41 protein-coding genes and 2 tRNA genes (1 of these 43 running past the window's edge) are annotated in these 40569 nt (G+C 73.8%); 16 read left to right on the forward strand and 27 right to left on the reverse strand.

The window, feature by feature from the left end:
* The 3 genes in view from ACIA6B_RS28335 to ACIA6B_RS28345 are tightly spaced (each overlapping or abutting the next) and all read right to left on the reverse strand, a layout consistent with a single transcriptional unit that may run on beyond the window.
* Positions 1 to 30: the start of a phosphoadenylyl-sulfate reductase gene (locus tag ACIA6B_RS28335; protein ID WP_396777930.1), read on the reverse strand. It extends 729 nt beyond the left edge of the window; only the first 30 of its 759 coding nucleotides appear in the window; its start codon is at positions 28 to 30; its stop codon lies beyond the left edge, outside the window.
* On the reverse strand, positions 27 to 185 hold the full coding sequence (locus ACIA6B_RS28340; protein WP_174530537.1) for an IS1 family transposase: 159 nt from the start codon (positions 183 to 185) through the stop codon (positions 27 to 29). Before ACIA6B_RS28340 ends, ACIA6B_RS28335 begins: the two co-directional genes overlap by 4 nt.
* Positions 182 to 1891 (reverse strand): nitrite/sulfite reductase, encoded by a 1710-nt coding sequence (locus tag ACIA6B_RS28345; RefSeq protein WP_396777932.1) that lies wholly within the window; start codon positions 1889 to 1891, stop codon positions 182 to 184. Before ACIA6B_RS28345 ends, ACIA6B_RS28340 begins: the two co-directional genes overlap by 4 nt.
* 549 nt (positions 1892 to 2440) lie before the next feature.
* On the opposite strand from ACIA6B_RS28345, the gene ACIA6B_RS28350 reads away from it, so the two are divergent.
* Entirely contained in the window at positions 2441 to 4534 is a 2094-nt protein-coding gene (locus tag ACIA6B_RS28350) for a glycosyltransferase family 39 protein (RefSeq protein ID WP_396777934.1), read from the forward strand.
* Between the two features lie 15 nt (positions 4535 to 4549).
* On the opposite strand, the gene ACIA6B_RS28355 is transcribed toward ACIA6B_RS28350, so the two are convergent.
* Positions 4550 to 6112 carry a sensor histidine kinase gene (locus ACIA6B_RS28355; RefSeq protein WP_396777935.1) on the reverse strand — a complete coding sequence of 521 codons (1563 nt, stop codon included), beginning with the start codon at positions 6110 to 6112 and terminating at the stop codon, positions 4550 to 4552.
* Between the two features lie 24 nt (positions 6113 to 6136).
* Entirely contained in the window at positions 6137 to 7165 is a 1029-nt protein-coding gene (locus tag ACIA6B_RS28360) for an SIS domain-containing protein (RefSeq protein ID WP_396777937.1), read from the reverse strand.
* A 188-nt stretch (positions 7166 to 7353) separates the two neighbouring features.
* On the opposite strand from ACIA6B_RS28360, the gene ACIA6B_RS28365 reads away from it, so the two are divergent.
* Positions 7354 to 8964, forward strand: a complete 1611-nt coding sequence (locus tag ACIA6B_RS28365; RefSeq protein WP_396777939.1) for a tetratricopeptide repeat protein — start codon at positions 7354 to 7356, stop codon at positions 8962 to 8964.
* A gap of 44 nt (positions 8965 to 9008) precedes the next feature.
* Here ACIA6B_RS28365 and ACIA6B_RS28370 read toward each other — a convergent pair whose 3' ends face one another.
* Positions 9009 to 10598 (reverse strand): MDR family MFS transporter, encoded by a 1590-nt coding sequence (locus ACIA6B_RS28370; RefSeq protein ID WP_396777941.1) that lies wholly within the window; start codon positions 10596 to 10598, stop codon positions 9009 to 9011.
* 119 nt (positions 10599 to 10717) lie between these two features.
* Between ACIA6B_RS28370 and ACIA6B_RS28375 the strand changes: the two genes are divergently transcribed.
* A complete protein-coding gene (locus tag ACIA6B_RS28375; RefSeq protein ID WP_396777943.1) occupies positions 10718 to 11287 on the forward strand; it encodes a TetR/AcrR family transcriptional regulator in 570 nt (189 codons plus the stop codon).
* Between the two features lie 16 nt (positions 11288 to 11303).
* On the opposite strand, the gene ACIA6B_RS28380 is transcribed toward ACIA6B_RS28375, so the two are convergent.
* Both ACIA6B_RS28380 and ACIA6B_RS28385 read right to left on the reverse strand, forming a co-directional pair.
* Entirely contained in the window at positions 11304 to 11834 is a 531-nt protein-coding gene (locus ACIA6B_RS28380; protein WP_396777945.1) for a GNAT family N-acetyltransferase, read from the reverse strand.
* Entirely contained in the window at positions 11831 to 12046 is a 216-nt protein-coding gene (locus ACIA6B_RS28385; RefSeq protein WP_091068708.1) for a biotin/lipoyl-binding carrier protein, read from the reverse strand. Before ACIA6B_RS28385 ends, ACIA6B_RS28380 begins: the two co-directional genes overlap by 4 nt.
* A 230-nt stretch (positions 12047 to 12276) precedes the next feature.
* Between ACIA6B_RS28385 and ACIA6B_RS28390 the strand changes: the two genes are divergently transcribed.
* Positions 12277 to 12351: a 50S ribosomal protein bL37 gene (locus tag ACIA6B_RS28390; protein WP_369700219.1), complete on the forward strand. Its 75-nt coding sequence runs from the start codon at positions 12277 to 12279 to the stop codon at positions 12349 to 12351.
* Between the two features lie 282 nt (positions 12352 to 12633).
* On the opposite strand, the gene rsrA is transcribed toward ACIA6B_RS28390, so the two are convergent.
* From rsrA to ACIA6B_RS28415, 5 genes are all read right to left on the reverse strand, one after another.
* Entirely contained in the window at positions 12634 to 12921 is a 288-nt protein-coding gene (gene rsrA / locus ACIA6B_RS28395; protein WP_107161067.1) for a mycothiol system anti-sigma-R factor, read from the reverse strand.
* Between the two features lie 2 nt (positions 12922 to 12923).
* A complete protein-coding gene (locus ACIA6B_RS28400; protein WP_107161001.1) occupies positions 12924 to 13730 on the reverse strand; it encodes a sigma-70 family RNA polymerase sigma factor in 807 nt (268 codons plus the stop codon).
* Positions 13731 to 14071: 341 nt separating this feature from the next.
* A complete protein-coding gene (locus ACIA6B_RS28405) occupies positions 14072 to 14686 on the reverse strand; it encodes an alpha/beta family hydrolase (protein WP_396777948.1) in 615 nt (204 codons plus the stop codon).
* Between the two features lie 135 nt (positions 14687 to 14821).
* On the reverse strand, positions 14822 to 15214 hold the full coding sequence (locus tag ACIA6B_RS28410) for a WhiB family transcriptional regulator (protein ID WP_107161005.1): 393 nt from the start codon (positions 15212 to 15214) through the stop codon (positions 14822 to 14824).
* A gap of 212 nt (positions 15215 to 15426) precedes the next feature.
* A complete protein-coding gene (locus ACIA6B_RS28415; RefSeq protein WP_396777950.1) occupies positions 15427 to 16134 on the reverse strand; it encodes an SOS response-associated peptidase in 708 nt (235 codons plus the stop codon).
* Between the two features lie 102 nt (positions 16135 to 16236).
* Here ACIA6B_RS28415 and aroA point away from each other — a divergent pair, with 102 nt between their 5' ends.
* The 4 genes from aroA (at position 16237) to ACIA6B_RS28435 (ending at position 20535) form a co-directional block, all read left to right on the forward strand.
* Entirely contained in the window at positions 16237 to 17538 is a 1302-nt protein-coding gene (gene aroA, locus ACIA6B_RS28420; protein WP_396777951.1) for a 3-phosphoshikimate 1-carboxyvinyltransferase, read from the forward strand.
* 162 nt (positions 17539 to 17700) lie between these two features.
* Positions 17701 to 18642 (forward strand): ribosome small subunit-dependent GTPase A, encoded by a 942-nt coding sequence (rsgA, locus tag ACIA6B_RS28425; protein WP_396778003.1) that lies wholly within the window; start codon positions 17701 to 17703, stop codon positions 18640 to 18642.
* A 60-nt stretch (positions 18643 to 18702) separates the two neighbouring features.
* Positions 18703 to 19521 carry a histidinol-phosphatase gene (gene hisN, locus ACIA6B_RS28430; protein ID WP_396777953.1) on the forward strand — a complete coding sequence of 273 codons (819 nt, stop codon included), beginning with the start codon at positions 18703 to 18705 and terminating at the stop codon, positions 19519 to 19521.
* Between the two features lie 60 nt (positions 19522 to 19581).
* On the forward strand, positions 19582 to 20535 hold the full coding sequence (locus tag ACIA6B_RS28435; RefSeq protein ID WP_396778005.1) for a hypothetical protein: 954 nt from the start codon (positions 19582 to 19584) through the stop codon (positions 20533 to 20535).
* On the opposite strand, the gene ACIA6B_RS28440 is transcribed toward ACIA6B_RS28435, so the two are convergent.
* Positions 20436 to 21686 carry a glycosyltransferase gene (locus ACIA6B_RS28440; protein ID WP_396777955.1) on the reverse strand — a complete coding sequence of 417 codons (1251 nt, stop codon included), beginning with the start codon at positions 21684 to 21686 and terminating at the stop codon, positions 20436 to 20438. The two genes, ACIA6B_RS28435 and ACIA6B_RS28440, sit on opposite strands and share 100 nt — an antisense overlap.
* A 193-nt stretch (positions 21687 to 21879) precedes the next feature.
* Between ACIA6B_RS28440 and ACIA6B_RS28445 the strand changes: the two genes are divergently transcribed.
* From ACIA6B_RS28445 to ACIA6B_RS28455, 3 genes are all read left to right on the forward strand, one after another.
* The gene (locus ACIA6B_RS28445; protein ID WP_396777957.1) at positions 21880 to 22881 is read left to right on the forward strand and encodes an SDR family oxidoreductase; all 1002 of its coding nucleotides are present in this window, start codon (positions 21880 to 21882) and stop codon (positions 22879 to 22881) included.
* Positions 22878 to 23642 (forward strand): ATP-binding protein, encoded by a 765-nt coding sequence (locus ACIA6B_RS28450; RefSeq protein ID WP_396777959.1) that lies wholly within the window; start codon positions 22878 to 22880, stop codon positions 23640 to 23642. The genes ACIA6B_RS28445 and ACIA6B_RS28450 overlap by 4 nt, the downstream gene beginning before the upstream one ends.
* Before the next feature lie 80 nt (positions 23643 to 23722).
* The gene (locus ACIA6B_RS28455; RefSeq protein WP_281937787.1) at positions 23723 to 24295 is read left to right on the forward strand and encodes a DUF5709 domain-containing protein; all 573 of its coding nucleotides are present in this window, start codon (positions 23723 to 23725) and stop codon (positions 24293 to 24295) included.
* 1 nt (position 24296) lies between these two features.
* Here ACIA6B_RS28455 and ACIA6B_RS28460 read toward each other — a convergent pair whose 3' ends face one another.
* Both ACIA6B_RS28460 and macS read right to left on the reverse strand, forming a co-directional pair.
* The gene (locus tag ACIA6B_RS28460) at positions 24297 to 24944 is read right to left on the reverse strand and encodes a response regulator (protein WP_396777961.1); all 648 of its coding nucleotides are present in this window, start codon (positions 24942 to 24944) and stop codon (positions 24297 to 24299) included.
* Complete coding sequence (gene macS, locus ACIA6B_RS28465) at positions 24941 to 26065, reverse strand: MacS family sensor histidine kinase (protein WP_396777963.1); 1125 nt, start codon at positions 26063 to 26065, stop codon at positions 24941 to 24943. The genes ACIA6B_RS28460 and macS overlap by 4 nt, the downstream gene beginning before the upstream one ends.
* Positions 26066 to 26180: 115 nt before the next feature.
* Here macS and ACIA6B_RS28470 point away from each other — a divergent pair, with 115 nt between their 5' ends.
* Positions 26181 to 26648 carry an ATP-binding protein gene (locus tag ACIA6B_RS28470; RefSeq protein WP_396777965.1) on the forward strand — a complete coding sequence of 156 codons (468 nt, stop codon included), beginning with the start codon at positions 26181 to 26183 and terminating at the stop codon, positions 26646 to 26648.
* A gap of 63 nt (positions 26649 to 26711) precedes the next feature.
* Here the strand turns inward: ACIA6B_RS28470 and ACIA6B_RS28475 are convergent, their stop codons facing one another.
* Positions 26712 to 27650, reverse strand: coding sequence for a ribose-phosphate diphosphokinase (locus tag ACIA6B_RS28475; protein ID WP_396777967.1), 939 nt, complete (start codon positions 27648 to 27650; stop codon positions 26712 to 26714).
* A gap of 65 nt (positions 27651 to 27715) precedes the next feature.
* Here ACIA6B_RS28475 and glpK point away from each other — a divergent pair, with 65 nt between their 5' ends.
* Positions 27716 to 29200, forward strand: a complete 1485-nt coding sequence (glpK, locus tag ACIA6B_RS28480) for a glycerol kinase GlpK (RefSeq protein ID WP_396777969.1) — start codon at positions 27716 to 27718, stop codon at positions 29198 to 29200.
* A complete protein-coding gene (locus ACIA6B_RS28485) occupies positions 29201 to 29710 on the forward strand; it encodes a GNAT family N-acetyltransferase (protein WP_396777971.1) in 510 nt (169 codons plus the stop codon).
* A 99-nt stretch (positions 29711 to 29809) separates the two neighbouring features.
* On the opposite strand, the gene ACIA6B_RS28490 is transcribed toward ACIA6B_RS28485, so the two are convergent.
* The 5 genes from ACIA6B_RS28490 to ACIA6B_RS28510 all read right to left on the reverse strand — a co-directional run bounded on the left by ACIA6B_RS28490 (position 29810) and on the right by ACIA6B_RS28510 (position 32454).
* Positions 29810 to 30547, reverse strand: a complete 738-nt coding sequence (locus ACIA6B_RS28490; RefSeq protein WP_396777973.1) for a VOC family protein — start codon at positions 30545 to 30547, stop codon at positions 29810 to 29812.
* Positions 30548 to 30557: 10 nt separating this feature from the next.
* A complete protein-coding gene (locus ACIA6B_RS28495) occupies positions 30558 to 30719 on the reverse strand; it encodes a DUF397 domain-containing protein (protein WP_396777975.1) in 162 nt (53 codons plus the stop codon).
* 26 nt (positions 30720 to 30745) lie between these two features.
* The gene (locus ACIA6B_RS28500; protein WP_396777977.1) at positions 30746 to 31054 is read right to left on the reverse strand and encodes a Scr1 family TA system antitoxin-like transcriptional regulator; all 309 of its coding nucleotides are present in this window, start codon (positions 31052 to 31054) and stop codon (positions 30746 to 30748) included.
* Positions 31044 to 31526, reverse strand: coding sequence for a Scr1 family TA system antitoxin-like transcriptional regulator (locus ACIA6B_RS28505; protein WP_396777979.1), 483 nt, complete (start codon positions 31524 to 31526; stop codon positions 31044 to 31046). Before ACIA6B_RS28505 ends, ACIA6B_RS28500 begins: the two co-directional genes overlap by 11 nt.
* Before the next feature lie 94 nt (positions 31527 to 31620).
* Positions 31621 to 32454: a phosphoribosylaminoimidazolesuccinocarboxamide synthase gene (locus ACIA6B_RS28510; RefSeq protein WP_396777981.1), complete on the reverse strand. Its 834-nt coding sequence runs from the start codon at positions 32452 to 32454 to the stop codon at positions 31621 to 31623.
* Between the two features lie 120 nt (positions 32455 to 32574).
* On the opposite strand from ACIA6B_RS28510, the gene ACIA6B_RS28515 reads away from it, so the two are divergent.
* Positions 32575 to 33912 carry an ABC transporter substrate-binding protein gene (locus ACIA6B_RS28515; RefSeq protein ID WP_396777983.1) on the forward strand — a complete coding sequence of 446 codons (1338 nt, stop codon included), beginning with the start codon at positions 32575 to 32577 and terminating at the stop codon, positions 33910 to 33912.
* 60 nt (positions 33913 to 33972) lie between these two features.
* Here ACIA6B_RS28515 and ACIA6B_RS28520 read toward each other — a convergent pair whose 3' ends face one another.
* The 5 genes from ACIA6B_RS28520 to ACIA6B_RS28540 all read right to left on the reverse strand — a co-directional run bounded on the left by ACIA6B_RS28520 (position 33973) and on the right by ACIA6B_RS28540 (position 38887).
* Positions 33973 to 34224, reverse strand: a complete 252-nt coding sequence (locus ACIA6B_RS28520; RefSeq protein WP_396777985.1) for a hypothetical protein — start codon at positions 34222 to 34224, stop codon at positions 33973 to 33975.
* A 105-nt stretch (positions 34225 to 34329) separates the two neighbouring features.
* Positions 34330 to 34403, reverse strand: a tRNA-Met gene (locus ACIA6B_RS28525).
* 161 nt (positions 34404 to 34564) lie between these two features.
* Positions 34565 to 34638, reverse strand: a tRNA-Met gene (locus ACIA6B_RS28530).
* Between the two features lie 126 nt (positions 34639 to 34764).
* Entirely contained in the window at positions 34765 to 37746 is a 2982-nt protein-coding gene (locus ACIA6B_RS28535) for a UPF0182 family protein (protein WP_396777987.1), read from the reverse strand.
* 127 nt (positions 37747 to 37873) lie between these two features.
* On the reverse strand, positions 37874 to 38887 hold the full coding sequence (locus ACIA6B_RS28540) for a PDZ domain-containing protein (protein WP_396777989.1): 1014 nt from the start codon (positions 38885 to 38887) through the stop codon (positions 37874 to 37876).
* A gap of 184 nt (positions 38888 to 39071) precedes the next feature.
* On the opposite strand from ACIA6B_RS28540, the gene ACIA6B_RS28545 reads away from it, so the two are divergent.
* On the forward strand, positions 39072 to 40274 hold the full coding sequence (locus ACIA6B_RS28545) for a zinc-dependent metalloprotease (protein WP_396778007.1): 1203 nt from the start codon (positions 39072 to 39074) through the stop codon (positions 40272 to 40274).
* The last annotated feature ends 295 nt before the right edge of the window (positions 40275 to 40569 follow it).

Here is a 40569-nt window from a genome sequence, read left to right on the forward strand (position 1 = left end):
CAGACCGGCGGCGGAGACCAGGCCGGTCACCGGGCCACCGCCCGGCCCAACAGCCCGGTGAACTTCACCGAGAAGACCCGCGCGCAGGCGTGGCACTCCCAGGCACCGTGCCCGGCCTCGTGCGGTCGCAGGTCCTCCTCCCCGCAGTACGGGCAGTAGAGAGGCGCAGATCGAGCGTCACTCACCGAAGCTCCTCCTCGTCGACTCTGATGACCCAGTTGGCGAAGCTCTCGCCGTCCGTCCGGCCGGCCAGGTAGCGGCGGGCCAGTCGTTCCACGTACTCCGGAAGCTCGTCGGCCGTGGTCTTCAGGCCGCGCAGCTTGCGGCCGAAACCGGCGGTCTGCCCGGCGGCCATGCCGAGGCCGCCGCCCAGGTGGACCTGGAAGCCCTCGACCTGCCGCCCGTCCGGACCGACCACGAGCTGGCCCTTGAGCCCGATGTCCGCGACCTGGGTGCGGGCGCAGGCGTTCGGGCAGCCGTTCAGGTGGATGGAGATGTCCGCGTCGAAGTCCCGCAGCCGCTCCTCCAGCCGGGCCACCAGCTCCTCGCCACGCCGCTTGGTCTCCACGATGGCCAACTTGCAGAACTCGATGCCGGTGCAGGCCATGGTGCCGCGCCGCCAGGCCGACGGCCGGGCCTCCAGACCGATCCCGCGCAGCGCCGTCACCAGCTCCTCGGTCCGCTCCGGCGCCACGTCCAGCACCAGCAGCTTCTGGTACGGGGTGAGCCGCACCCGGTCGCTGCCGTGCGCCTCGACCACGTCGGCAAGCGCGGCGAGCTGGGTGCCGGACACCCGCCCCACCACCGGGGCCGCGCCGACGTAGTTCGCGCCGTCGCGCTGCGGGTGCACGCCGATGTGGTCGACCGGCTTCGCCGGCAGCTCCGCCGCCGGCCCGTCCAGCAGCGCCCGGCCCAGGTACTCCTTCTCCAGCACCTCGCGGAAGTGCTCCACGCCCCAGTCCGCGACCAGGAACTTCAACCGGGCGCGGTTGCGCAGCCGGCGGTAGCCGTAGTCACGGAAGATGCCGACCACGCCGGCCCACACGTCCGGCACCTCGTCCAGCGGCACCCAGACGCCGAGCCGCTTGGCCAGCATCGGGTTGGTGGAGAGCCCACCGCCGACCCAGACGTCGAAGCCGGGGCCGTGCTCCGGGTGCTCGACCCCGAGGAGCGCGATGTCGTTCGCCTCGTACGGCGTGTCGACCAGCCAGGAGATCGACGTCTTGAACTTGCGGGGCAGGTTGGAGAACTGCTTGTCGCCGACGTACCGGCGGACGATCTCGTCGATGGCCGGGGTCGGGTCGAGCACCTCGTCCCGAGCCACGCCGGCGACCGGGCTGCCGAGCACGATCCGGGGGCAGTCGCCGCACGCCTCGGTGGTCTGGAGGCCGACCGCCTCCAGCCGGCGCCAGATCTCCGGCATGTCCTCGACCCGGATCCAGTGGTACTGGATGTTCTGCCGGTCGGTGATGTCGGCGGTGTCCCGGGCGAACTCGCGGGAAATCTCCGCGACCACCCGGAGCTGGGCCAGGCTGAGCTGGCCGCCGTCCACCCGCACCCGCAGCATGAAGAACTCGTCCTCCAGCTCGTGCGGCTCCAGCACGGCGGTGCGCCCGCCGTCGATGCCGGCCTTGCGCTGGGTGTAGAGCCCCCACCAGCGGAACCGGCCGCGCAGGTCCTGCGGGTCGATCGAGGCGAAGCCCCGGTGGGCGTAGATGTTCTCGATCCGGTCCCGCACGTTCAGCGGGTCGTCGTCCTTCTTGATCCGCTCGTTGGGGTTGAGTGGCTCACGGTGCCCGAGCGCCCACTGGCCCTCGCCGCGCGGCCGGCGGGGCGCCCGGGCGACGGGAGCCGAAGCGTCCGAGCGGGTGGGGGTGCTGCTGACCGCCATCGCGGCGTCCTCCGTTGTCTGCTGCGGTGCCTGGGAGCGCGGACGCGGCGGCCGGCCCTGGGGAGGGCCGTGGACGGCGGTGTCGCTGACGGCCGGCGCGGAGCGCCCGAGACAGATGGGTCGGGCGTCGTCAGTGGGCCGGACAGATCGCGCTGCGCACGCGGCCGTAGTCGACGTGGCGACGGGCCACGAAGCGGCGGACGACAGCGGCGGTCATGGGCATCATGCTGCCACACCCGCCGGACCACCGGCTAGCGGCCGACCCGCTGATCCCACATCACGGGCGTCCCATCTCAATCGACACCCGTCCACCCCTCACCCCCCGTGACCAGCATCACTTCCCCAACCCGCGCCCCGACCCACCCCGCGCCGCCACCCCGGCCGCCCCCGGCCCGTCGATCATGAGGTTGGCGGCGACAAAAGGGCCGACGGAGGCGGTCAACCTCATGATCGACGGGCCGAGAGCCCCGGTGCGGGCCCTCGGCTCGGGGGGGGGGGAATCGGTGGAGCGGGGCGGCGGAAGGGGGCGGGCGTGTGACGCTGCGGAGTGTGAGCGCGTTCACCGAACCCGCGGCGGGCCGGGCCCGGCCCGGGTGGCCCGGTTGGCCGGTGTGGGCGCTCCCCGGGCTGGTGACGCTGGCGATCACGCTGGTCGGGCTCGGGCACGCGCAGCCCTGGCGGGACGAGTTGGCCACCTGGAGCGCCGCCACCCGACCGCTGCCGGACCTGGCCCGGCTGACCCGCACCATCGACGCTGCCACCGGGCCGTACTACCTGCTCATACACGCGTGGACCGCGCTGGCCGGCACCTCCCCCACGGCGCTGCGGCTGCCCTCCGCGCTCGCCATGGCGACCGCCGCCGCGTTGACCGCCCGGCTCGGCGCGCGGCTCGCCGGCGACCGGGCCGGGCTCCTGGCCGGGCTGCTGTTCGCCGTGCTGCCGGCCACCTCGCGCTACGGCCAGGAGGCCCGCCCGTACGCGCTCGCCACGCTGCTCGCCGTGCTCGCCACGCTGCTGCTGGTCAACGCGTTGTGCCGGCCGTCCCGGCGACGCTGGGCCGGGTACGCGGTCACGGTCGCCGCCCTCGGCCTGCTCCACCTGATCGCGCTCACCGTGCTCGCCGCGCATGCCGTGGCGGTGCTGCTGACCGCCGCTCGCGGCCCGACCGCCGCCGGCCTCGACCCGCTCCCACAGACCCGCCGCGACACCCTCGACGCCCCCCCGCCCAGCCGCGGACACCCATGGCGTTCCACCCACGCCGGAGATCGACCGTGGGTGGAACACCATGGGTGTCACGGCGCTCCCCAGACACCCATGGCGTTCCACCCACCGGCGACACCGACCGTGGGTGGAACGCCATGGTTGTCTGGGCGGCCGGTGAGCGGCGAGCACGAGGCGCCACCCGGTGCGCCCGGGGTGGAACCGTGGGAGGTGGCCGGCGCGGTGCCGGCGCGCACCGGGTGCGCACCGGGCCGGCGGGTGCTCGCGTGGTGGCTGCTCGCGCTGGTCCCGGCCGTCGCGCTGGTCGCGCCGTTGGCGCTGGTGGCCCGCGGTCAACGCGGCCGGCAGCTCGACTGGGTGGACCTCGCCCGCCTGCCGGACCTGGTGTCGCTGCCGGGCGGGCTGGCGCAGAGCGGCGTGGTGGGCGGGTTCCTGCTGGGACTCGCCGCCCTCGGGACGGTTCGGCTCGGTCGGCGGGCGTTGTTGCCCGGGGCGGCGGCGCTGCTGCCGGTGCTGCTGCTCTTCACCGCCGGCACGCTGCTCCCGCTCTGGGTGACCCGCTACCTGCTCTTCATCGTGCCGTTCGGCTGCCTGCTGGCCGGGGCCGCACTGGCCGCGGCGACGCCGGCCGGCACCCGACCGGCAGTGGCGGGACCACTCGAATCAGCGCCGCCCGACACAGGGCCGGCCGAGACAGCGCCGCCCGACACAACGCCGCCCGACACAACGCCGCCCGACACAGGGCCGGCCGAGACAGGGCCGGCTGAGACAGGGCCGCGCAAAACAGCGCCGGGCGGAGCAGCGCCGGGCGGAGCAGGGTCGCGCGAAACAGCGCCGCGCGGAACAGCGCCGCGCGAAACAGCGCCACGCAAAACAGGGCCGCGCGAAACAGCGCCGGGCGAAACAGCGCCGCGCGGAACAGCGCCGCCGAGAGCCGCCCCGGCCGGGACCGGGCTCGGGGCGGTGCTGGCCGTGATCGTGCTGGTCGGGCTGCTGGGGCTGCCCGACCAGGCGGCGTTGCGGCGTACCCACGAGTGGCCCCGCAGCGCCCCGGTCGACTACACGGGCGCGGCCGGGATCGTCGCCGCCGGTGCCCGGCCGGGCGACGCGATCGTGTACTCCCCCCGGGACGGCTGGCTCTTCCCGGATCTGGGCCTGGCGTACCACCTGGGGTCGCGGCTGCCCCGCGACGTGCTGGTGGTCCGTGACCAGCGGGCGGACGCGAGCCTCTGGGCCACCGAGTGCGGCGACCCGGCGCGCTGCCTGGCCGGCGTGGACCGGGTCTGGCTGGTGGTCACCGGCCGTCGGGCCGACCCGCTGGCGGCGGTGCCCGGCGCGAAGGGCGAGGCGTTGCGGGACGGCTTCCCGGTCCGCCAGGTCTGGACCCGTCCAGGGCTCACGGTGGCGTTGCTCGCCCGGTAGGCGGTCGCGCGGGCGTCAGGGCGGCCCCGCCCGGCCGGTGAGACGGTCGGTGGTGCCGCGGGCCAGCGGGACGACGAGCACCGCCTCGGTACCACCGGCGGGGCCGTTGCGCAGCTCGATGGTGCCGCGCAGCTCGCCGGTGACCAGCGCCCGGACGATCTGGAGCCCCAGGTTGCCGCCGCGCTCGGCGTCGAACTGCTCGGGCAGGCCGCGACCGTTGTCGGTGACCGAGACGTGGAGCTGCTTGCGGTGCCGGTGCACCGAGACCACCACCTCGGGTCGCGGCACGTCCGCCGGGGCGGGGGCGGCCTCCTCGTCGGCCGGCGGGAAGCCGTGTTCCACCGCGTTGAGGAGCAGCTCGTTGAGCACCATCACCAGCGACGTGGCGATCTCGGCGGGCAGGACGCCGAAGCTGCCCCTGCGACGCATGCCCACGGTCACCTCGGTGGCGGCCACCTCGGTCGCGGCGCTGGCCACCCGGTCCACGATGCCGTCGAACTCGACCGCCTCGTCGCTGGACATGGAGAGCGTCTCGTGCACCAGCGCGATCGAGGCGACCCGGCGTACCGATTCCTCCAGCGCGACGCGGGCCTCCGGCATGGCGACCCGGCGGGCCTGGAGGCGCAGCAGCGCGGCGACGGTCTGGAGGTTGTTCTTCACCCGGTGGTGGATCTCCCGGATGGTGGCGTCCTTGGTGATCAGGGCGCGGTCGCGGCGGCGTACCTCGGTGATGTCACGGACCAGGACCAGCGCGCCGATCGGCACACCGGCGGGCATCAGCGGCAGCGCCCGGGTGAGCATGGTGGCGCCCCGGGCGTCGATCTCGCGCCGGGGCGGGGCCTCGCCGCGCAGCGCGGCGAGCACCGCGTTGCCGGCGTCGGTGCCCTCCAGGGGGTCGCCGGCGAGGCGGCGGTGCAGCTTGGCCAGGTCCTCCCCGACCAGGTGGGAGGCGAAGCCCAGCCGGCGGTACGCGGACTGCGCGTTCGGGCTGGCGTAGGTGACCTTGCCGTTGGCGTCGAGCCGCACCAGCCCGTCGCCGACCCGGGGCGCCGAGGTGGTCTCGCCCGGGTGCCGGGGCGGCGGGAACGTGCCGTCGGCGATCATCTGGGCCAGGTCGTCGGCGGTGGTCAGGTAGTTGAGTTCGAGCTGGCTCGGGGTCCGCGCGGTGGAGAGGTTGGTGTCCCGCCCGACCACGGCGACCACCTCGCCGCTCTCCCCGTCGCCGGTGCGCAGCCGCACCGGGATGGCCTCGTGCCGGGCCGGCACGTCGCCGTACCAGACCGGGTCGCCCTCCCGCCAGATCCGGCCCTGCCGGTGGGCCACCTCCAGGTGCGCCACCTCGGGCCCGCCGACGATGCGGCCGACCTGGTCGTCGAGGTAGGCGGTCGGGGCGGTGGTGGGGCGGACCTGGGCCACGCAGAGGAAGGTGCCGTCGCCGTCCACCGGGACCCAGAGCAGCAGGTCGGCGAAGGAGAGGTCGGACAGCAACTGCCAGTCGCCGGCGATCCGGTGGAGGTGGTCGATGTCGGCCGGCCGGAGCGTGGTGTGCTCCTCGGCGAGGTCACGGAGGGTGGACACGCCCCACAGCGTGCCACGCCCGGCTCACATCGTGGTCGTGACCTTCTTCAACCCGCGCGGCGCGTCCGGGTCCTCGCCGCGGGTCAGCGCCAGCGCCAGCGCGAGCCGTTGCAGCGGCAGGATGTCGAGCAGCGGCGCGTACCGCTCGTCGACCTCCGGGACCGCCATCCGGGTCTCCCCGACGTCGGCGGAGCCGACCACCACCACGTCGGCCCGGCGTTCGCCCAGCCGGGGCAGCACCTCCCGCATCGACGTGCCGCCGGGGCCGGAGCCGACCACGGCGAGCACCGGCACGTCCGGGTCGGTCATGGCGAGCGGGCCGTGCAGCAGGTCGGCGCCGGAGAAGGCGAGCGCCGGCAGGTACGACGTTTCCATCAGCTTGAGCGCCGCCTCCCGGGCGGTCGGGTACGCGTAGCCCCGGCCGGTGGTGACGAGCTGGGCGGCGAACCGGTAGCGCGGGGCGAGCCGGGCCGGGGTGTCGTCGGCGAGCGTGCGCGCGGCCAGCTCGGGCAGGCGGGCCAGCGCGGCCCGCTCGTCGGCGGGCAGCACGCCGTCGCCGGCGCGTACGCCCTCGACGAGCATGAGCAGCGCGAGCAGCTCGGCGGTGTAGGTCTTGGTGGCGGCGACCGCCCGCTCGTGGCCGGCGGCCACGTCGACGCTCAGCTCGGCGGTCTGCACCAGCGGCGAGTCGGGGTTGTTGGTGATGGCCAGGGTGAGCGCGCCGGAGGCCCGGGCCACCCGCAGCACCTCGGCGAGGTCGGGCGAGCCGCCGCTCTGGCTGACGCCGACGACGAGCGCGTCGGACAGGTCGGGGCGGGCGCCGAAGACGGTGATCGCGCTGGGCGAGGCGAGCCCGGCGGGCAGGCCGAGGCGGATCTCGGTGAGGTACGCCGCGTAGAGCGCCGCGTGGTCGGAGGTGCCCCGTGCGGTGAAGACCACGTGCCGGGGGCGTCGCTCGGCGACGGCCGCCGCGACCCGGGCGATGGCGTCCGCGTGCTCGGCGGTGAGCAGACGCTCGTAGCCGGCCGGCTGCTCGTCGATGTCGGCGGCCATGCCAACCCCTGGACGTGTCACCCCGCACCCCCCTCTGCGCGATTGCCGCGCGTTCGGTGCTCAGTCTTGCACGTTTTGGCCGCAACCAGCAAAGCAACGAGCAGTAGTGCGCAGTGGATCACCACTCGACGACAAGATCCCCTAGGCTTGCCCGGCTGACCGACCGACCCCGCCGGCGAGAGGACGACGTGCCCGAGGACGACGCCGCGCTCTCCGCGGAGGAGGAACTCGCGCTGGCCCGGCTGGCGCTGGGCGAGGGCGACCTCCGGCACGCCGCCGACCACGTGGCCGCCGCGCTGGTGCGCTCCCCCACGCTGCCCGAGGCGCACGAGACGCTCGCCCGACTCGCCGCGGCCAGCGGCGGCGACCTGGATCTCTTCCCGCTCGGCCAGCACGCCTTCGTCGGCGCCGTGGTGGCCCGGGCGCACCTGCTCGCCGCCGCCGGCCGCCCCGCCGAGGGGCTCGACCTGCTGGCCGCCGCCACCGGCTACGCACCCGGCGCGCCGTGGGCCGCCGTACCCTGGGTGACCGCCGCCGACCTGCCGGAACGGCTCGACCCGGAGCACGCCGCCCGGATCCTCATGCAGGTCTGCGCCGCCGCGCCCGACCCGGTCCCGCGCCGGCTGCGCGAGCCGCTCCAGCCGTACCTCACGCTGGCCCGCAACGCGATCACCGTGCATCCGGACCACCCGCTGCTGCTGGGCGCGGCGTCCGCGCTGGCCCGGCGGCTCGGCGAGGTCGCCCTCGCGGTCGCCTGGGCCACCCGGGGGGTACGCGCGGAGCCCACCAAACTCGGCGAGGTGTGGCTCGGGTACGCGTACCGCAGCGCCGGCCGGACCGCCGACGCGCTGGCCGCGCTGGAGCGCGCGATCGCGCTCGACCCGGACGACCTGGCGGTCTACGCCGACATCGCCGGCACCCTGGCCGACCACGGCCGGCTCGACGCGGCGCTGGGCTGGGTCGACCGGGCGCTGGCCAAGGACCCGACGTTCGACTGCGCGGTGCACACCGCGTACCGGCTGCGTTTCCTGCGCGACGGGAACGTGGACCACCTGGTGGCGCTCGCCGACTTCGTCCGCGACCACCCGGACGACACGCACGAGCACGGCGACCTCGCCGAGTGCTGCCGTGGACGGCCCTGGCTCGGCCAGGTGACCCCGGCCACGGCCGACCGGCCGCCGCCGGACGACGCCACGCGCCCGTCGGCCGACGCGGTGCTGCGGCTCCAGCAGGTGGCGCACCCGGCGTGGCCCCATCCCCCGGCCGCGTACGACGCCGCGGTCGGGCTGGCCACCCTGGACCTGACCGACCTGCTCGGCCTGCTGGCGTACCCGCCGGACGCGCCGCCGACCGCGCTGGGCCGGGTGCTCGGCGGTCAGGACCCGGCGCTCTGGGCCCGGTGCGCGCAGGTCTGGGCGTGTCTCGGCCTGCTGCACCACCGCACCGACGAGCCGTGGGCGGAGTCGACCCGCCGCCAGGTGCTGCGGGACCTGGCCGGGGGCGGGCCGGGCGCGGTGGCCGAGGCGGCGCTGTTCGCCCTGATCACCGCCGCCTGGGTGGACCCCGCCGTACGCGCCGACGTGGCCGGTCTGGTGGCCGGGCGGCTCGCCGAGGTGGCGACGGGTCGCGTCCGTCGCACCCCGGCGGCGGTGTCGCTGGCGCATCTGGCGCGGGCCACCCCGGCCCTCGACGCGCCCGCCCGCGCGACGGCCGACGCGCTGGTCGACGCCGCCGACGCGGGCGCGCTGCGCCGGCTGTGGCGACGCCTCACCGGCCGGTTCCGCCGCGGGGGGCGTTAGGCGGGGCCCCTTCACATCGCCAGGCGTTAACCGGGGCCCCCTCCTTACACCGGGGCCTTGCCGAGGGCGATCTCGGCCTCGTCCTCGGGGGTGGCGCCGGCGGGCGGGGCGTCGTTCGTCGCGCGCAGCGGCACCTCCTTGATGAACCAGGCGAGCACCGGAACCGCCACGGTGATGAAGACGGCCCAGAGGAACACGTGCGAGATGGCGTCGGAGAGCGCGCCGAGCACCAGTTCCCGGGCCGGGCCGGTGAGCTTCTTCAGCGCCTCCAGGTCCATCGCACCGCCCTCACCGCCGCCGTTGCCGGCGAAGGCCGGGCCGGCGGCCGAGTCGGCCAGCCGGTTGGCGAAGACGGCGCCGAAGAGCGAGACGCCGAACGAGCCGCCGATGGACCGGAAGAACGTGGCGGCGCCGCTCGCCGCGCCCAGGTCCTTCTGCTCGACGCTGTTCTGGGCGATCAGCATCGACGTCTGCATCAGGAAACCCATGCCGACGCCGAGCACGACCATGTAGAGCGAGGACTGGGTCTTGCTGGTGTCCAGGTCGAGCAGGCTGAGCAGGCCCATGCCGACGGCCATCACCACGCCGCCGACGATCGGGAAGGCCCGGTAGCGGCCGGTCTTGGTGATCGTGCGGCCGACCACGAGCGAGACCACCAGCATGCCGAACATCAGCGGGAGCAGCAGCAGGCCGCTGTTGGTGGCCGAGGCGCCCTGCACGGTCTGCTGGTAGAGCGGCAGGAAGTTCATCGCGCCGAACATGGCGAAGCCGAGCAGGAAGCCGATCACCGAGATGAGCGCGAAGTTGCGGTTGGCGAACAGGCCCAGCGGCAGGATCGGCTCGGGCACCCGCCGTTCCACGAGCGCGAACGCGACGAGTGCCACCACCGCCAGCGCGGCCAGCCCGAGGATCTGCGGCGAGGCCCAGTCGTACTCGTTGCCGCCCCAGGTGGTGACCAGCACGATCGCGGTGATGCCGACGGAGAGCAGCGCCGCGCCCAGCCAGTCGATCTTGTGCTCGGTGCGGTACTTCGGCAGGTGCATGGTGGTCGCGAGCAGCAGCAGCGCCACGCCACCCAGCGGCAGGTTGACGTAGAACGCCCAGCGCCAGGAGAGGTGGTCGGTGATGAAGCCGCCGACCAGCGGGCCGGCCACCATGGCGATGGCCATGATGCCGGCGATCATGCCCTGGTAGCGACCCCGCTCACGCGGCGGGACCAGGTCCCCGATGATCGCCATGACGCCGACCATCAGGCCGCCCGCGCCGAGGCCCTGGACCGCCCGGAACGCGATCAGCTCCATCATGCCGCTGTCGGTGCCGCCGAAGACGCCGGAGCCGGACATGCCGCAGAGCGCGGAGCCGATCAGGAAGACGACCACCGCGGTGAGGAAGACCGCCTTGCGGCCGTACAGGTCACCGAGCTTGCCCCAGATCGGGGTGGAGACCGTGGTGCCCAGCACGTACGCGGTGACCACCCAGGTGAAGTGGTCGGCGCCGCCGAACTCGAACACGATGCGTGGCAGCGCGGTGCTGACGATCATGTTGTCGAGCATCGCGAGCATCATCGCGATCATCAGGCCGAACAGGACGACGCGGACATTGGGTCTCGCGATGTCCGGGGCTGGTTGACTCATCGGTAGGCTCCCCCGCAGATCGGTGATCGACTTACTTGCCGCCCGGCTAGTTTACTTACTAGCCGCACGGTAAGCTGACTACGGGACGAACGTCAAGCGGATAGGAAGGTGTCGGTCGGGTGAGCGAGAGCACAGGCGGCACGCGGCAACGGATCCAGGCCGTCGCGCTGGAGCTCTTCACCGAGCAGGGTTACGAGAAGACCTCGCTGCGGGAGATCGCCGAGCGGCTCAACGTGACCAAGGCCGCGCTCTACTACCACTTCAAGAGCAAGGACGAGATCGTCACCAGCTTCGTCGACGACCGGCTGCGCCGGATGGACGAGCTGATCGCCTGGGCCGCGGAACAGCCCGCCACGCTGGCGACCCGACGCGCGCTCATCGCCCAGTACGCCGACGCCATGTTCGCCGGCGAACTGCCCAAGGTGATGCGGTTCTTCGAACAGAACCAGACCGTGCTCAAGAGCCTCGCCGCCGGTCAGCAGATGCGGGACCGGATGATGCGGCTGGCCGGCGAGCTGAGCCGCGGCGACGACTCGCCGGCCGCCCAGCTACGCGCCGCGCTCACCCTGTTCGCGGTGCACAGCAGTTGGTTCGCGGTGCGCGCACCGGGCGTCACCGACGAGGAACGCAAGAAGATCGCCCTCGAGGTGGCCGAGGAACTCCTCGCCAAGATCGGCGACAGGGGCTGACGCGCCGCCCCGGCGGTCAGGGCGCGTCGGTGCGGGCGCGGCGGTCGGCGGGGGTGGTGGTCAGCACCCGGCGCAGGCCGAGCAGCTCGATCCCGGGCTGCGGGGCCCAGTCCTTCTCCGGCGCGCGGACGAACCCGAACCGGTCGTAGAGGTGCCACGCGGTCGCCGCCATGCCGGCGCGCACGCAGATCACCACCGCCGAGCAGCCCAGCTCGGCGGCGCGCGCCACGCACGCCTCGACCAGCGCCACGCCGGCGCCCCGGCCCTGCGCGGCCGGATCCACCGCGAGCATCCGGAACTCCGCCTCACCGGGCCCGGCGAGTTCCGCGTACGGGGTGCCCGGCAGCACGAACGTCACCGCGCCGGTGCCCCCGTCCACGGCCACCAGCACCTCACCGGTCGTCGCCCGGGCGGCCACGTCGGCGAGCACCGGCGCGTACCCGGTCTCGCCCTTGAGCTGGCCGTCCGCCTCGTACGCGGCCACCGTCAGGCGGGCCACCGCCGGGAAGTCCGCCGGCTCGGCGCGGCGGACGAGCGGGCGGGTCAACCGATCACCGCGATCAGGTCGCCGTCCTGCACCACGTCGCCCTCGTTGACCGCCAACTGCTGCACCACGCCGTCGGACTCGGCCACCACCGGGATCTCCATCTTCATCGACTCCAGGATCACCAGCGTGTCGCCCTCGGACACGGTGTCCCCGGCCGACGCGACGACCTTCCAGACGTTCGCCACCATCTCGGCGCGGATCTCCTCGGCCATCTCCCGGCCCTCCCTCTCACCCGACAGTCCTGCGAACGGTCATCCAATCATGACGCCGGTCACGTCGAATCTCGGACCACCGGCGCTCCGACTCGCCCCACCCCGTCCCGGGCGCGGTCGGCGGCACTAGCATCGTCCGGGTCGGCACCCGGGGTGACCCGGGGACCGTACGCGACCTCCGCCGCGCTCGCCCGCGGCCGGAAACCGTGACCAGCACTAGGAGGCAGAGCATGGCGAAGAAGGCCCGGAAGAAGAAGGCCCGGAAGAAGAGCGGCGCCAACCACGGCAAGCGTCCCAACTCCTGATCACCCGATCAGCGCGAGGGCCGCGTCGGCCCTGAACCGGCCCGTGGGGCCGGACACACCGGTGGGGGGGGGGGGGGGGGGGGGGGGGGCGGCCGCCCCCCGCGGGGGGGGGGGGGGGGGGGGGCGGGCGCCCCGGGCCCCACCCCCGCAACCCGCCCAACCCCCGTAACCCCCCAACCGCGGGGGGCCCGCGCCGCCCCTCACCCGGCCGGGGGGGCCGCCCCCCCGGGGGGCCGGGGGCGGGGGGCCCCGGGCCCACCGGCGTGTGGTCGGTCGTGCTCGTCAGTCGGCCAGCTCGCGGGACTCGGTGGTCTCGAAGACCACCAACTCGGTCAGCCGCAGCCGCAGCCGCTCGCGCAGCTTCTCCGGCGCGGCCTCGTTGCCGCAGCAGCGGGCGACAAGCGCCTTGACCTCCTGCTCGATGCCGTACTCGCGCAGGCACGGCCCGCACTCCTCAAGGTGGTGCCGGATCAGCGTCCGGCGCTCCTCGGCGCACTCCAGGTCGAGGTAGAGGTAGACCTCGGCGAGCACCTCGTGGCAGTCCGTCTCGTGCGGTTGTCCACAGCTCACGGTCACACCTCCCGGCCGGCGGCAGCGGTCGAACCCTTCGACGGCGACGCACTGAATCCGCGCTCCGCCGCGTATCGCTCGAGCAGCTTCCGCAAATTGCGTCGGCCACGGTGCAGGCGGGACATCACGGTGCCGATCGGCGTACCCATGATGTCGGCGACCTCCTTGTAGGAGAAGCCCTCGACGTCGGTCAGGTAGACCGCCAGGCGGAACTCCTCCGGCAACTGCTGGAGGGCCTCCTTGACGTCGCTGTCCGGCAGCCGGTCGAGCGCCTCGGTCTCCGCCGAGCGCAGGCCGCTCGACGTGTGCGACTCCGCCTCGGCGAGCTGCCAGTCGGTGATCTCGTCGGTCGGCGCCTGCACCGGCTGGCGCTGCCGCTTCCGGTAGGAGTTGATGTAGGTGTTGGTCAGGATCCGGTACAACCAGGCCTTCAGGTTCGTGCCCTGCTCGAACTGGTGGAAGGCGGCGTACGCCTTCAGGTACGTCTCCTGGACCAGATCCTCGGCATCCGCCGGGTTGCGTGTCATCCGCAGCCCGGCAGCGTAGAGCTGGTCGACGAAGGGCATCGCGTCCCGCTCGAAGCGGGCCCTCCGCTCGTCCGTCTTCTCGGTGGTCAACCGCACATCCCCTCGCCTCGGATGCTTTCCCGCCGAGGATACGCGTACCCGCCTGGCGGCGGATTCACTTCCCGAGTGTGTGCCGGTGCTCACGGCCGACACCGATGCGGGCCACTCCGGCGCGTCGAGCAGCCGCCTGAGCTGCCGTTCGTCCCGTTCGTCCCGCTCCCGGCTCCGTGTCTCGATCGGCACCGGTCACCCCCCTCACGCTGACGACGTCTTCCAAAGGGCTCAACGCGACCCACCGCCCCCGACATTCCGCTGCCGTCCCGCCGTCGTCCCGACAGCTCGGTGATCATGAAGGTGACCTGGCGATTCGTCCGTTGCGCGCACGCCAACTCCATGCTCGACGCGACGGGGGTGGGGGTGGGTGGGGTGGGGGGTCGCCGTTCCTGGTCCCAGCTTCGGCCGCGACCGGGAGCTGGGACCAGGAAGGGCCTGGGAGGTGACCCCGGGGCCGCCCGGGTCGGGCGGGCCGGCGCCACCCGGTGCAACGATCACCGCCGGACCGGGTCACGCGCCACGGCCGGCGCTCAGGACAGCCAACCCCGGGCGGTGAGCCAGTCCCGGACCACGGCAGCCGTGCCGGCCGGGTCGATCCGCAGGTCGTGCCGCTCCCCCGGCCGGATCACCACCTCGACCCCGGGCCCGGGACCGGGCACGCCGAACGGGTCCCGGTCGCCGTTGACGACCAGCGTGGGCAGGCCGGTGCCCAGCTCGGCGGCCCGCGACCGGTCCGGCCGGCCGGGCGGGTGCAACGGGAACGCCAGCGCCACCACGCCCACCGCCCCGACGGCGCGGGCGGTCCGGCAGGCCACCCGGGCGCCGCTGGACCGACCACCCACCGCCCAGCGACCGGCTTCCGGCAGTCGCCGGCGCAGCTCGGTCAGCACGGCGGTCCACGCCTCGTCGAGGTGCCCGGCGGGCGCCGGCGCGCGCCGGCCGGCGACCCGGTACGGCTGGGTGACCAGGACCACGCCCGCTCCGGCGGCACGGACCGCGTCGCGGACCGCCACCAGGTCGGGCGCGTCGACGTCGCCGCCCGCGCCGTGCCCCAGCACCAGCACGGTGCCGCCGGCCGTGACCGGCGGGTCGAGCCGGATCCGGGCCGGCCCTCGGGGCGTGTCGATCTCGTCGTCGTGCGGCACCGGCCCATTCTGCGCACACCCGTCCGCCCGGCGAGGCCCGACGGGCGGGACGCCGACGCGACAGCATGTCGCCGGGCACCGTACCCGTGCCGTCGCCCGCGCTCCGGCGGACCGGACCGCGGGCGACGGTCGGCCTCAGCTCAACGGCACCAGCGTGAGCAGGCGGTCCCGGACCGGCGGCCCGGGTTCGTCGGCCGCGTCCGGATCCGGCTGCACCTCGCTGCGCCAGGCGACAAGCATCGCCCGCCGCTCACGCGGCGTGGTGCCGCCCCAGACGCCGTGGCAGTCGCCCACCTCCAGCGCCCAGGCCAGGCAGGAGCCCTGGACGTCGCAGGTGCGGCAGAGCGCGACTGCCGCATCGGCTGGTTCGTTCGGCGCCGGAAAGAACGTCTCCGGATCGACGCTCTGGCAGGTGCCCCTGGTGCGCCACGCCTCGTCCTGTCGTCGCTCGCGCAAGGCCCGCAGCAGTCGTGGATCACGCCGCGCGGCGGCCACCTCGTGCGGGCGTGGCATGCGTGCCCGTGTCAATACACCCACCTCCCCCGTGGGACCGGCGAAGACCTTTTCAGAGATCGATGGTTGTCATTCGCCCCGTGCGAACAGACACCCATCACCGGCGCTGTGTTCTATCGCATTCGTACACGCGGGGACAAGAGTCTTCGGTAAACATGACTAAACGGCCGGGCGACGTTTCAGGCGCAACCCCGGCAAATCAGCACGCGACAATGTGCTGGGCGTGGTCAGAAGAGCGTCGGCTCGGCGCCCGCCTCCGCACCCTCCGGAACGACCCGGGCGATCAGCTCGGGACCGTCGTTGCGGACGTCGCCGACCGCCGGGGAGACCGGGCGGATCTCCAGCCCGGCGAGTTGCCCGGCGTCGGGCGGGACGAGCAACGCGGCCGGCTCGTCGGTCGGGCCGAGCCAGGCCGCCCAGCGCTCCCGGGGCACCAGCAGCGGCATCCGGTCGTGCACCTCGGCCAGCTCGCCGAGCGCCGCGGTGGTCAGCACGCTGAACGTGAGCCGGGCCGAACCGGCCGACTCCCACACCGACCAGATGCCGGCGAGGGCCAGCACCGAGCCGTCCCGTGGAGTCATGAAGTAGGGCTGCTTGCCGCCGTCGGGCCGGCGGACCCACTCGTACCACCCGTCGGCCGGCACCAGGCAGCGACGGCGGGCGAAGGACGGCGCGTACGCCCGGCTGGTGGCGATCGTCTCGGCCCGCGCGTTGATCATGCGAGCGGCGCCGGACGCGCTGCGCGCCCAGGACGGGAGCAGGCCCCACCGGCCCAGCGAGAGCAGCCGGTGCCCCTCCGGGGCGAGCCGGACCAGCGGCGCCCGGTCGGTCGGGGCGACGTTGTAGTCCGGCCCGACCTCGCCGGTCGAGTCGACGGACTCGAACAGCGCGCTCAGGTCGCCCGCGCTCCGGGTCGTCGCGTACCTCCCGCACATGGCGCCAACGCTAGCCCCACCCGGCCGTTCCGGCTGTCCCGCCCAACGGGAGCGGGCCCGCGGGCCGGTCCCACCGGGCCGCCGGCTTGGCAGAATGTGAGCGTGGGGAATCTGACCGCTACGCGTCCGCCGCAGCCGTGGACCGCGCCGACCGCGAGTGACCCGGTCGCCGCGACGCTGCGCCTGCCCGGCTCCAAGTCGATGACCGCCCGGGCGTTGGTGCTCGCGGCGCTGGCCAGCGGGCCGTCGACGCTCGACCGGCCGCTGCGCGCCCGGGACACCGAACTGATGGCCGGCGGCCTGCGCGCGCTGGGCGCCCACATGTCGGTCTCCGACGACGACCGCTGGCTGGTCCGGCCGCACCAGCCGGTCGGTCCGGCGCACGTCGACGTCGGCCTGGCCGGCACCGTGATGCGCTTCCTGCCCCCGGTGGCCGGGCTGGCCGCCGGGCGGGTCACGTTCGACGGCGACCCGCACGCCCGCACCCGCCCGCTCGGGCCGCTGATCGGCGCGCTGCGGGCGCTCGGCGTCCGCGTCGACACCCCGCCGACCGGCAGCCTGCCGCTCGTCGTCCTGGGCGCCGGCCGGGTGGCCGGTGGCGAGGTGGTCATCGACGCCTCCGCGTCCAGTCAACTGGTGTCCGGGCTGCTGCTGGCCGCGCCCCGCTTCGACCGGGGCGTGGTGGTCCGGCACCAGGGCCCGCCGGTGCCGTCCGCGCCGCACGTGCGGATGACCGTGCAGATGCTGCGGGCCGCCGGGGCCGCCGTGGACGACACCACCCCCGACGTCTGGGTGGTCGAGCCGGGCCCGCTCACCGGGCGCGGCTGGGAGATCGAGCCGGACCTCTCCGGCGCCGCGCCGTTCTTCGCCGCCGCGCTGGTCACCGGCGGCGAGGTCACCCTCCAGGGCTGGCCGCGCAGCAGCCTCCAGCCGGTCGAGCGGCTGCGCGCGCTGCTCCAGCGGATGGGCGCCGAGGTGACGCTGGGCACCGGCGGGCTGACCGTGCGGGGCACCGGCGTGGTGCGCGGGCTGGACGCCGACCTCTCCGACGTCGGCGAGCTGACCCCGGTGCTGACCGCGCTCACCCTGCTGGCCGACGGCCCGTCCCGGCTGACCGGGATCAGTCACATCCGGGGCCACGAGACCGACCGGGTCACCGCCCTGGCAACGGAGTTCACCGGGCTCGGCGCCGACATCACCGAGACCCGCGACGGGCTGGAGATCCGGCCCCGGCCGCTGCGCGGCGGGACCTTCCGGACGTACGCCGACCACCGGATGGCGCACGCCGCGGCGGTGGCCGGGCTGGCCGTGCCCGGCATCGAGGTCGACGACGTGACGTGCACCTCGAAGACCATGCCGGAGTTCCCGGCACTATGGTCGGGGATGGTGACCGGCAAGAACTGACAGTGGGGGGACGCCCTGGCGACCAAGCGGCGGGAGTACGACGAGGACGACGTGCGGGTGCGCCCCGGCCGGTCGTCCCGCCCGCGCACCCGCACCCGGCCCCGGCACGCCGACGCGGTCGACGGGTTCGTGATCGCGGTCGACCGGGGGCGCTACACCTGCGTGCGGCCGGACGCCGGCCCGGACGACCCGGTCGTCACCGCCATGCGCGCCCGCGAGCTGGGCCGCAAGTCGGTGGTGGTGGGCGACCGGGTGGGGCTGGTCGGCGACGTCACCGGCGCGCCCGGCGCGCTGGCCCGCATCGTGCGCATCGCCGAACGCACCTCGGTGCTGCGGCGCACCGCCGACGACGACGAGTCCACCGCCGAGGGGCGGCTGGAGCGGGTGGTGGTGGCGAACGCCGACCAGCTCGTGATCGTCAGCGCGCTGGCCGATCCGCCGCCGCGCACCGGGTTCATCGACCGCTGCCTGGTCGCCGCGTACGACGCCGACATCGAGCCGTTGCTCTGCCTCACCAAGGCCGACCTGGCCGGCCCGGAGGCGGTGCTCGGCTACTACACCGAGCTGGAGCTGCCGTACGTGCTGATCCGCCCGGGAGCCGACCTGGCCGAGCTGCGCGCGCTGCTGGCCGGCCGCGTCTCGGTCCTGGTGGGGCACTCCGGGGTGGGCAAGTCGACGCTCGTCAACCGCCTGGTCCCGGCGGCGGAACGGGCCGTCGGCACGGTCAGCGCGATCGGCCGGGGCCGGCACACCTCGACCAGCGCGGTGGCGCTGCGCCTGCCCCCACCACCCGACCCGGACGCCGGCGGCGACCCCGGCTGGATCGTCGACACCCCCGGCGTCCGCAGCTTCGGGCTGGCGCACGTGTCCGCGGAGAGCCTGCTGCACGGCTTCCCCGACCTGGTCGAGGCGACAGTGGACTGCCCGGCCAACTGCCCGCACGGCGCCGACGAGGCGGACTGCGCGCTGGACGCCTGGGTGGCCGCCGGCAAGGCGGACCCGCGCCGGCTCGCCTCGTACCGGCGGCTGCTGGCCTCCCGGCTCGGCGAGGGCGACGCGCGGGAGCCCGAGCGCAACCCGGGCGATCCGCTCGCCGGGTCCTGACCGGCGGGCCGGCGGCCACCCGCCGGCACCGGCCGCGTGCGCCGCACTACCGTGTCGACCATGACCGGGTACGCCGACGACCTCGCCCTCGCCCACCTGCTCGCGGACGCCGCGGACGCCGTCTCCGCGGCCCGGTTCCGCGCGCTCGACCTGCGGGTGGAGTCGAAGCCGGACCTGACCCCGGTCTCCGACGCGGACACCGCCGTGGAGCGGGAGATCCGGGCCCTGCTGGCCGCCCACCGACCCGCCGACGGCCTGCTCGGCGAGGAGTACGGCGAGCAGCCCGCCGCCGGCCCGGACGGGCGGCGTTGGGTGGTCGACCCGATCGACGGGACGAAGAACTTCGTTCGGGGGGTGCCGGTCTGGGCCACGCTGATCGCGCTGCTGGAGCACGACCGGCCGGTGCTCGGTCTGGTCTCCGCGCCGGCGCTGGGCCGACGCTGGTGGGGCGCGCTCGGCGCCGGCGCGTTCGCCGGGACCGGCCCGGCGGAGGCCACCCCGATCCGGGTCTCCGGCGTCACGGCGCTGGCCGACGCGAGCGTCTGCTACTCGTCGCTGACCGGTTGGGAACAGGCCGGGCGGCTGGACGCGATGCTGCAACTCATGCGGGACACCTGGCGCAGCCGGGCGTACGGCGACTTCTACGGCTACATGCTGTTGGCCGAGGGGGCACTGGACGTGATGGTGGAGCCGGAGCTGTCGCTGTGGGACGTCGCCGCGTTGGTGCCGATCGTCACCGAGGCCGGTGGCCGGTTCACCGACCTGGCCGGGCGTCCCGCGCCGGCCGACGCGCACTCGGCCGACCTCAGCGCCGTGGCCAGCAACGGCCCGTTGCACGACGACATCCTGGACCGGCTCGGCCGGCCAGCCGAGCGCTGACCGGGCCCGAGCCTCTATCCTCGCCAGGTGGTCTCCTCCGGTTGGTGCTTCCTCGCGGCGATGATCGTCGCGTACGGCTTCGCCAACCTGCTCCAGTCGGTGGCCGCCGCGCGGACCACCGTGCACCACACCTTCGACCCGGGGCTGCTGCTGCGGCTGGCCAGCCACCGGACGTACCTGATCGGGTTAGCCTGCCAGATCATCGGCTTCGTGCTGGCCTTCCTGGCCCGCCGGGACCTGCCGCTGTTCCTGGTCCAGGCCAGCGTGGCGGCCGGGCTGGGGGTGACCGCGGTGCTCGGCGTGCTGGTGCTCAAGTGGCGGCTGCCGGCCGCCGAGGTCGGGTTGCTGGTGCTGCTGTTCGGCGGGATCACCGCGCTGGTGCTGTCGGCCGAGCCGGCGCCGTCCCGGCAGCTCGGCACCGCCGGGCTGGTCGGCCTGGTGGCGGCGCTCGGCGCGATCGCCGCGTCCGGTTTCTTCGCCGCCCGGCTGCACGGCGCGCCCGGGTCGGTGGTGCTCGGGTCACTGGCCGGGATGGCGTTCTCCGCCGCCGCGGTGGCGGCCCGCCCGCTGGCCTCCGCCGACTCGACCGAGGCGTTCGTCCGTGATCCGCTGCTCTACCTGCTGATCGCCCACTCGCTGGTCGGCCAACTCCTGCTCGGTCTGGCCATGCAGCGTGGTTCGACCACCGCGGCGGTGGCCGCGATGGACGCGGCCGGCGCGGTGCCCGCGGCGATCATCGGGGTGCTGCTGCTCGGCGACAAGATCTGGCCCGGCCGGGAGTGGCTGGCCGGGCTCGGCTTTCTGGTCACGTTGGCCGCCGTGGTCGGCCTGACCCGGTACGCCCAGCCGCAGCACCACCACCCGGCCGTCCGGGACCGGGGGCCGGCGATGATCGGTGTCGGGGTGGTGCCGGCTCAGGCCGCCTCGACCGGCCCGCGTTCGGCGACCACCTCGACCGGCGGCGTCGGCTCCACCGGGGTGGCCGGCCGGCGACGCCCGATCACCCGTTCGTAGAGCCGCTCCAGCGCCGCCGCGGTCCGCTCCCAGGTGTAGCTGCACCGCACCCGGTCCACCGCGGCGTGCCCGTACGCGAACCGTCCGGCGTTGTCGGTGAGCACCCGACGCAGGGTGACCCCGAGCGTGCGGATGTCGCCCGGCGGCACCAGCTTGCCGGTCACCTCGTCGACCACCGCGTCGGCGATGCCGCCCATGGCGTAGCCGACCACCGGCACGCCGCAGGCCATCGCCTCCAGCGACACCCGCCCGGCGGACGAGTAGTGCGGCGTGCAGGCCACCACGTCCGCGGAGCGGTACCAGGTGGCCATCTGGTCGTGCGGGACGGCGCCGACCAGGTGGATCCGCTCCGCGACGCCGGCCCGCTCGGCCAGTTGGCGTAGCCGGCGCGCCTCCGCGTGCCCGGCCAGCCGCTCGGCCGGCGGCCCCCCGGCGATCACCAGCTCCGCGTCGCCGACCAGCCGCATCGCCCGGATCAGGTCGTCCTGGCCGTGGCCGGGGGTGAGCCCGCCGACGGAGAGGATCCGGGACCGCTGGTCCCGGGGCGCGGCCTCGCCATCCGGGTGGAAGTGCCCGGTGTCCACGCCGGTCGGCACCATCGCCACCGAGGTGCGTTGCAGGCCCATCCGGGTCAGTTCGTCGACCTCGTCGTTGCACTGGGCGACCGCCACGTCCACGGCCCGGGTCAGCGCCCGTTCCAGCGGGATCCGCTGGCCCGGCCCGGTGTAGCCCCGGCCGAGGTGGCGGAGCTGCTCGACGCCGAGCGAGTGGAAGGTCTGCACGACCGGGATGTCGGTCGCGCGGACCGCGTGGGCGGCGGCCAGGCCACCCACCCAGTAGTGCCCGTGCACCACCTCGGGCGTCCAGTCGCCGGCCCACTCGCCGGCCAGCCAGCGGCCGAACTCGGCCACGTACGGCACCAGCTCGGCGGTGGGCAGCGGATCGGGCGGGCCGACCGGGACACGTTCCAGGCGGTAGCCGTCCAGCTCGGCCAGGGCCGGTTGGGCGGCGGCGTCGCGGCGTTCGTACACGCGGACCTCGTGGCCCCGGGCGGCGAGTTCAGCCGCCACGCGCGCAATGTGCTCCTGAGTCCCGACGGTGGGACCGTCGGTGGACGAGCCGGCGTGCGCACAGACAAGGCCGACGCGCATGGTGCACCTCCATGCGGTTGAGCTAGCGGGGACTCCCGGTCAGAGCGTCCCATTAACCCGGGCCCGGTGCCCGCAAACCTGGCAGATCGGCACGGCGACGCGGCGTCGCGTAGACGGGACACCGGCTCCGACCGAACCTGATCAGCGCGTTTCCGGTCGGCATGACCGGCCGGCTGCGGGGTACCGCTCGGGAATGCCGCTCACCCGCAGTCTCGCCGACGCCACCGTCGTCCTCACCGGCGCCTCCAGCGGGATCGGCGCGGCCACCGCCTACGCGCTGGCCGGGCGGGGCGCCGCCGTGGTGCTGGCGGCCCGTTCCGAGGACGCGTTGCGGCGCGTCGCCGCGCACTGCCGGGAGCTGGGCGGGCGGGCGCTCGTGGTGCCGACCGACGTGACGGACGCGGAGGCGGTGGAACGGCTGGCCGCCCGCGCGGTGGCCGAGTTCGGCCGGATCGACGCCTGGATCAACAACGCGGCCGTCGGCACGGTGGGGCTGTTCGACGAGATCCCGGTGACCGAGTTCCGCCGGGTGGTCGACGTGAACCTGCTCGGCACCGTGCACGGCACGCGCGCCGCGCTGCCCCGCCTCGCCGCGGCCGGCGGCGGGGTGCTGGTGAACAACGCGTCGGTGCTGGCCGAGGTGGCCATGCCGTACCAGTCCGCGTACAACGCCACCAAGCACGCCATCCGCGGGCTGACCGACACGGTGCGGCAGGAGCTGCGGGTGACCGGGCGCGGGCACATCTCGCTCTGCACGGTGCTGCCGGCCAGCATCGACACCCCGTTCTTCCGGCACGCGGCCAACCACACCGGGCGGGAACTGACGCCGCCGCCGCCGGTCTACCCGCCGGAACTGGTGGCCGAGACCGTGGTCCGGTTGCTGCGGCGGCCACGACGCGAGGCGTACGCGGGCGGCGCGGCGCGGTTGATGGGCCTCCAGTGGCGGCTCGCCCCGGCGTTGGCCGAGCGCGCGCTCGGCTGGTACACCGCGCGCACCCAGTTCGGCCCCGGCGTACGCCGGGACGCCGACGGCACCGTCTTCACGTCCGACGCGACGGGGGCCCGGACCGACGGCTGGTCCGGGCGGCGCGGCCAACTGCTGCGGCTGACGGCGGCCTTCGGGCTGGCCGCCGCCGGCACCGCGGTCGGCACCGTCGCGGCGATCAGCCGACGGTCCCGGACGGAACGATCATGAGTCCCGTCGACCGGACCGATGCGCGTACGGCGACCGGCGTGCACAATGGGACGATCATGCCGACGGACGCGCGTTGCCTGGTGGAGCCCGACGAGTCCTCCGCGACGGTCAGGCTGACCGGCGTGCTCGACCGGGCCGGCGCCGAGGCCGTGCGCGACGCGCTGCTCGCCCAGTGCTGGCAGCGACCGGGCCCGGTGCGCGTCGACCTGTCCGGGGTCCGCATCCCCGACCCCGGGGTCCGCGACGTGCTCGACGAGATTCGCGCCGAGGTCGCCGACTGGCCGGCCGCCGAGCTGCTGCTCGATCCGGCCGGGCCGCCGAGCCCCGAGCCGTTCGACCCGGCCGGGCCGCCGAGCCCTGAGCCGCCCGGGCTGCTCGACGCCGACCTGCCGCCGGTGGCGGAGTCCGCCCGCCGGGCCCGGGCGCTGGTCATCGACGGGTGTGTCAGGTGGGGCCTGCCGGAGCTGGCGGAGCCCGCCTGCATCGCGGTCACCGAGATGGTCAACAACGTGGTCGCGCACGCCGCGACGCCGATGACGCTCCGGCTGGCGCCGCGCGGCGGCGCGCTGCACGTGGCCGTCCGCGACCACTCCGCCGGGCGTCCCGCGTTCGCCGGGCCGGCCCCGGTCGACTCCGTCGGCGGCCGGGGGCTGCTGCTCATCGACACGGTGGCCCGCCGGTGGGGCAGCACCGCGCTGCCCGACGGCAAGGTGGTGTGGTGCGTGCTGTACGCCGAGGACGAGGCCGCCTTCCGCAACTGAGGCGGGATTTCGCCGCTTTCCTCCCGATCCGCCCTGCCGCTCGCGGTTAATGCGGCAACGGCAGTGGGTAGTTCACCCGCATGCGCGACGACGAGTACCCCACCCCCGTTTCCGATCCCGAGGCGGAGGGCCTGCCCGACACCGCCGACGACGACTCGACCGCCAACGACGACGTGCTCACCGGGCGCGAGGCGGACGGCCCGGAGCCGGCCCAGATCCCCGGCGACCGCACGCCGGTCGCCGTGGACCGGTTCGGCACCACGGCCGAGGAGCAGCTCGACGGCGAGTCGCTCGACTACAAGCTCGACCGCGAGCAGTACGAGCGTCCCGCCGACGACCCGCTCGCCGGCCCGGTCGACCCGGCCATCGCGGCCGAGGCGGACAGCGAGGAGGCCGCCGCGCAGGCCCAGCTCGACGCGGACGTGATCGACCCGGGCCCGGTCTCCGACCCGCACTCCCCGGTCTCGGTCTACGACCACGGCCAGCTCGGCACCGTGGCCGACCACGAGGTGGGTCGGCTGGTCGAGCCGGACGAGGGCGCGCACACCGACCAGGAGACCGACAACGTCGCCTACGACGCCGGCGCGGCCGGCGGCGGGGCGAGCGCGGAAGAGTTGGCGGTGCACGAGACGCAGCCGCCGCCCGCGCACTGAGTCACTCGTCCAGGCCCCGCTCGATGGCGTACCGGGTCAGCTCGACCCGGTTGTGCAGTTGGAGCTTGCCGAGGGTGTTCTGCACGTGGTTCTGCACGGTCCGGTGGGACAGCCGGAGCCGCTCGGCGATCTGCTTGTAGGACAACCCCTTGGCGACCAGCCGCAGCACCTCGGTCTCCCGTTCGGTGAGCCGGGGTGCGTCGTCGTGCGGGGCCGGTGGCGCGGCGGCCAGCCGGCGGTACTCGCCGAGCACCAGCCCGGCCAGACCCGGCGTGAACACCGGCTCGCCGGCCGCGGTGCGGCGCACCGCGTCGAGGAACTCGGCCGGGGCGGCGGACTTGACCAGGTAGCCGGTCGCGCCGGCCTTGACCGCGTCCAGCACGCTCTGCGGCTCACCGCTTGCCGACAGCATGAGCACCCGCACCTCGGGCAGCGCGGCGCGCAGCCCCCGGACCACCTCCACGCCGGAGACGTCCGGCAGTTGCAGGTCCAGCACGACCAGGTCGGGACGGGCCGCCGCGGCCACCCGGACCGCCTGCCGCCCCTCGCCGCTGGTCGCCACCACGTCCAGGCCGGCCTCGGTGAGATCGCGGGCCACCCCTTCGCGCCACATCGGATGGTCGTCCACCACCATCACCCGGATGCTCATCGGCGACGGCTCCTCGGCACGGTCAGCTCGATCTCGGTCCCGGCGCCCGGGGCGGAGACGATCCGCACCTCGCCGCCCAGGTCCGCCACCCGGCCCCGGATGGACTGGGCCACCCCGAGCCGGCCCTGCGCGGCGGCCTCCGCCAGCCGCCCCTCCGGAATCCCCGGCCCCTCGTCGCGTACCGAGACGGTCACCGTCTCCTCCTCGTCCTCGATCAGCACCCAGGCCCGCCCGCCGGCGTGCCGCGTCACGTTGTCGAGCGCCGCCCCGACGGCCGCGGCCAGTTCCCCGGCCGCCTGGGCCGGCAGCGGCACCGGCGTGGCCGGCGCGGCCACCTGGACCTCGGCCGAGGCGTACCGGTCGAGCAGGTCACGCAGGTCACGGTCGGCGCCGGCCTGCTCCGGCACCGCGTCCACCCGGCCGATCAGCGCCCGTAGCGCGGCCTCCTGCTCGCCGGCCAGCCGGGCCAGCTCGGCCGCCTCCCCGTCCAGGTCGGCGCCGCGTCGCCGCACCAGCGCCAGCACCTGGAGCACCGAGTCGTGGATGTCGCGGGCCAGCCGTTCCCGCTCCCGGGTGGCCGCCTCCAGCTCCACCGCCCGCTGCAACCGGGCCTCCGCCTGGACCGCCAGCCGGGCCACGTGCCCGACCACCACGCCGGCCAGCAGCAGCAGGATCGCCCCGGTGAACGCGGACGGGTTGATCGGGTCCCGGGTGGCCAGGTCCGCGCCGCCGAGCACCAGCGCGGCCACCGTGCCCCGCCGCCGCCCACCGGCGACCGCCCAGGCCAGCACCGGCCCGGCCAGCCAGGCGGAGGTCAGGACCGGCACGCCGGCGGCGAGCGCCGGCCGGCCGACCACCCACGGCGTGGCCAGGATGATCCCCAGCACCACGCCGAGGTCGGCCAGGAGCAGCGGCCAGCGCCGCCCGGCCGGACGCCGGTAGCCGGCCGCGGTCACGCCGCTCCAGGCCAGCATGCCGAGCAGGACGCCGCCGGCGGCCACCGGGTGCGCGTACTGGCCGCCGTCGCGCAGCACCAGCACTCCGACGTACGCCAGCGAGGCGAACCGGAACACCGCGATGGACCGCCAGAGCGGGCCGACCAGGCCGGGGGACGACGGCATGCGCGTCACCCTGCCACAGCCGGTCACGCGCCGACCGCCGGGTGCGGGCCGAGAAACCCTGACGTACGGTGGAAAAGCCGCGAAAGTTGTCGAGGAGCACTGCTGGGACGGGGTCATGACAAACGCAGAACTCCCCGCACCGCGTACGGTTGTGCCCATCGAACCTTCCCTTCTGATCGCCGAAGCCTTCGACCAGGCTCAGGTGACCGAGCTGCGGCACTCGGTCACCTCCTGCGCGCACGCCGCCGGGCTCGCCGGCCAGCGGCTGGACGACTTCGTGCTGGCGGTCAACGAGCTGATCACCAACGCGGTCCGGCACGGCGGCGGGCGGGGCCGGCTACGGCTGTGGCGGCGCGGCGGCGACCTGGTCTGCGAGGTAGCCGACCACGGCCACGGGATCAGTGAACGACGGTTGCACGACCGCGACCGGCCGGCCCCGGAGACCGCCGGCGGCTGGGGCCTCTGGCTGGCCCGGGAGCTGAGCGACACCATGGAGGTCGAGACCGGCGACGCCGGCACGATCGTCCGGATCGCCGCCGCGTTGACCACCCGGCAGCCCGCCACCCGTCCGCTGGACGGCTGACCGGCCGGCTGATCGTCCCGGGCCGCCACAGCGGCGGTGGACGACCCTCCGGGCACGGCGCGGTCAGCCGAAGAGCGCGCTCACCGACTCGCCGTTGTGGATCCGCCGCATCGCCTCGGCCAGCGCCGGCGCCACCGAGAGCACCTCCAGCTTCGGCACCCGCTTCTCGGCCGGGATCGGCACCGTGTTGGTGCAGACGATCTCCAGCACGCCGTCCTGCGCGCTCAGCCGCTCCAACGCGCCGCTGGAGAAGAGGCCGTGCGTGCAGGCCAGGCGGATCGAGCGGACCTGCCGCTCGCGCAGGTGCGAGATCAGCTCGATCACGGTGCTGCCCTTGGCGATCTCGTCGTCCAGCACGATCACGTCCCGGTCCGCCACGTCCCCGATGATGGTGCTGATCTGCACCCGGTCGTCGCTGAACCGCTGCTTCGCGCCGGCCGCCACCGGCGTGCCGAGCATCCGGGCGAACGCCGCCGCCTCCTTGGCGTTGCCCAGGTCCGGCGAGACCACCACCGCGTCGCTCAGGTCGTACCCCTTGAAGTGGGCGGCCAGCTCGCGCAGCGCGTGCAGGTGGTCCACCGGGACACTGAAGAAGCCGTGCACCTGCGGCGAGTGCAGCGTCATGGCCAGCACCCGGTGCGCGCCGGCCGAGGTGAGCAGGTCGGCGACCAGCCGTCCGCCGATGGAGATGCGCGGCGCGTCCTTCTTGTCCGACCGGGCGTACGCGTAGTGCGGCAGCACCACGGTGATCCGGCCGGCCGACGCGCCCCGCGCCGCGTCGATCATGAGCAGCAGCTCGACCAGGTGCTCCTGCACCGGCGGCACCAGCGGCTGGATGAGGAAGACGTCCCGTTCCCGGCAGTTCGCCTGCAACTGCACCTCAAGGCAGTCGTTGGCGAACCGGGACACCCGCACCGGGTGCAGCGGAACGGCGAGGTGGGCGCAGATCTCGGCGGCGAGGTCCGGGTGGGCGGTCCCGCTGAACACGGCAATGTCACGCACGTCTGGTGATCGTACGGGCCGACCGGTGGGAGACGGGGGACGCACCCGGCGGGTACGGTGCCTGCGTGACCGGAGAGTTCGTCGCCGCCATCGACCAGGGCACCACCTCCTCGCGGTGCATCGTCTTCGACGCCGACGGCGAGATCGTCGCCGTGGCCCAGCGCGAACACCGGCAGATCTTCCCGCGACCGGGCTGGGTCGAGCACGACGCGGAGGAGATCTGGACGAACGTCGAGCACGTGGTCCGGGAGGCGCTGGCGAGTGCCGACCTCGGGCCCGAGGACCTGGCCGCGGTGGGCATCACCAACCAGCGGGAGACCACGGTGGTCTGGGACCGGGCCACCGGCCGGCCGGTGGCCAACGCCATCGTCTGGCAGGACACCCGCACCGGCCCGCTGCTGCGTGAGCTGGCCGAGGCGTACGACGAGGAGCGGCTGCGCGCCCGCACCGGCCTGACGCTGGCCACGTACTTCGCCGGCCCGAAGCTGCGGTGGCTGCTCGACCACGTCGACGGGCTGCGCGAGCGGGCCGAACGCGGCGAGGTGCTGTTCGGCACCATGGACAGTTGGCTCATCTGGAAGCTGACCGGGCGGCACGTCACCGACGTGACGAACGCCAGCCGCACCCTGCTGATGGACCTGGAGACGCTCGACTGGGCCCCGGAGCTGCTCGACGCGCTAGGCGTCCCGGCCGCGATGCTGCCCGAGATCCGCTGCTCGGCCGAGGTCTACGGCGCTGCCGAGGGGGTGCTCGCCGGGGTGCCGGTGGCCAGCGCGCTCGGCGACCAGCAGGCCGCGTTGTTCGGGCAGACGTGTTTCCGCCCCGGCGAGGCCAAGTGCACCTACGGCACCGGCAGTTTCCTGCTGCTCAACACCGGCGCCAGCCCGGTGCCGTCGCGGCACGGCCTGCTCACCACGGTGGCCTACCGGATCGCGGGCCAGCCGGCCGCGTACGCGTTGGAGGGCGCCATCGCGGTCACCGGCTCGCTGGTGCAGTGGCTGCGCGACAACCTCGGCCTGATCTCCACCGCGCCCGAGGTCGAGGAGTTGGCCCGCACCGTCGACGACAACGGCGGCTGTTACGTGGTGCCGGCCTTCTCCGGCCTGTTCGCGCCGCACTGGCGCAGTGACGCGCGGGGCGTGATCGCGGGCCTGACCGGCTACATCACCAGGGGGCACCTGGCCCGGGCGGTGCTGGAGGCGTCCGCCTTCCAGACCCGCGAGGTGGTGGACGCCATGAACGCCGACTCCGACGTGGCGCTGCGCCGGCTGCGGGTGGACGGCGGGATGACCGGCAACGAGCTGCTGATGCAGTTCCTCGCCGACGTGCTCGACGTGCCGGTGGTACGCTCCCGGATCACGGAGACCACCTGCCTCGGCGCCGCGTACGCGGCCGGTCTGGCGGTCGGCTTCTGGCCCGACCTGGACACGCTGCGGGACAAGTGGCGCTCGGACGCCCAGTGGGAGCCCGCTATGGACCCGGCCCACCGCCGACACGAGCTGCGCCAGTGGCACAAGGCCGTCCAACGCACCCTGGACTGGGAAGACTAGGTGCCCGCCCCGGAGAGGTCGGGAACCCGGCTGACGGTCCGGCCGGCGAGCGTGGCGGATGTCGCGTCGCTTGTGGAGTTGCGCCTGGCCAACGCTCGGGCGCATCGTGCTCTCGACGCCGGCGCGTACCGCGTTCCACCGCGTGACGCCGTGGTGCGCCACTTCGCGGCCGTGCTTGCCGACGCGGCCGGACGGGACGCCGTCCTCGTCGCCGAGACCTCCGACCGACGGGTGGTCGGGATGGTCGAGGTGCTGCGGTGTGCCGATCCGCCGGACCACCAGATCCTGCGTCCGGAACCGTCGGCGCAGGTCCACACCGTCGTGCTGCCCGACGCCAGAGGGCTCGGGGTGGGAACGGCGTTGGTGGCGGCGGCCGAACGGTGGGCACGCAGCCGGGGGATCACGTACCTGTCGGCCGGCATCCACCACCGCAACGCCGATGCGGTGCGCTTCTACCGCCGACACGGCTACACCGACGCCGGCCTCTCCCTCGGCAAGCCCGTGCCCTAGCCCCCTCCCCCGCGATCTTGCACTTGCTGCCTCGGCCTTTCGCGCCCTTCCGGACAGGTCGCGGGCCGGAAGTGCAAGATCGCGGGTGCGGCGCTGGGGTCAGGCCGGGGTGAGGAGGCAGAACTCGTTGCCCTCGGGGTCGGTCAGGACCGTCCACGGGATGTCGGCGCGGCCGAGGTCGACGCGGGTCGCGCCGAGCGTCTCCAGGCGGGTCGCCTCGGCCGCCAGGTCGGCACCCGGATAGGGGCGGACGTCGAGGTGCACCCGGTTCCACCCGGTCTTCGGGTCGGGGTTGCGGAGGAACTCCAGGTACGGGCCGACACCCTGGGCGGAACGCAGCCTCGCGTGCCGGTCAGTCACCTCGTGCACGGTCCAGTCCGTCGCCTCGCCCCAGAAGCGGGCCATCTGCCGCGGATCCGCGCAGTCGACCACCACCGTCGCGATCGGCCCGGTGTCCCGGTAGACCGGGCGCGGCTCCAGCACGCAGAACTCGTTGCCCTCCGGGTCGGCCAGCACCGTGAACGGGACGTCACCCTGGCCGATGTCGACAGGCGTCGCGCCCAGCTCCGTCAGGCGTGCGACCAGCTCCGCCTGCTGCTCCGGCGACGTGGTGGCCAGGTCGACGTGCACCCGGTTCTTCCCGACCTTCGGTTCGGTGGAGCGGACGAGGTCGATGCAGACGGCGACCGGGTCGGGATAGTCGAAGCCCTCGGGTTCGAGGTTGGTCACCCCCGGTGCCTCGCTGTCGATCCCCCAGCCGAGCGCCTTGGCCCAGAACGCGCCCAGCGCGGCGTCGTCCCGGGCCTTCATAGTGATCTGCACGAGCCTCGTCGACATGCCGACGAGACTAGACCGCCTTCACCTGGGCGACGAAGGCCCGCCAGGCGGCCGGGGCGAAGTCGAGGGTGCCGCCGGCGCGGTCCGTGGAGTCGCGCACCAGCACCCGGCCGGGTAGGTTGTCGGCGACCTCGACGCAGGTGTCGCCGCCGTTGCCGGACCGGCTCGACACGCGCCACCGGGGGGTCGGGGCAGTGTTCACAGCTCGCTCACCAGCTTTCCGATCAGCTCGACGGACACGCCGGCGGGCAGTGCCTCGCTGAGCAGCGTGTCCCACATCACCCTCATGGTAGCCACGGCGTCCGGCCGGTCGACGACGTGACCGAAGACGCCGTCCACGTAGGCCGCCTCGTCGCCGCCCGGCAGGGTGGCCAGCACGAAGCCACCGGCCAGCCCGGGGTGCGCGCCCACGCCGTCGGGCACCACGTAGAGCCGGATGTGCGGCAGCGCGGCCAGCGCGACCAGCCGCTCGCACTGGGCCCGGTGCACGTCCCGGTCACCGACCACGCCGCAGCGCGGTCTCGTCGACGACGGCGGTGAACTGCTTCGGGACCGGGCCGGTCAGCAGCTCCTGCCGGGCCATCCGGGCGGCCACCAACTGGTCCACCTGCTCGGGCGTGTGCGTGCCCTGGGCGCGCAGCACCGCGTGCGCGTACGCCTCGGTCTGGAGCAGGCCCGGCACCAGCGACGGCTGGGACGTGCGGAGGCTGAGCGCCTCGGTCTCGATGCCCCGCCACGGCGCGAACCAGGTCGGCGACTCCTGCCGGGCCGCCACCGCCAACAACTCGGCCAGCAGGCCGCCGGTCTCCAGCGCCGCGTCGGCGGCCTCGGCGAACTGCGGGGTCGGCCGACGCCGGCCGGTCTCGATCGCTGCGATGGTGGACGGACTCCACCTGACCGACTCCGCGAGCGCCTCCTGCGAGACGCCCGCACCGGCCCGCGCCGCCTTGAGCGCCCTGATCCACATGTCGCTGTTCATCCGACCGCCCCGAGATCGACCGAGGGTGACGGATTCATCCTCGATGGTTACGCCGGGTGGGTCCAGCAGGTACGGCCAGATGGCGGTATCACGTTCAGTCCCAGCGGTTGCCGGTGAGCTTCTCGTACGCCTCGACGTAACGGGCCCGGGTCGCCTCCACCACCTCCGCCGGCACCTCCGGCGCCGGCGGGCGCTTGTCCCAGCCGCTCTCGACGGCCCAGTCCCGCACGTACTGCTTGTCGAAGGAGAACTGGACCCGACCCGGCTGGTAGGACTCGGCCGGCCAGAACCGGGACGAGTCGGAGGTGAGCAGCTCGTCGCCGAGCATCAGCGTGCCGTCCGGCGTCCAGCCCAGCTCCAGCTTGGTGTCGGCGATCAGAATGCCCCGGTCGGCGGCGATCTCCGCGCCACGCCGGTAGACGTCGATGGTGATCTCCCGCAGCCGCTCCGCGGTCTCCGGTCCGACCTTGTCGACCACCTGGTCGTAGGTGATCGGCTCGTCGTGTTCGCCCTTCGGCGCCTTGGTCGACGGTGTGAAGATCGGCTCGGGCAGGATCGACGCCTCCACCAGCCCTCGGGGCAGCGGCACGCCGGAGACCGCGCCGGTGCGTTCGTACTCGGCGAGGCCGCCACCGGTCAGGTAACCCCGGGCCACGCACTCGACCGGCACCATCTCCAGCCGTCGGCACCGGATCGCCCGGCCGGCGAACTCCGCGGGCACCTCGGTGGCGGAGACCACGTGGTTCGGCACCAGGTCCGACAGCTGCTCGAACCACCACAGCGACAGCGCGGTGAGCAGGCGGCCCTTGTCCGGGATCGGGGTCGGCAGCACCACGTCGTAGATGGAGACGCGGTCGGAGGCGACCAGGATCAGGTCTCCGCCGTCGGCGTAGACGTCCCGGACCTTGCCCGAGTGCAGAAGTTCCACGGCGCTAAGTACACCATGACGCGGTGCGTCGACCGGCGCGCCCACCGGCCGTCCCGCCCGACGTTGACACCCTCGGCCGGGGCCGATGGAATGATCCGTCCACCCACCTTCGGAGAGACCGTGCGCGCTCAGTGGTCCGTACCCCGTCCCGGCCTCGACCGGCGGCGGTTCCTCGGCGCGCTCACCGGGCTGCCGCTGCTCGCCGGCGGGCTGAGCGGCGGGCTGGCCGGTTGCGGCCCGGCGGAGGACGAGGCGGTGGCCGACGACGGCCCGATCGAGCTGTCGGTGTTCTGGTGGGGCGGCAACCGCCGGGCCCAGGCCACCGAGCAGGCGTTACGTCTCTACACCCAGCAGAATCCCCGGGTCAGCTTCCGGATCACCTGGCAGGGGCTGAACGGCTACTACGACCGGCTCGCCACCCAGGCCACCGGCGGCAACGTGCCGGACCTGTTCCAGATCGACGACACGCTGCTCACCGAGTACGACCGCCGCGACATCCTGCTCGACCTCACCCGCCACACCACCGACGATCAACTCGACCTGCGCGGCCTGCCGGAGCAGTTGGCCCGGTACGGCCAGGTAAACGAGCGCACCGTGGCGGTGCCCGCCGCGCAGACCAACGCGGCGCTGGTGTTCAACCGGGACCTGCTGCGCCGGCTGGACGAGCCCGAGCCGCGCACCGGCATGTCCTGGAAGGAGTACGCCCGCTGGGCCGCCCGCGTCACCCGGGCCTCCGGCAACCGGGTCGCCGGCACCATGGATCCCTCCGGTGACTACCGGGCGCTCTGGCTCTGGCTGCGCGGGCAGGGCAGCGAGCTGTACCAGGGGCGGCAGCTCGGCTTCAGCTCGGCCGAACTGCTCGACTGGTTCGAGTTCTGGGAGGTCGCCCGCTTCGACCGGGCCACCCCGAGCGCCGCCCTGGTCGAGCAGGCGGACAGCGGCGAGCTGGCCCGGCAGCTCGTGGTCACCGGCCACGCCGCGGCGTCCTTCGCCTGGTCGCACCAGTTTCCGGAGCTGCAACGGCTGACCAGGGACGAGTTGGGCGCGGTCGCCTTTCCCGGCACGCCGGCCGCGCAGTGGCCCCGCGCGTCGATGTACTGGGCCGGCTTCCGCGGGACCCGCCACCCGGGCGTGGTGGTGGACGTGCTCAACTTCCTGACCACGAACGTGGCGGCCGGCCGGGTCCTCGGCTTCGAACGCGGCCTCAGCCCCGGCACGCAGGTTCGCGCGTACGTCGCCGCCGACGTGAGCGACCGGGCCGAGAAGCGGATGGCGGCCCTGGGCGTGGAGCTGGACGGGCTGGCCGGCCCGGCGCCCGCGCCGCCGCCGAAGGGGCACGCCACGGTGCGGACCCTGCTGATCGACGCGGCGGAGAGCATCCGGGGCAAGCGGGCCGGGGCCCGTACCGCGACCTCACGCTTCATGGCCCGGGCGAACGCCGCGCTCGCCGGAGGGTAAGGCGGGGCCCCGCTCAACGCATTCGGTAGAGGAGGGGCCCCCGCTTAACGCTCAGCGGCGTCAGCGCGGCGGACGGTTCCGCCGGTTCCGCATCAACATCAGCACCAGCAGCACGATCCCGCCGACCACCACCAGGCAGCAGAGCAGGCCGAGGACGCCGAAGCCACCGCCCCGGGAACGCCGTCGTGCGGCCTCCACCACGACCTCACCGGTCCCGGTCGACGCCCAGGCCGCAACCGGTACGAAGACCGAGAGCACGACCGTACCGATGACCGCGCTCAGGCGGCCCCACCGTCTGTTCCATCCAGCCATGCCCCCATCCTCGCCGAGTCGCGCAACCGGGGCACGCCGGACGGGACGGAAAGATCCGGATACGACAAAGACCCCGGAGTGAACTCCGGGGTCTTTGCGATCTTGTAGCGGGGACAGGATTTGAACCTGCGACCTCTGGGTTATGAGCCCAGCGAGCTACCGAGCTGCTCCACCCCGCGTCGGTATGTGTACAGCCTATCGCATCCGGATCGTGGAGATCAGCCGGGTCCCCGATCCCGCCGGAACCCGCGCCGGACCGCCGAACCCCGGCCGGGCACCGGCATCGGAACCGGGGAAACGACGAAGGGCCCGGAGTGAATTCCGGGCCCTTCGGTTCGAGTAGCGGGGACAGGATTTGAACCTGCGACCTCTGGGTTATGAGCCCAGCGAGCTACCGAGCTGCTCCACCCCGCGTCGGCTCGTTAACCCTAGCGCACCGCCCCGACGAGGCGCAAAACGGTTGCCCGACACGACCCGGGCCCGGGTTCCGGTGACCGTCGGGGCCACCGGACCACGGGCCCGGAGTGTCGTCGCGCGAGGTCAGCCGCTCGGTGACGGCGAGGCCGAGGCCGGCGCCGACGGCGAGGCGCTGCCCGAGGGCGTCGGGTTGCCGGAGGAGTTCGCCGCCGCCTGGGCCTGCTGGAACGCCGTCATCGCCTCGTCCAGCGCCTTCAACGCCCGCCCGTACCGCTCGAAGTCACCTGACGTCTGCGCGGCCTTGACCTCGGCGATGGCGGTCTGCACCTTGCCGGCCGCGTCGGCCAGCTCGCCGGTGAGCGGCGGCGGAGTGTTGTTGCCGCCGGCCGGCGGCGGGTTGTTGCCGTCGTCGCTCGGCGGCGGGGTGCCCGAGCCGGCCCGCTTGCCCTGCTCGACCAACTGTTTGATGCCGTCGCTCAGGTTGTTGGCGAGCACCACGTACGAGCCGCCGTCACCGTACGAGAGCAGCACCTTCTGCAACAGCGGGTACGCGTCCTGGCTGCTGCTCTTCACGTAGACCGGCTCGACGTAGAGCATTCCGTCGGCGAACGGCAACGACAACAGGTTGCCGTACTGCACCTGGGCCTGATTGGAGGAGAGCAGGTTGAGCTGCTGACGGATGTCGCCGTTGTTGGTCATCTGTTGGTGGACCTGGGTCGGCCCGGAGATCCGGGTCTGGTCCGGCAGCTCCAGCACCTCCAGGCGCGGCTGCCCGTCCACGTACGAGCCGGAGACCAGCGCGGCCAGGTTCTGCCGCCCGTTCGGGGTGACCGCGGAGGTCAACTGGAACCGTGGCCCGTCCTGCCCGGGGAACTGCGTGAACAGGTAGTAGGGCGGCTGCTTCTGCCCGCTGTCCGGTGCGTCCGGCACGTTCGGCACCTGCCAGAAGTCCTGGCCGGAGTAGAAGTCGCCCGGGTCGGTCACGTGGAACTTGGTGAGCAGGTTGCGCTGCACCTTGAACAGGTCGGCCGGGTAGCGGAAGTGCTCGGCCAGCTCCGCCGGGATGTCGCCCTTGGGCAGCACGACGTCGCCGCCGAACGCCTTGTTCCACGCCTTCAGCACCGGGTCGGTGTCGTCGTACGAGTAGAGCTTGACCGTGCCGTCGTACGCGTCGACGGTCGCCTTCACCGAGTTGCGGATGTAGTTGACGTTCTCCCGGGCGAGCTGGAACGTGCCCCGACCGGTCAGTTCGTCGGCGGTCTCCGCCTGGAGGTTGACCCGCTCGGCGTACGGGTAGGTCGCCGCCGTGGTGTAACCGTCGATGATCCACAGCACGCGGCCGTTCACCACGGCCGGGTACGGGTCGCCGTCGAGCGTGAGGAACGGCGCGACCTTCTCCACCCGGTCGCGCGGGTTACGCACGTAGAGCAGCTTCGAGTTCTCGTTGACCGCCTCGGAGAGCAGGAAGTTCGACTCCTGCTCCTTGATCGCGTAGAGCAGCCGCCGGGGGAACGAGCCGATCTTGACGCCGCCCTCGCCGGTGTAGGTGTAGTACTGCTCGCCGCCGGTGGAGGTGGGCCGGTCGAACTCGACGTTGCGGTCGCCGGTCTGCCCGACGATCGCGTAGTCGTCGGGCTCCATCCGCTCGCCGTAGTAGATCCGCGGCTGCTGGGCCGGGATCTCCTCGGTCGGCGAGGAACACGCCTCCTGCGCCTTCTCGCCGAGGAAGCCGGAGACGAAGTACGGCTGCCCACCGCAGACCACCTGGTTCGCCGGCGCGGCCACCAGGCCGTACCCGTGCGTGTAGACGGTGTGTCGGTTGATCCAGTTGCTCTGCTGATCGGTCAGCTCGCCGTAGTTGATCTCCCGGACACCGACCACGTAGTCGGAGGTCTTCTCCTTGACCGCGTACCTGTCGATGTCCAGCTTCGAGCCGAAGTCGTAGAAGCCACGCACCTGCTGGAGCTGCGTGTAGGTCTCGGAGACGAGCTGCGGGTCGAGCAGCCGGATGTTCGACACCACCGACGTGTCGGTGGACAGGCTGGCGGGTGGCACGAGGTTGCTGGCCGCGTACGGTGTGGTCTTCGTGCCGTCGAGGCTGAACGCGGACCGGGTCGCCTTGATGCTGCGTTCGATGTACGGCGCCTCCTTGTCCCGGGCGCTCGGCTTCACCTCGAACGTCTGCACCGCCCACGGGTAGATGCCGCCGATCGCCACCGCGGAGACGCCGAGCAGGGCCAGCGAGATGCCGGGCCAGACCAGGTTCCGCATCACCGCGTTGGAGAACACGATGATCGCGACGGCCACCAGGACGGAGATCCAGGCGAGGATCTCCTTCGCCGGGAGCAGCGCGTTCACGTCGGCGTAGCCGGCGCCGTAGAGCTTCGCGCCCTCGTTGTACTCCAGCAGCATGGCGCGCCGGTCCAGCACGTACGCGACGGCCTTGAGCAGGACGAAGACGGCGACCAGCGTGCTCAGGTGGGCGCGGGCGGAGTTGGTCATCCGGTCCCCGACGCCCTGGAGGCGGACCCCGCCGAAGACGTAGTGCACGGCCAGCGCGCCGAGCAGGGCCAGCACCACCGCGGTGAAGCCGACGCCGAGCACGTAACGCCAGAACGGGAGCTGGAACACGTAGAAGCCGACGTCGACGCCGAACTCCGGGTCCTTGACGCCGAAGTTGCCGCCGTTGCGGAACAGCAGCCACTGGGCCCACCGGGTCTGCGCGGAAAGCCCGGCGAAGAGCCCGACGACGGCGGAGACCAGCGCGATCCAGGTGCCGAGCCGGGGGCTCAGCAGCATCCGGTACCGCTCCAGCGTGGCCTGCTCGGCCGAGTGCGGACGCATCCGGGGCCGCAGCCGGTACGCCAGCCAGAGGTTGCCGGCGATGATCACCGCCATCCCCACGCCGACCACCAGGAACAGCAGCAGCCGGGTGGCGAGCACACCGGTGAAGACCTGGGTGTACCGGACCTCGTCGAACCAGAGCCAGTCGGTCCAGGCGTTGACCCCCCACCCGAGCAGGGTGAACAACACGAACACCCCGACCAGGACCCCGATGGTGACGCGTCCGCGTCGGCTCATCCTCGGCAGGGGACTGCTACGCATGACCACTATTGGCTCCGCACGTTTGATGTGATCGGCTCCGACCAGGCACCCAAGAGTACGGGGTGTTCCTGAACACGTCGGGTCAAGGTCACGTCACGATCGCCCCGGTGCCGGTGACCGGTCCTGCTCAGCAGCGTGTCGGCTGCCCCCCGGCACGCAGCGTCTCCAGCGCCTTGAGCGCGTCGTCGAGCGTCGCCACCCTGAGCAACGGCAGATCCGGTTGCGGGTTACGGACCGCCTCGGCGCAGTTGTCCGCCGGGACCAGGAAGACCTTCGCGCCGGCGTCCTTCGCGCCGACCAGCTTCTGCGCGATGCCACCGATCGGACCGACCCGGCCCTCGTCGTCGATGGTCCCGGTGCCGGCGACGATCTTCCCACCGGTCAGGTCGGCCGGCTCCAGCTTGTCGATGATGCCCAGCGTGAACATCAGGCCGGCGCTCGGCCCGCCGATGTCCCCGAGGTCGATCTTCAGGGTGAACGGGTGCGGCTGCTGCTGGTCGATCTCGACTCCGATACGCGGCCGGCCGTCCTGCTCGCGGCTGGTCACCGTGGCGGTGCCCGGCGTGCCGCCCCGGGTGTAGCCGATTTTCAGCGCGGTGCCGGCCGGCTTGGCCCGGATCAGCTCGGTGAGCCTGGCCGCGCTGGTCACCGGCGCCCCGTCGACCGAGGTGAGCACGTCGTCCGCGCGGAGCACGTCCGTCGACGGCCCGCCCGGCGTGACGGTCTTGACCAGCACCTTGATCGGGTAGCCCAGCTCGCGCAGGGCCGCCGTCTCGGCGCTGGTCTGCGAGTTCTGGAAGTCCTCCGCGTTGCGCTTCTCGACCTCCTCCTGCGACTCCCCCGGCGGATAGACCAGTTCGCGGGGCACCACCGCCTCGTCGGAGGAGAACCAGCCGGCCAGTGCCGACCGCAGCCGGACCGTGGGCTGCACACCGACCGTGGTGAGCCGGAGCTGCCCGGCGGAGGTGGACGTCGCGCGGCCGGAAACCTGAATGATCTCCTTGCCGTTCTCACTGCCGAGCGTGTTGACGGTCGGGCCGGGGCCGAGCACCACGTACGGCAGCGGCACGCTCAGCACGCCGACGCTGAGCAGGGCGGTGAGCAGGGCACCGAGCAGGACGGTCACGCCGCGACGTCTCATGCGCCAGAGCGTACCGATCCGTCCCCCGCCGTCCGGCGCGGTGACCGGCAGACTTCGCCCTCAGCGCAACGCCGACGGGCCCGACCTGCGGCGGGGCCCGCGTACCGTAGACGTCGTGCCTGATATTCCGTTCGGCTTCGCGCTCCCGGGTGGGCAACCACCAGACCCCAACGATCCCGCGCAGATGCAGCAGTTCATGTCGCAGTTGCAGCACCTGCTGTCCGCGCCGGGCAGCGGGCCGGTCAACTGGGACCTCGCCCGACAGGTCGCCGCGAGCCAGCTCGCCGCCACCGGCGACCCGGCGGTCTCGCCGTTCGAACGCAACGCGGTGGAGGAGGCGCTCCGCATCGCCGACCTCTGGCTGGAGCCGGCCACCTCGTGGCCCTCCGGCATCCGCTCGTCGGTCGCCTGGAACCGCAACGAGTGGATCTTCAAGACGCTCGACGTGTGGCGCAAGCTCTGCGACCCGGTGGCCAGCCGGATGGTCGGCGCGATGGGCGACCTGGTGCCGCCGGAGGCCCGCGCCCAGCTCGGCCCGATGCAGTCGATGGTCGCCACGCTGGGCGGCGCGCTCTTCGGCGGCCAGCTCGGCCAGGCCCTCGGCTCGCTCGCCGCCGAGGTGCTCTCCGCCGGCGACATCGGCCTGCCGCTGGGCCCCGCCGGCGCCGCCGCGCTCATCCCCGCCAACATCAAGGCGTACGGCGAGGGCCTGGAGCTGCCGGAGGACGAGGTACGCCTCTACGTGGCCCTGCGCGAGGCCGCCCACCAGCGCCTCTTCCAGCACGTGCCGTGGTTGCGCGGGCACGTGCTGACGGCGGTGGAGAACTACGCCGCCGGCATCCGGGTCAACCGGGAGGCGATCGAGGAGGCGATGGGCCGGGTCGACCCGACCGACCCGGAGTCGATGCAGGCGATCGCCCTGGAAGGCATCTTCACCCCCGAGGACACCCCGGCGCAGAAGGCCTCCCTGGCCCGGCTGGAGACCGTCCTCGCCCTGGTCGAGGGCTGGGTGTGCCATGTCGTGGACAGCGCGGCCGGTGACCGCCTGCCCAACGTCGTACGCCTCGGCGAGGCGTTCCGCCGCCGTCGCGCCGCCGGTGGCCCCGCCGAGCAGACGTTCGCCGCCCTGGTCGGCCTCGAACTGCGTCCGCGCCGGCTGCGCGAGGCGACCGTGCTCTGGGCGGCGCTGACCGAGCAGCGCGGCATCGCCGGCCGGGACGCGATCTGGGGTCACCCCGACCTGCTGCCCTCGGACGACGACTTCGCCGCCCCGGAGGCGTTCGCGGCAACCGGCAGCGACCTCGACGAGGAGCTGGCCAACTTCGACTTCACCGCGCCGGGTGCGCCGGAGGAGCCGACCCCGGGCGAGGACGACGGCAAGTCCTGACGCACCACACGTCGACGAGGGCTCGCACGGACGTCCGTGCGAGCCCTCGCTTCGTCCGATCGGTTACCGCCGCGCCGCACCGTGCACCGCCCGCCGCGCCCCACCGAACACCGCCCGCCACACCCCACCGCGCCACGCCCCACCCACGTACCGCCCGCCGCGCTTCACCGCGCATCATCCGCCGCACCCCACCCACGCATCGCCCGCCGCACCCCACCCGCGCACCGCCCGCCGCACCCCACCCGCGCACCGCCCGCCGCACCCCACCCGCGCACCGCCCGCCGCACCCCACCCG

The sequence above is a fragment of the Micromonospora sp. NPDC051141 genome (assembly GCF_044455765.1).
Taxonomy (GTDB): Bacteria; Actinomycetota; Actinomycetes; order Mycobacteriales; family Micromonosporaceae; genus Micromonospora.

Bases quoted from the DNA above. Each gene is read 5' to 3' on its own strand.
- ACIA6B_RS28345 (WP_396777932.1), bottom strand. From the start codon at position 1,891: ATGGCGGTCAGCAGCACCCCCACCCGCTCGGACGCTTCGGCTCCCGTC.
- ACIA6B_RS28360 (WP_396777937.1), bottom strand. From the start codon at position 7,165: ATGGCCGCCGACATCGACGAGCAGCCGGCCGGCTACGAGCGTCTGCTC.
- ACIA6B_RS28370 (WP_396777941.1), bottom strand. From the start codon at position 10,598: ATGAGTCAACCAGCCCCGGACATCGCGAGACCCAATGTCCGCGTCGTC.
- ACIA6B_RS28385 (WP_091068708.1), bottom strand. From the start codon at position 12,046: ATGGCCGAGGAGATCCGCGCCGAGATGGTGGCGAACGTCTGGAAGGTC.
- ACIA6B_RS28415 (WP_396777950.1), bottom strand. From the start codon at position 16,134: ATGTGCGGGAGGTACGCGACGACCCGGAGCGCGGGCGACCTGAGCGCG.
- hisN (WP_396777953.1), top strand. From the start codon at position 18,703: ATGACCGGGTACGCCGACGACCTCGCCCTCGCCCACCTGCTCGCGGAC.
- ACIA6B_RS28435 (WP_396778005.1), top strand. From the start codon at position 19,582: ATGATCGTCGCGTACGGCTTCGCCAACCTGCTCCAGTCGGTGGCCGCC.
- ACIA6B_RS28440 (WP_396777955.1), bottom strand. From the start codon at position 21,686: ATGCGCGTCGGCCTTGTCTGTGCGCACGCCGGCTCGTCCACCGACGGT.
- ACIA6B_RS28445 (WP_396777957.1), top strand. From the start codon at position 21,880: ATGCCGCTCACCCGCAGTCTCGCCGACGCCACCGTCGTCCTCACCGGC.
- ACIA6B_RS28450 (WP_396777959.1), top strand. From the start codon at position 22,878: ATGAGTCCCGTCGACCGGACCGATGCGCGTACGGCGACCGGCGTGCAC.
- ACIA6B_RS28455 (WP_281937787.1), top strand. From the start codon at position 23,723: ATGCGCGACGACGAGTACCCCACCCCCGTTTCCGATCCCGAGGCGGAG.
- ACIA6B_RS28460 (WP_396777961.1), bottom strand. From the start codon at position 24,944: ATGAGCATCCGGGTGATGGTGGTGGACGACCATCCGATGTGGCGCGAA.
- macS (WP_396777963.1), bottom strand. From the start codon at position 26,065: ATGCCGTCGTCCCCCGGCCTGGTCGGCCCGCTCTGGCGGTCCATCGCG.
- ACIA6B_RS28470 (WP_396777965.1), top strand. From the start codon at position 26,181: ATGACAAACGCAGAACTCCCCGCACCGCGTACGGTTGTGCCCATCGAA.
- ACIA6B_RS28490 (WP_396777973.1), bottom strand. From the start codon at position 30,547: ATGTCGACGAGGCTCGTGCAGATCACTATGAAGGCCCGGGACGACGCC.
- ACIA6B_RS28505 (WP_396777979.1), bottom strand. From the start codon at position 31,526: ATGAACAGCGACATGTGGATCAGGGCGCTCAAGGCGGCGCGGGCCGGT.
- ACIA6B_RS28520 (WP_396777985.1), bottom strand. From the start codon at position 34,224: ATGGCTGGATGGAACAGACGGTGGGGCCGCCTGAGCGCGGTCATCGGT.
- ACIA6B_RS28535 (WP_396777987.1), bottom strand. From the start codon at position 37,746: ATGCGTAGCAGTCCCCTGCCGAGGATGAGCCGACGCGGACGCGTCACC.
- ACIA6B_RS28540 (WP_396777989.1), bottom strand. From the start codon at position 38,887: ATGAGACGTCGCGGCGTGACCGTCCTGCTCGGTGCCCTGCTCACCGCC.
- ACIA6B_RS28545 (WP_396778007.1), top strand. From the start codon at position 39,072: ATGCAGCAGTTCATGTCGCAGTTGCAGCACCTGCTGTCCGCGCCGGGC.